Origin of the sequence: Lentzea kristufekii (genome assembly GCF_033949925.1) — a bacterium.
Classification (GTDB): domain Bacteria; phylum Actinomycetota; class Actinomycetes; order Mycobacteriales; family Pseudonocardiaceae; genus Lentzea; species Lentzea kristufekii.
In genome coordinates this window covers 53,322-96,692 of sequence record NZ_JAXAVV010000032.1, presented here as the reverse complement: position 1 = coordinate 96,692, position 43,371 = coordinate 53,322, and the positions used below count along the sequence as shown (strand labels likewise).

The following is a 43,371-nucleotide window of genomic DNA, read 5'->3' as shown; positions in this document are numbered from 1 at the left end:
GGCGGCTGCCGGTTGCTTTGAGGGTTGCGCCCGGCCCGTATGGAAAGACGGCTCGCCTTCGGCTTCGCGAAAAGCAGAAGGGGCCTCCCGCGTCCGTGATCGGGATGCGGAAGGCCCTTCTTCGAGTTGCTGGTCAGGCGTTGCCGTCGAACAGTGACGTCACGGAGCCGTCCTCGAACACTTCCTGGATCACGCGTGCCAGCAGTGGCGCGATCGAGAGCACGGTCATGTTCGGGAAGCGCTTCTCCGCTGGGATTGGCAGCGTGTCGGTGAAGACGACCTCGCGGGCGCCTGAGTCGCGCAGGCGCTGGGTGGCAGGGCCGGAGAGGATGCCGTGCGTCGCGGCGATGACCACGTCGGAGGCGCCCTCGTTGAGGAGTTGCTTCACGGCGCCTGCGATGGTGCCGCCGGTGTCGACCATGTCGTCGATCACGATGCAGAGGCGGCCCTCGACCTTGCCGACTACGCGGTTCGAGACGACCTCGTTCGGGCGGAGCGGGTCGCGGGTCTTGTGGATGAACGCGATCGGGGTGCCGCCCAGGGTGTCCGCCCACTTCTCCGCCAGCTTGGTGCGGCCGGAGTCGGGGGAGACGACGGTGATCTCGTGGCCCGCGTACTTGCCGCGGATGTGGTCTGCCAGGAGCGGCATGGCCCACAGGTGGTCCACCGGGCCGTCGAAGAAGCCCTGGATCTGGGCGGTGTGCAGGTCGACCGAGACGAGGCGGTCCGCGCCTGCGGTCTTGAACAGGTCGGCTACCAGGCGGGCCGAGATGGGCTCGCGGCCGCGGTGCTTCTTGTCCTGACGGCTGTACGGGTAGAACGGCATGATCACGGTGATGCGCTTGGCGGAGGCCCGCTTCAGGGCGTCGACCATGATCAGCTGTTCCATCAGCCACTGGTTGATGGGTGCGGTGTGCGACTGGATGACGAAGGCGTCACAGCCGCGGACGGACTCCTCGAAGCGGACGAAGATCTCGCCGTTCGCGAAGTCGTAGGCCGACTGAGGAGTCACCGTGACGTTGAGGTGCTTCGAGACCTCTTCCGTCAACTCCGGGTAGGCACGCCCGCCGAAGAGCATCAGGTTCTTCTTCGGTGTGCCGGGCATCTGCGGGTTCACGGTCAGCGACCCTCCTCTGTGTTCTCGTCGGCATTCTGCTTCGCCAGGGCCTCGGCTGCTGCCTGAGCGGCGGCCGTGCCTTCACGACGGCTGAGGACCCAGCCTTCGAGGTTGCGCTGCGGGCCTCCGGACACGGCGAGCGCGCCCGGTGGGACGTTGCGGCGCAGGACGGTGCCCGCGCCGGTGTACGCGCCGTCGCCCACGGTCACCGGCGCTACGAACATGTTGTCCGAGCCGGTGCGGCAGTGGGATCCGACGATCGTGCGGTGCTTGTTCACGCCGTCGTAGTTGACGGTCACCGATGCTGCACCGATGTTGCTGTGATCGCCGATCGTGGCGTCGCCGATGTAGGACAGGTGGGGGACCTTCGAACCGTCGCCGATCTGCGAGTTCTTCGTCTCGACGAACGTGCCGATCTTGCCCTTCACGCCCAGGGAGGTGCCGGGGCGGAGGTAGGCGAACGGGCCGACGGACGCGCCGTCGCCGATCACCGAGTCGCTGCCGTGGGTCCTGATCACCGAGGCGCCCTCGCCGACCTTCACACCGGACAGCGTCGTGTCCGGGCCGACCACGGCGCGTGCGCCGATCACCGTGCCCGCGCGGAGCTGCACGTTCGGCTCGATCAGCGCGTCCTGGCCGACGGTCACGTCCGCGTCCACCCACACCGAGGCGGGGTCCACGACGGTCACGCCGCCGCGCATGAGGCCCTCGACGATGCGGCGGTTCATCTCGGCGCCTACGGCCGAGAGCTGCACGCGGTCGTTGATGCCCTCGACCAGCCACGGGTCGGACGCGATCAGCGCGCCGACGCGCTTGCCGTCGCCGCGGGCGATGCCCAGGACGTCGGTCAGGTAGAGCTCGCCCTGCGCATTGTCGGTGGACAACCGTGAGAGCCCGTCGCGCAGCACGGCCGCGTCGAACGCGTAGACGCCGGAGTTGATCTCGTTGATCAGCTGCTCGGCGTGGTCGGCGTCCTTCTGCTCCACGATCCGCTGGACGGTGCCGTCGGCGTCGCGGACGATCCGGCCGTACCCGGTGGGGTTGTCCACCACGGCCGTCAGGACGGTGACCGCGTTGCCGGCGGAGCGGTGCTCGGCCAGCAGCGCGGTGAACGTCTGGGTGTCGAGCAGCGGCACGTCGCCGTAGCTGACGATCACCGTGCCGGCCAGGTCGTGCGGCAGCTCGGCCAGGCCGCACGAGACGGCGTGCCCGGTGCCCTTCTGCTCGGCCTGCACCGCGACGGTGACCTTGCGGCCCAGCGTCCCGGCGAGGGTCTCCAGATGCTCGGTGACGGCTTCACGGCCGTGACCGACGACGACGGCCAGGTGGTCCGGGTCTGTGCCGGCCGCCGCGCGCACCGCGTGTTCCACGAGTGAACGGCCGGCGATCCGATGCAGCACCTTGGGCGTGGACGACCGCATGCGGGTGCCTTCCCCGGCGGCGAGCACGACCGTGCTGACAGGGCCCTCGAGCATCAATGCTCTCCCTAACAGGCTGGGTGTTTCGAAGTCCGCGGACCAGCCTAAGCCTCCGCGGACGGCTCCCCGGCCACGGCCGCAACCTGGCAGCCACCTTGGCGCTTAGCCACGTACATCGCCGAGTCCGCCCTTGACAGGGCCTGGTTGGCGGATTCGCGGGGGCGCAGCGAGATGACGCCGACCGACAGCGTCACGCCCCGGGAGAGGTCGATTGGCAAGCCTGCCACCGCATCCACGGCCCGGCCGAGTGCCGCTTCCGCGGCGTGCAGAGGGGCCCCCGGCAGCAGCACGACGAACTCGTCGCCGCCGTAGCGGGCCACCATGTCGTCACCCCGCAGGGCCTGCCGGAGTGTGCTGGCAATCACCCGAAGAACATCATCACCGTCGGCATGTGAATGGCGGTCGTTCACGCCCTTGAACCCGTCCAGGTCGACCAGCGCGATCGAGAACGGGTTGACCTGACCGGCGATGAGCTCGCCCATCTTGTCGTCGAGCGCGCGGCGGTTCGGCAGCCCGGTCAACGGGTCCTGCAACGCCTGCTGCGCGATCTGGCCGTGCGCACGCGTCAGCCGTTCGTGTTCACGGCGCGTCTGCAGCGTGGCCACGCGGGACTCCCGCATCTGCCACAGCTCCAGCTCCAGGGCCGCGTTGTAGGCCTGCAGCGCCGACGTCGTGTGCGGGCCGGAGAGGTGCGCGTACTCGCGCTCCAGCGACAACACCAGCGACGGTTCCGACGTGTCGTGCTCCATCTGCGTGCGCGTGTCGTCGAGGACCTTGAGCGCGTCGTCCAGCCGGTTCGCCTCGACCAGGCACCTGGCCAGCGCGATCGCGACGATGATCAGCTCCCGCGCGTACATCGAGAGACCGCGCAACGACCACAGCCGGTCGAGGTGGCTTTCCTTGGGGTTCGTCAGCGCGTGGGCGGCGCCGAGGATCGGCACCTGCTCGGCGGCGTCGAGGTCGCGCCGGCCGGGGTGCAGCGACTGCCGGAACGGCACCTCGGCGGCCTCGGCGAGCCCGGAGGCGACCTTGAACTGCTCGTGCGCGGCGTCGTGCAGGTTCACCCGTTCGAGCCGCAGGCCCCAGCCGATCCGCAGCCGGGCGCGGTTGACCAGGTGGACGTAGATCTGGTGCGGCTGGCCGCTCTCGCGCAACGCGTTGTTCGCGCCCGCCAGCACGTCGTCCGCCATCTCGTAGACCCCGAGCTGGGTCAGCACCAGGGCGATGTCCTGCAGCGTCGTGGCGAGCAGCTGGTCCCAGATCCGCTTGTCGAAGACCGGATCGACGTCGGGTTTCTCGTCGAGCATCATCGCCAGGGCCGACGCGATCTCGGTCAGCGCCTTGTCCTCGGCGTTGCCCAGCAGGAACCGGCGTCCGCGCAGTGCCCGCGCGTCCGCCTCCAGCACGATCAGGCCGTGGCGGCGGCAGTGGGCGAGCATCTCGTCGAGCTGCGGATCGGACATGTCGACGAGGCCCGGCGTGACCAGCCTGACCACGGCCGCGGCTCTGAGCAGCTGCGCGACGATGCGGGGCTCACCGCGGCCCTGCGCCTCGGCGAGGATGCGGTCGATCTCCGAAGCCGCGTCCAGCTGCGCGGCGAGGTGGCTGCTCTGGGCCACGGCGACGAGTTCGCTCGCGCGGCCCACCAGCCACGCGTCGGACATCTCGTGATGGCGGTGGCCCACGTTGCCCTGCTCGTCGACCGTTTCCTCGGGCAGCTTCGCACCTCCCAAAGACCACACTGACCGTGCCCTGCTCCGCCACCAGGATTCGAACCTGGACCATCTGAACCAAAATCAGAGGTGCTGCCTTTACACCATGGCGGAATGAGCGAACTCGCGTCCGCTCAGGGCACATGTTGTCACGAGTGGTCCTCTTCTTGTCCAACCACCACTCGCTCGGCTCAGTTCAAGATCACGGCTTCGCGCCGACTGACCTGGTCAGAAAGTCGCCGAGCGCGGTGCGATACGTGTCCGTCGCCACATTCCACCCCGACGTGTGGTCGGCACCCGGGATCTCCACGTACTGCAGCGGCCACCCGAGCCCGTTCGCCGCGGTCGCGAGGTCGCGCGACGACTGGGCGGGCACCGTGCCGTCCGCCGAGCCGTGGACGAGCAGCGTCGGCGGCTTGAGCGCGGGCGGGCTGCGGACCAGGTCGAACCGGTCGAAGTCGATGTTCGCGCGCCAGCCGGACACCACCTCGGCCACCGGCGTGAGCCACGTCGGCACGCCCCGGTTCTCCGCCTGCAGGTTGAGCGTCTGCGTCCAGTTCGTGACGGGGGAGTCGAGCACGACGCCGGTCACGGCCACCGCGAGGCCGGACCGGGCGAGGGTCTGGCCGACGATCGCGCCACCCATCGACCAGCCGTAGAGCACGATCTTCTTCGCGCCCTGGCCCTGCGCGTACCTGATGGCGGCCTCGACGTCGTGCCACTCGGTGTCGCCGAGGTGGTAGAGGCCGTCCGGCGACTTCGGGACGCCGGGGTCGTTGCGGTAGGTGATCAGCAGGACGGGCAAGCCCGCGCCGTGCAACTGCGGAACCACCCGCAGCGCCTCCTCGCGCGACGCGCCACGCCCGTGCACGGTGATGACCCACGTGTCCGGGTTCGACGCCGGGACGAACCACGCGGGCATGTCGCCGAGCTCGCCCGGGATCGCGACGTCGCTGTAGACCAGGCCGAGCGAGGTCTTCGGGTTGCCCTCGTAGACGTTGGTCTCCATCCGCACCTTGGTGCCCTCGGGCGGTGCGGTGCCCTCCAGCAGAGGACGTTCCACGCGGCCGTCCTTGGTCGAGGCGATGTCACCGACCTTCGCGGTGCCGCCGGGCCAGACGACGCCGAACGTGCCGCGCTGCAGCGTGAGCTTCGATTCGGCGAGGACGACGTTCTTGTCGTCGACGCCGAGCGCGGTCTCGGGGTAGCGCCGCGGCACCTCGCCCGGTTCGAGCAGCTCACCGCTGTAGTACCAGCCGACACCGCCCAGAGCCGCTGTGACCAGCACGAGCAGGACGAGCAACGAGGTCGCGGTGATCCGGATGATCTTGCGTCTGGCCATCACTCGATGATGCCGGGTCGAGGTCTCGATTCCAGGCGACACAGCGTGCCGTTCCTGAGAACTGCCCGTGAGTGGGTCTCCGGTGGCCAAAGCCCCCGGCTTTGTAGGCTGAGTCGATGGCCAGGGTCAGGATGACGGGCAAGGAACGCCGAGAGCAGCTCCTGGACGTCTCCCGTGCCTTGTTCGCCGAGAAGGGCTTCGACGCGACCTCGATCGAGGAGATCGCGCACCGGGCCAGCGTGTCGAAGCCCGTCGTCTACGAGCACTTCGGCGGCAAGGAAGGCATCTACGCCGTCGTCGTGGACCGCGAGATGCAGCGCCTGATGGACCAGATCATGAACGCGCTCGACGGCGGCTCGCACCCGCGTGAACTGCTCGAACAGGCCGCCTGCGCGTTGCTCGGCTACATCGAGGGCTCGACCGACGGGTTCCGCATCCTGGTGCGCGACTCGCCCGTCGCGTCGGCCTCCGGCACGTTCTCCTCCCTGCTGAACGACATCGCGTCGCAGGTCGAGCACATCCTCGGGCTGCACTTCGCCAAGCAGGGCTACGACCGCAAGCTCGCCGCGCTGTACGCGCAGGCGCTGGTCGGGATGGTCGCGCTGACCGGGCAGTGGTGGCTGGAGGCCCGCAAGCCCAAGAAGGACGAGGTCGCGGCGCACCTGGTGAACCTGGCGTGGAACGGCCTGTCGGCGATGGAGCACAAACCCAAGCTGCGCAGCCGTTCGTGAGCTGCGCTTAGTGCATCTGCACGTATGACGGACCCGGCGTTGGTGCAGGACGCCTAATGCGCGGCGACGGTGAAACGGTCCGGGTGCGCCTGAGCGATGTTTCCAAGTGGAGCCTGGCGTCCGAGCCGTTCGTCGAGGGGTCGAACGGCTCGGAAGGGCTCATCCGTTCCCGGAGAGCCTGAGCAGCTTGTCGTCGGTGCCGTTGGACGTCGTGAGGTAGAGCGACCCGTCCGGCGCGGTGCGGGCGGCGCGGAGGCGGCCGTACTTGTCGTTCAGCTCCTCGGGGACGCTCACGTTCTGCACCTTGCCGGCCTGGTCGAGCGTGAAGAGCAGCAGCTTCGAGCCCTTCAGGGCGGTGATCGCGAGCTTGCCGTTCCAGAACGCCGCCTGGCAGATCGCCTCGGTCGGAGAACCGGACGACCAGATCGCCGGCACCGCGTCCGGGAACCGCTGCAGGTCGGTCATCGGCACGCTCTCGTCGTACCCGCTCTTCGTGCCGCCCTCGGACGGGTCCCAGCCGTAGTTGGCGCCCTTCTGCAGCAGGTTGACCTCGTCGTCGACGCTCGGGCCGTGCTCGCTGGAGAAGATCTGGTCGCCGTCCGGCCGGAACACCACGCCCTGCACGTTGCGGTGGCCGTAGGTGTAGACGCGGCGCTCGTTGGCGTTCGCGGAGGTGATGAACGGGTTGCCGGCCGCGCCCTCGCCGGTCTCGGGGTCGATCCGCAGCACCTTGCCGCCGAGGCTCGTGCGGTCCTGCGGGTTGCGGGCCTGCGCGATGTCCCCGGTCGCGACGAACATCGAGCCGTCCGGCGCCAGCGTCGGCCGGCAGCCGGAGTGGCGCCCGCTGGAGTTCGACGGCATGCCGGTGAGCAGGTCCTTGGTCTTGGTCGCCTTCGTGCCGTCGAGGCGGAACGTCACCAGCCGCACGTCCCTCGACGTGTTGTAGCAAACGGTGAAGCGCTGGTTGTCGGGATGGATCACCAGCCCCATGAGGCCGCCCTCGCCCCGTGCCTGCAGGCCGTCGAGGTCGATGTCGACGGGCGTGACCTGACCGTCCTTGACCAGCTTGACGCCGCCGGGGCGTTCGGTGACCAGCAGCGAGCCGCCGGGCAGGAACCCGATGTCCCAGCCGTGCTGGAAGCCGCCCGCGACCTCCTCGACCTTCAGGCCCTGCGGCGCCGGAGCCTTCGACGGCGCGTTGCCGCCCGGTTCCGGCGACGAGCACGCCGCGACGACCAGCACCAACCCAGCAGCAACGAGTGCGCGCATGTCCCAACTATGCGTTTTGTGCCGTGGAGGTTCCGTAAGGCCGCTCAACGGGCAGCAACGCGCGCGCTCCGTCCAGGTCACGCGCACGCACCTTCTCGTGGATCTCGCGCGCGAGGGCCGTCACGTCGGTGATACCGATCGTCCACTCGTTGACGTACATGTCCACGGCCTCGCGCGTCAGTCCGATCTGGATGGAGCGGTGCTCCAGGGCTTCGTGGTTCAGCCCGCGTTCCGGGTCCCACTGCACGCGCACCGACGGCTTGCCCTTGATGTTGCTCTCGACCGCGTTGGAGACCGCCCAGTCGAACCCCGCACGGGTGATGCGCACGGCCAGGACGCGCTCCTGGCCCTCCTTCCGGGCGTAGCCGCAGCGGTACATCATCCAGAGGAACGACGGCTTGATCCACGTCATCCGCTCCAGCTTGAACGGCGGCACGAACCGTTGCGCGGCCACGGCGGGCTCGGCGATCGCGGGCGAATAGGCCTGGTAGACCACGATGGACTGATCGTCGTAGGCAGCCCTGATCTCTCTCGTCGACACGTGCACAGGATGGCTGCTGGGGGCGTGCTCAAGCCACCCGATAAGGGGGCGCGGAACGAGCTAAGGTGGGTGGTGAGACCCCTCGTCCCAGGCAGGGGTCTGTCCGGCGTTCGCAGTTCGTCCGGCAATCCGCACTCGACCGGGGTTTCTCACATGCCGCTGCTCGGCCTGCTCGATGGTGTCCTGCCCGACAAAGCCCTCCGCACGTTGATCGAATCCGCCGGTGTCCCCGAGCTGGAGCTGGACGGCCCGCTGGCCGCCCGCCCGCTCGTCACCGCCGCGCTGTCCACGGTCCGGCCGGTGCTGGCCGTGACCGCCACGGGCAGGGAAGCCGAAGAGCTGACGAGCGTCCTCAAGGACCTGATCGGCCCGGACAAGGTCGCGTTCTTCCCCAGCTGGGAGACGCTGCCGCACGAACGGTTGAGTCCGCGTGCGGACACCGTCGGCGCGCGCCTGCAGACGCTGCGCCGCCTCAAGCACCCCGAGGGCAACCCGATCAGGGTCCTCGTCACGACGGTCCGCAGCCTCATCCAGCCGATGGCGCCGGGGCTGGGCGACCTCAAGCCCGTGCACCTGAAGGTCGGCGAGGAGCAGGACTTCGCCGAGCTGCTCACCACGCTGGGCGAGAACGCCTACAGCCGCGTCGACATGGTCGAGAAGCGCGGCGAGTACGCCACGCGCGGCGGCATCCTCGACATCTTCCCGCCGACCGCCGAGCACCCGTTCCGCGTCGAGTTCTGGGGCGACGAGGTCAGCGAGATCCGGCCGTTCTCGGTGCAGGACCAGCGATCGCTGCCCGACGAGGTCACCGGCTTCGTCGCGCCGCCGTGCCGCGAGCTGCTGCTGACCGACGACGTCCGGCACCGCGCGGCGGAGCTGGCCGAGGAACACCGCTCGGACGCGCACCTCGCGGAGATGCTGGAGAAGATCTCGGGCGGCATCGCCGTCGAGGGCATGGAGGCGCTGATCCCGGCGCTGTGCCCCGGCGAGTTGCAGCTGCTCACGGACGTGGTCGAGAAGGGCACGCACGTCCTGCTCAACGACCCGGAGAAGATCCGGGCCCGCGCGGCCGACCTGGTGCGCACCGGGCAGGAGTTCCTCGAGGCGTCCTGGATGGCGGCCGCCGCGGGCGGCAAGGCGCCGATCGACCTCGGCCGCAGCGGTTACCAGGGCATCGGCGAGATCTCCGAGCACGCGAAGGCAGGCGGCCGTCCCTGGTGGACGCTCAGCCAGCTCACCAGCGACGCCAAGGACGTCGTCCACCTCGACGTCAAGCCGGTCGAGGCCTACCAGGGCGACGTCGAGCGGGCGTTCGCGGACCTGAAGGCGCACACGGCGACGGGCGGCGCGGCCGTGCTGGTCGTGCCCGGCGCCGGTACCGCGCAGCGCGCCGTCGAACGGCTCAAGGAAGCCGAAGTCTCGGCCGTCTGCGTCGACTCCCTCGACGAGGCACCGAAAGCGGGCACCGTCACGGTCGTGCGCGGCTCGCTCGAAGACGGGTTCGTGCTGCCGGACCTCGCGCTGGTGGTGCTCACCGAGACCGACCTGACGGGTGGTCGCGGCGGCACGTCCACGAAGGACATGCGCAAGATGCCGTCCAAGCGGCGCAACGCGGTCGACCCGCTCGCGCTCAAGGCCGGCGACTTCGTGGTCCACGAGCAGCACGGCATCGGCAAGTACGTGGAGATGGTCCAGCGCACGGTCGCCGGGGCCACCCGCGAGTACCTGGTCCTGGAGTACGCGTCGTCCAAGCGCGGCCAGCCCGGCGACCGGCTGTTCGTGCCGACCGACCAGCTCGACGAGGTCAGCCGGTACGTCGGCGGCGAGCTGCCCACGCTGAACAAGCTCGGCGGCAGCGACTGGAAGAACACGAAGTCCAAGGCGCGCAAGGCGGTCAAGCAGATCGCGGCCGAGCTGGTGCAGCTCTACGCGGCCCGGCAGAGCGCCCCCGGCCACGCCTTCTCGAGCGACACGCCCTGGCAGCGCGAGCTGGAGGACGCGTTCGCGTTCACCGAGACGCAGGACCAGATGGCCGCGATCGACGAGGTCAAGGCCGACATGGAACGTTCCGTGCCGATGGACCGCGTCATCTGCGGTGACGTCGGCTACGGCAAGACGGAGATCGCGGTCCGCGCGGCGTTCAAGGCGGTGCAGGACGGCAAGCAGGTCGTCGTGCTGGTGCCGACGACGCTGCTCGCCCAGCAGCACCTCAACACGTTCGCCGAGCGCATGCGCCAGTTCCCGGTGAACGTCAAGGGGCTGAGCCGCTTCACCGACGCCCAGGAGTCCGCGCAGACCATCGCGGGCCTCGCGGACGGCGAGGTCGACATCGTGATCGGCACGCACCGCCTGCTGCAGAAGAACGTGCGGTACAAGGACTTGGGCCTCGTGATCGTCGACGAGGAGCAGCGGTTCGGTGTGGAGCACAAGGAGCACATCAAGGCCCTGCGCACGCACGTCGACGTGCTGACGATGTCCGCGACGCCGATCCCGCGCACGCTGGAGATGTCGCTCGCCGGCATCCGCGAGATGTCGACGATCCTGACCCCGCCGGAGGAACGGCACCCGATCCTCACCTACGTCGGCGCGTACGACGACAAGCAGGTCGGCGCGGCGATCCGGCGCGAGCTGATGCGCGACGGCCAGGTCTTCTACGTGCACAACAGGGTCTCGACGATCGAGAAGGCCGCGAAGCGCATCCGCGAGCTGGTGCCCGAGGCCCGGGTCGTGACCGGGCACGGCCAGATGAACGAGGACAAGCTCGAACACCTCATCCAGGGGTTCTGGGAACGCGAGTACGACGTGCTCGTCTGCACCACGATCGTCGAGACGGGCCTCGACATCTCCAACGCCAACACGCTGATCGTCGAGCGCGGTGACCTGCTCGGCCTGGCCCAGCTGCACCAGCTGCGCGGCCGTGTCGGCCGTGGCCGCGAGCGCGGGTACTCGTACTTCCTGTACCCGCCGGAGACGCCGCTCACCGAGCACGCCCACGACAGGCTCGCGACGATCGCGCAGAACACCGAGCTCGGCGCCGGCATGGCCGTGGCGATGAAGGACCTGGAGATCCGCGGCGCCGGCAACATCCTCGGCGCCGAGCAGTCCGGTCACATCGCGGGCGTCGGTTTCGACCTGTACATCCGGCTGGTCGGCGAGGCCGTCGAGGCGTTCCGCAAGCACGCGGGCGCCGACGGCGGCGAGGTCGAGGAGGAGCTCGCCGAGGTCCGGGTCGACCTCCCGGTCGACGCGCACATCCCGCACGAGTACGTGCCGGGCGAGCGGCTGCGGCTGGAGGCCTACCGCAAGATCGCGGCCGCCTCCGACGAGGCCGCGCTGCAGTCCGTCTGGGACGAGCTCAAGGACCGCTACGGCACGCCGCCGGAGCCCGTCGAACGCCTGCTCGGCGTGGCCCGCCTGCGGCACGCCTGCCGCCGCCACGGGGTCACCGAGGTGATCGCGATGGGGCAGAACCTGCGGTTCGCGAAGCTGGAGCTGCTCGACTCGCAGCTGGTCAGGCTGCGCCGCCTGTTCCCGAAGGCCGTCTACAAGCAGGCCATGGGCACGGTCACCGTGCCTAGGCCGACGGAGGGAGCGGCGGGCGGCCGGATGGGTGCACCGCAGCTGCGCGACCAGGAGCTGCTGGACTGGTGCGGTGCGTTCCTCGACTCACTCGCGGGGACTCCCGTGACCGGAGTCACCAAGGCGTGAGAGGGTAGATCCTCGTGAGCACTGTTCTGAAGCGTTTCTCGCTGGTCGGTGTGGCTGTGGCACTCCTCGCCACCGGATGCGCGACCGGGCCCGCGAAGGCCAGTTCGGCCGCGATCGTCGGCGACCAGGCGATCGGCCTGCAGACCGTCCAGGACCGCACCGTGAAGGTGCTCAAGAAGGAGCCCGCGGCCCAGCAGATGCAGGACCAGGGCAAGCTCGACCAGGTCTCGAAGCTGGTGCTGGCCGACGAGATCAGCCACCGGCTCGCGGCCACCGCGGCGCAGCGCGAGAACATCACGGTCGACGAGACCAAGGTGTACGACGCGATCAAGGAGAAGGGTGGCGCCGAGGCCGCCGCCAAGCAGAGCGAGCAGGACGAGACCACGATCTACCGCCGTCAGCGCGACGTGCTGGTGATGGGTGAGCTCGCCCGCCGCAACCTCTCCACGCTCGAGATCGTGATCGACTTCTTCCAGGTCCAGGACCCGAAGGAAGCCAAGGAGAAGGCCGCGGAGGTCACGGCCGACCCGTCGAAGATGTCGCGGTTCATCCAGGAGGCCCCGCGCACCACCGGCGGCCAGCAGGCGTCCGCGACGAACCAGCGGGTCCGCGTCACCGAGAACCCGTCGCTGGTCCACACGATGCTGTGGGGTGTGAAGCCCGGCACCGTCGTCGCCTTCCCGGCCGACGAGCAGCAGTCCAGCTGGATGGTCGCGCTGGTCAAGGAGCGCAACAAGGTCTCGCCGACGCCGGGCGAGGAAGACCTGATCGAGCGCATCGACCCGCAGCTGCTCGCGGCGTTCGGCCTGCGGATCGCGCAGTTCCTGACCGCGGACCTGAACATCGAGGTCAACCCCCGCTACGGCGTGTGGGACCCGACCAACGCGCAGGTCGTCGGCAACGCCGGTGAGAGGGCCGGTTTCGTCGGCGTGCCGGCGGTCAAGAACAAGTCTTGATCACCGTCGTCGTCCTGAGCGAGCGGCTGGGCGCCGTCCTGCCCGCCGCTGCCCTGCCCGCGTTGCGCAAGGCCGAGGCCGTCTACGCGGGCGAGGGCGTGCCCGTGGAGTTCTGGTCCTCTCTGGGTGTCGACGGGCCCGCGCCCGCCGTCGTCGAGGCCGGCGCGGTGGTGATCACCACCTCGGCCGAGGCGTACCCGGACGCTCACGTGATCACGACGCCGGAGCCGCTGGGTGCGGGGCTGCTCGACGCGGCCGCGGTCATGCACCGGTTGCGTTCGCCGGGCGGATGTCCGTGGGACGCCGAGCAGACGCACGACTCGTTGCGCCAGTACCTCGTCGAGGAGACCTTCGAGCTGCTGGAGGCGATCGAGGACGGCGACCGCGCGGCGATGCGCGAGGAGCTCGGCGACGTGCTCCTGCAGGTGCTGTTCCACGCCCGTGTCGCGGCCGAGGCCGCCGAAGACCCGTTCGACATCGACGCCGTCGCGTCCGAGCTGGTCGCGAAGCTCGTCGGCCGGCATCCGCACGTGTTCGAGGGCAACGACCCGGCTGTGCACGACGCGACCTCGCAGCAGCACCGCTGGGAGGAGCTCAAGCAGGCCGAGAAGCAGCGTGAGTCCAGTGTGGACGGTGTCGCGCTGGGTCAGCCGGCCGTCGCGCTGGCCGCGAAGCTGGTGCAGCGCACCAAACGCGCGGGCTTCCCCGTCGACCTGCTGCCGGAGGGTGACGACACGGGCACGACGTTGTTCGCCGTGACCGCGTTGGCGAAGCTCGCGGGCGAGGACCCGGAGACGGAACTGCGCCAGGTCTGCCGCCGATTCGCCGCGAACGTGCGCGAGGCGGAGGCCAAGGCGCGGGCCGAAGGTCTTGATTCTCTTGCGGCTGAGGACTGGCGGCGTTTTTTGCCCTCCTGAAACGGTGAGCGTGGGCTAACGTCGATCTCGTGACTTACCTGCGGTATCCGCACCTGCGCGGTGACTTGGTGACCTTCGTGGCCGAGGACGACGTGTGGCTCGCGCCCGTCGACGGAGGAAGGGCCTGGCGCGCGTCCGCCGATCAGGTTCCGGCCCGTACACCCCGTTTTTCGCCCGACGGCACACATCTGGCGTGGGCCAGCGTGATCGACGGCGCTCCGGAAGTGCGCGTGGCACCTGTGGACGGTGGCCCGGCACGCCGGTTGACGCACTGGGGCGTGGCCCGGACGGCCGTGTCCGGGTGGACGCCGGACGGGCGAGTGCTGGCGGTGTCGAGCACCGGCCAGATGTCGCGCAACCGCAAGCGGGCGCACGCCGTTCCGCTGGACGGCGGACCGTCCGAGGTGCTGCCGTACGGCTGGGTCAACGACGTCTCCTACGGGCCGGACGGCCAGGTCGTCACGTCCTCCAGCTACATGCAGGAACCGTCGATGTGGAAGCGGTACCGCGGCGGCACGGCGGGCAAGCTGTGGGTCGACGCCGACGGCTCCGGTGACTTCACCCGGATCCTGTCCGAGCTGAAGTCGACGCTGTCGAACCCGATGTGGGTCGACGGGCGGATCGTGTTCCTCTCCGACCACGAGGGCGTCGGCAGCCTGTACTCGGTGCTGCCGGACGGCACCGGCCTGCGCCGCCACTCGGAGGGCGAGTTCTACGCGCGCAACGCCTCCACCGACGGCTCGCGGGTGATCTTCCACCAGGCCGGCGAACTGTGGCTGCTCGACGGCCTGGAGGACCTGCGCAAGCTCGACATCAAGCTCGGCGGCCCGCGCACCGGCCTGCAACCGCGACACGTCAAGGCTTCCGGCAACGTCGAGTCGTTCAGCGTCGACCACACCGGCCGCGCGTCGGCCGTCGAGGTCCGCGGCTCCGTGCACTGGGTGACGCATCGCGACGGCCCGGTCCGGGTGCTGGCCGACCGGTCCGACGTCCGGGCACGGCTGCCGAAGGTGCTCGGCGAGACCGGTCACGTGGTGTGGGTGACCGACGTCGAGGGCGAGGAGGCGCTGGAGATCGCGCCCGTCGGCGGCGTCGAGCCGGGCAACACCGCTCGCCGCATCGCTTCCGGTGCTCTCGGCCGGGTCATGTCGCTGGCTGCCGCACCTGACGGTGCGCGGGTCGCCGTTGCCACACATGACGGCCGCTTGTTGTTGGTGGACATCACTTCCGGCGAGGTGCGCGAGGTCGTCCGCGGGGCGAACGCGCACGTCACGCATCTCGCGTTCTCGCCGGACTCCGCCTGGCTGGCCTGGTCGCACCCCGGCCCGACTCCGTTGCGGCACATCAAGATGGTGAACGCGGCGGATCTGTCCGTTGTGGACGTGACGCCGCTGCGGTTCGCCGACTTCGCGCCGACGTTCACCGAGGACGGCAAGTACCTGGCGTTCCTGTCGATCCGGACGTTCGACCCGGTCTACGACGCGCACGTGTTCGACCTGTCGTTCCCGACCGGCTGCCGCCCGCACCTCGTGCCGCTGGCCGCCACCACGCCGTCGCCGTTCGCCCCGATGCACGGCGGGCGCCCGGTCGGTGACGAGGACAAGGACTCGGAGGACGACGACGACAAGGCCCCGGTGACGAAGGTCGACCTCGAAGGCCTCGCCGACCGCGTCGTGCCGGTGCCCGTCGCGGCCGCCGACTACGTGTCGCTGAAGGCGGCTCGCGGCGGTCTGCTGTGGCTGCGCCGGCCGTTGCTCGGGGTGCTGGGCGACAACCTGGCGTCACCCGAGGCGCGCCCGCCGCGGACCGTGCTGGAGCGCTACGACTTCGGCAAGCGGAAGACCGAGTGCCTCGCGGACAGCGCGGAAGCGTTTGCGGTGTCCGGCGACGGCAAGCGGATGCTCGTCGAGGACCGCGGTGACCTGCGGGTCGTGCCGACGGACAGCAAGGCCGACGAGGACTCGGCCGACTACGTGGAGATCGACCTCGCCCGCGTGCGGGTCATCGTCGACCCCGCGCTGGAATGGGCGCAGATGTACGCCGAGAACGGGCGTCTCATGCGCGACAACTTCTGGCGCACCGACATGGGCGGCGTCGACTGGCAGGGCGAACTCGACCGCTACCGGCCGCTGGTGGCCGAGGTGGGCAGCCACGACGACCTGGTCGACCTGCTGTGGGAGGTGCAGGGTGAGCTGGGCACCTCGCACGCCTACGTCTGGGGCTCGGCACCGCACGTGCCCGCGTCCCGTCGTCAGGGCCTGCTGGGCGCCGACCTGGTCCGCTCCGGTTCGGACTGGATCGTCGAGCGCGTGATTCCGGGCGAGACGTCCGACCCGCACGCCCGTTCGCCGCTGTGCGCGCCTGGTGTGGCCGTGCGCGCGGGCGATGCGCTCGTGGCCGTCGACGGTCGTCCGGTCGGTCTGGCCGGCCCCGGCCCGTTGCTGGTGGGGACCGCTGGAAAGCCCGTCGAGCTGACCGTGCGGCCCGGTGGTGGTGGCGAGCTGCGTCGGGTCGTGGTGGTGCCTCTGGCCGACGAGGAGCCTCTGCGGTACCACGACTGGGTCGCGAACCGCCGTGCGTTCACGCACGAGAAGTCCGGCGGCCGCGTGGGCTACCTGCACGTGCCCGACATGATGGGTGCCGGCTGGGCCCAGCTGCACCGCGACCTGCGCGTCGAGCTGACCCGCGAGGCCCTTGTCCTGGACGTCCGCGAGAACGGCGGCGGGCACACCTCGCAGCTGGTGATCGAGAAGCTCGGCCGCAAGGTCATCGGCTGGTCGGTCGCCCGCGGGTACACGGCGTCCGAGTCCTACCCGCAGGACGCGCCGCGCGGACCTGTCGTGGCGGTGGCCGACGAGTACGCCGGTTCCGACGGAGACATCGTCAACGTGGCCATCAAGGAACTCGGGATCGGGCCTGTCGTCGGGGTGCGCACCTGGGGCGGCGTCATCGGCATCGACATGATGTACACGCTGGTCGACGGCACGATGGTCACCCAACCGAGGTACGCGTCGTACTTCAAGGGCCACGGGTGGGCCGTCGAGAACTATGGCGTCGACCCCGACATCGAGGTGGTCATGACGCCTGCCGACCGTGTGTCCGGCCGCGACCCGCAGCTGGAGAAGGCCGTTTCCCTGGCTCTGGAAACACTTTCATCTTCGCCAGCCGCTCACGCTCCGGAGTTGCCGCCGCTGGCATGAACACCCCATCGTGTGACTAAAGAACTGTGACGGACTGTTCCATGTGGACGATTGACCAAGTGGAACAGTTCTCACCGTTCGGGGGTGTGCTGGAGATGAGTCATCGTGAAGAGCCGCGCAGTGGCCGTGGATGCTTCGGGGCCGTGGTCGTCGTGCCGTTCCTGGCACTGGGCGGCATGTTCGCGTTGATCGCGCTGACGGGGTCGCCTTCGGAGGCGCCGTTGGCCGCGCCTCCGCCTTCCCGGCCCACTTCTCAGTGGTGGACCGAGCCCTTCGAGACCGGGGTCTCGTTGTCCACCGTTACTGAGACCGTGGTGGTGGAAGGGGCGGCTCGGGAGGTTCGGGCTGCTCGTACTGCCACGCAGACTCGGGTGGTCGGGACCACCGTCACCGAGACTGTTCGGGTCAGTTCCTCCAAGCCTGGGGCTGTTGGGCGGAACGAGCCTGGGGAGCCTGGGGAGGAAGAGCCCGTGTTGCCGTCTGACTCGGCTTCGCCGCCGGTGGTCACGACTTCTGCCGTTGTGTCCAGTGTGGAGCCTGCTCCTCCTGCTGAGGCGCCTGGTTCTGTTGTGCCGCCTGGTGAGTCGACTGTCGAGGCTCCGCCTGCGTCTGCGCCTCGGGCTGAGGATCCGGTTCCGCCTGTGGTCACGTCGCCGGTTGCCTCGCCGGTTCCTTCGCCGGCTGAGCCTCCTTGTGATCGGGCTGAGCCTCCTGTTGAGCGGTCGTTGCCTGGGTCTGGTGGGAGCGAGGTTTCGGTTGCGGTTTCGTTGGTTTCTCCTGTTTTGAGTTCGTAGGTGGTTGCGTTGCGGGCGTTCTGTTGCGCTGCTTCCTGGGGGACTCCGCCCCCCAGACCCCCCGCGATCTGATCAAAGACCGGCCTGCGCCACGCGCAGGTTGATGGCACGCCTGTTGCTTTGGGCGGAGTTGCGTTGCTTAGAGAGGTGCGGTGGTGGGGTGGTCCCGTCACGAGCCGCACCAGAGCGGGCCACATCTGAAGAGGAGGGTCAAGTCGACGAAGAGCGTGTCGAAGAGCGTGTCGACTTGACCCTCCTCTTCAGATGCAGCAAGGGCTGAGGTGCGACTCGTGACGGGACCGCCCCACCCCAGATCGCATGGTAAGTACGGCCCGCCTTCGGCGTCGCGGTGAGACGGCTCGCCTTCGGCGTCGTGTGCGATCAGGCCCTTACTGGGGCGTGCGGGATGCCTCGCTTGGGTTCAGGCCCGCCCGCCCTGCGTGCCCGCCGTGCCTCGCGCTGCCTCTGCCGCGTGTCGCCTCGGCTCGTCCCGCCTGGCTCGGCTCGCCTCACCCCGCCCAGCCCTGCCTCGCGCCGTCTCACCTCTGCCTAGCGCCGCTCTGCCTTGTGTCGTCTTGCCTTGTCTCGCGCCGCCGCGCCACGTCCAGCCCGGCTCGCCCCCGCCCTGCCCGCCCCGCCCTGCTTGGCCCGCCCTGCTTGGCCCGCCCTGCTTGGCCCGCCCTGCTTGGCCCGCCCTGCTTGGCCCGCCCTGCTTGGCCCGCTCTGTCTGGCCTGCCCTGTCTGGCCCGCCCTGTCTGGCCCGCCCTGTCTGGCCCGCCTTGCCTGGCCCGCCCTGCCTAGTGCCGCCTCGGCTCGCCTCGTCCCCGCCCGGCTCGCCTCGTGCGCCCGCCCGCCTCGTCCCGCGCCGCTCGTCCCGCGCCGCATCGACCTCGTCGGAGTGTCAGACCTGCTCTGTACGTTGGGGCGCGGGGGGTCCTTCGGCAAGGGGGACCCCTGCGTCAGCGTGTTGGCGCGCTACTGCGGGATGCTTGCCCGTGCGTAGGCGTCGGCTCCGCTGAACACGTTTTGGCCGTACTCCACGGAGTTGTTGTACGCGAGTACTGCCGCCCACCAGCCCTGGCCGGTGCCCAGGTCTCGTGCGCCGCCGCCGCACAGGTAGCGGGCCGCTGTCAGGGCGGCGTCGTCGATGTTCTGCGGGTCTGCTGGTAGGCCGTCGCCTGCCGCTCGTTTCGCCCAGCGGTTCCAGGTGCCCGGGATGAACTGCATCGGGCCCACCGCGCGGTCCCAGGTGGTGTCGCCGTCCAGGCGGCCGCCGTCGGTATCCTTGATCGCTTTTACGCCTGGGCCGCCGTCCAGGGGGATGCCGATGATCGGGCGGGACGGTAGGCCGTTTTCCTGCAGGCGGGCGCCGTTGATGTTGCCGTGGTGCGACTCGATCCTGCCGATGCCCGCGAGCGTTGCCCAGCTGATGCGGCAGGCCGGGGCCTCTTGTTGCATCGTCAGGTCTGCTTGCGCGTAGGCGTGCAGGGCTCGGGGTGGGATGTCGGTCTTCGACGCCACTCGCGTTGCCCATTCGGCCAGCGGGTTGGCGGTTGCCGTGGTGCCCGGGGAGGCGGCGCTGCCCGGGGCCGCTGCGCCTGGTTCGACCTGCTGGAGCGGGACCGGGAACGGGGGTGGGCTCAAGGGGGCGGCGTCCCTGCGGTTCAGGGCGCCCAGGCCCCAGGCGCCTGCCGCGACCACGGCTATCAGCAGCAGCACCAGGACGATGCGGCCGAAGATGTTGCCGGAGCGGTTGCGGCGGACGGGTTCCTGGACTGCGGGCGGCGGGACCACGGCACCCAGGCTACGTGCTCCGCGCGAGTGGCGACGGGGTGAAGCGTTATGAAACCCGATGATGGTGGCTGGAAGATCGAGTGAGCTTTATTGTGAACAAGGATTCCTGATTCGTTGCGGTAGGCAGAAGATATGCGCCCAGATTGGTTTAGCAGTCGATTTCCTCATCGGAATGAATTCTGAATGCGCAGGGCGGCCACGCTGGTTGTGGCCGAGCTGTGCACGATCGACTGCTGAGACGGGCAAGGCTCTCCTGTCCATTTTGGACTGAAGTTCAGGGCGCTGGGTGAGCCTGCGTGCAAGGTCGGGCGGCGGGCGCTGTGCACAGAGGATCAGACGATGGAGTACCTGCAGCACAACGGATCCGGGCACTTCCGCGGTGCCGTCGGGGACGGGGTGAGCGGTACGGGGAGACACCCTGTCCCGGTGATCAGTTTCCCAGGGCCAGCCGGGCTTTGACCTCTCCGAGCGCTTCCTGGTACTCCGGTGACGGGTTCATCGCGACCGCCATCCGGAGCTGGGCGAGCGCCTCGGGGAGGCGGTTCTGCCGTTGCAGCGTCCTGCCGAGCGCGAAACGCGCGTAGTGATCGCTCGGATCGAGGTCGAGGACCTTGCGGAACGCCTCTTCAGCCCGGTTGAGCTGCGCGGATCCGAGATAGGCCCGGCCGGCCAGCAGCTGCACGGACGGCGCCTCGCCGGCCTCGTCCAGCACCTGCTTCAGTTCACGCAGCGCGTCGAGAGGCCTGCGCTGCGCCATCAACGCCTCGGCCTTCCGAAAGGCTTCGAAGGTGCCGTCCGTCATTCGATCAACGTTACCTACCGCCTGCCGGTTCTTCGACTGCCGTCCGGGCGACAGAACTCGATTGAGTGGCCGTGCCGGTTCCGCAACGCCGCCGGCACCGCAGACCGGCAACCTGCCTGAGTCCAATGCGGACACGGAACACCCAAGTGGCCGCAACGACCGTGAGCACCGGCGTGCACGAGCTGCCGCTCGCCCGACCAGCTCGCGCTGGTCACCAGGGCCATGACCGGCTAGCCGGACGGGGGCGGAACGGGCTTTTCGTGCCATGCCTCCGTCATCCGGTGGACGGCCTCGGTGATGATCTCCGGCGAGGTCGCGAGGTTCATCCTGACGAAACCGGCACCGCCCGTGCCGAACGGGATCCCGGAGTTCAGCGCGACCCTGCCCCGCTTGAGGAACGTCCTGGCCGGGTCGTCACCGAGTTCGCGGCAGTCCAGCCAGGCGAGGTAGGTGCCCTGGCCGGGGGAGTAGCGGACGGCGGGGAGGTGCTCGGCGAGCAGGCCGGTGAGCAGTTCCCGGTTCTCCCGCAGGCCCTCCAGCAGGGCGTCCAGCCAGTCGACGCTCTCGGCGTACGCCGCGGTGTGGGCGAGGATCCCGACGTGGCTCGGCCCGTGGCCCACCTCCTCGGGCAGCCTCTTCAGGTCGTCGGCGGAGTCGGGCCCGGCGATGGCGAGCGCGGCCTTGAGGCCGGCGAGGTTCCACGCCTTCGAGGCGGACATCAACGACAGCCCGTCGTCCGCGACGCTGAGGTACGGCACGAAGCCCGCGGTCGTGAGGGGTGCGTGGATCTCGTCCGCCACCACGCGGATGCCGTGCACTCGGGACAGCCGCGCGACTTCTTCCAGTTCGGCGGCGGTGTGCACGGTGCCGGTCGGGTTCTGCGGGTTGCACAGCAGGTACACCGCACCCCGGCCCGCCCGCACGAACGCCGCTTCCAGCGCGGCGAAGTCGATCCGCACGTCCGCGCCCAGCGGCGCCTCGACCGCCTGGCGTCCCAGCGACTCGACGAACCGGTAGAAGGGCGGGTAGACCGGGCAGTTGACGACGACGGGCGCGTCCCGGTGCGACACCAGCCGGAACATCTCGACCACGCCCAGCATCACGTCCGGCACGATCGCCGTGCGTTCGACGGCGGGCTCCCAGCCCCAACGCCGCTTCGCGAACCCGGCCAGCGCCTCGGCGTAGGCGGTCCCGTTGGGATAGCCGGTGTCACCCCGCCGCACGGCGTCGATGATCGCCTCGGCGACGGGTTCGGCGAGCAGGACGTCCATCTCGGCCACCCACACGGGCAGCACGTCCTCGGGGTAGTACCGCCATTTCATGCTGGTGCGGCGCCTCAGTTGGTCCAGGGTCAGCTGACGTAACGGATTCGCGCTGCTCATGGGGCAAAAGCTAGGGGAACTCGCGGGCAAGGTGTTTGCGTTCTTTGCTCATGGACGCCGTGGATCGCAAGATTCTTGCTGAATTGCAGCGCGACGGACGGATCACCGTCACCGACCTGGCGCAGCGCGTGCAACTCAGCATCTCGCGCTGCCAGCGCCGCCTGCGCGAGCTGGAACGCGACGGCGTCATCCACGGCTACCGGGCGGTGGTGGACGCGGCGGCGCTCGGCTTCGGTTTCGAGGCCCTCGTCTTCGCCAAGGTGCGCCTGGACACCATGGCCGACTTCGACCGTGCTCTGGTCGACGTGCCGAACGTCGTGGAGGCGCAACGGTTGTTCGGCAGCCCCGACTACCTGCTGCGCGTGGTCACCGCGGATCTCGCGTCGTACCAGCGGCTGTACGAGGAGACGCTCGCGAAGCTGCCCGGAGTGCGCGGGCTGACCTCGACGATCGTGATGAAGCAGGTGATCGGGCCGCGCCCGTTGCCGACCAGTCCGTGAGACGGGAAGCGAGGAATGCCCGCGGGCGTTGTCACGTTGCATGAGCCTGCGCTTCTCACTGATGGGTCCGGTACGAGCCTGGCGCGACGACGAGGAGATCGATCTGGGCCCGCGGCAACAGCGGGCGGTGCTGGCGGCTCTGCTGCTGAACAACGGCATCCGGCTGAGCAACGACCAGCTGATCGGCATGGTCTGGGACGACCCGACGCCGAGTGCGGTCATGGCGCTGCGGACGTACATGTACAAGATCCGCAAGCTGCTGCCCGAGCTGGACCTGAAGTCCAAGGACGGTGGCTACACACTGCGGGCCGAGATCTTCGACGACTGCCGTGACGAGCCGCTCACAGGCCTGACCAGCACCTATTTCGAGGCTCAGCGGGTCAGGATCGGCAACGAGCGGCTGCAGTGCCGCGAAGCCCTGCTCGAACGCGAGATGGACGTGCTCGAACTGCAGAAGCACGTCGCCGCCTTCCCGCTCAGGGAACGGACGCGCGCTCTGCTCATGCAGGCCCTCTACCGCGACGGCAGGCAGGCCGATGCGTTGGAGCAGTTCCACCAGGCGCGCGCTCTCCTGAACGAGCAGCTCGGCCTCGAACCGGGGCCCGAGCTGCGTGAGGTGCACGCGCAGATCCTCCGGGGCGAGCTGAACCTGACGCGCCGGCCCGAGCAGCTGCCACCCGGCCTGCCCGACTTCACCGGCCGCACGGACGAGATCGCGCTGGCGCTGCGGACCCTCCCGCGCACCGTCGGCATCACCGGCATGCACGGCAGCGGCAAGACCGCGCTGGCCACCCACGTCGCGCATCTCGCCAAGCACGGCTACCCCGACGGGCAGATCTTCGTCCGCGGCAAGGACGTCGCCAACGAGTTGCTGCGCGCGGTCGGCGTCGAGAACCCCCTCGGCGACAAAGCCGCGCTGTGGCGGGAAAAAGCGCGCGGCAGGCGGTTCCTGATCGTCGTCGACGACGTGCACGACCCCGCCCAGATCGCGGAGCTCCACACGCCCGGCTCGGCCATGATCCTCACGAGCGTGCGCAGGTGGAACGAGCTGCCCAGCGTGACCTGGGTGAAGGTCGCCGGACTGACCGAGGCGGAGGCGAACCAGTTCTTCCGCAAGGTCCTGGACCCCGCCAGGGTCAACGCCGAGGCGGACGTCGTGGACGAGGTGCTGTCGCGCGTCTCCTACCTGCCGAACCCCATCCGCGTGCTCGGCGGCAAGCTCACCGGCCGCCCGAGCTGGACCCTGGGGATGCTGCTGGCCCAGATGGAACGCAAGACGCGGCTCGGCGACGCAATTCCGTCCGACTGCATGGCCGTGGTGGCACCGATGATCAAGGCGGAGCAGCAGCTCACCGAACACGAACGCCACCTGCTGCGGTGCTTCGCGGGCCGCGACGCGGACGTGATCGACGTGTGCGAGGCGGCGGAGATGTCCGGCGCCGACCCCGGCTCGATCGAGTACGCGCTGGAGTCGCTCGCCGACGTGCACCTGATCGAACCGCTGGTGCTCGGCCGGTACCGGTTGCCGCGGTTCGTGCGGATGTACTTCGGGTGGCGTGCACCTGTGCTGACCAGCTGATTCATCCGGAATTTATGGCCTGACGATCCGGCGTCGGCAAGTTCGGAGACATGTCAACCAAGGAACTCGCAGGCAAGAAGGCACTCGTCACCGGCGCCACCTCCGGCATCGGCCGCTCCATCGCGGTCAAGCTCGCGGAGGCGGGGGCCACCGTCTACCTCACCGGTCGTCGCGCGGAGCTCGGCAAGGAGACCGTCGCGCTGATCGAGCAGGCCGGCGGCACCGGGCACTTCATCGTCTCGGACGTCGCCAGCGTCGACGACGTCCGCAAGCTGGCCGAGGAGGTCGGCGATGTCGACGTGCTCGTGAACAACGCCGGCATCTTCCCGTTCTCGCCGACGCCCGAGCAGTCCGTCGACGGCTTCCAGCAGGTGTTCGACGTCAACGTCCGCGGCACCTACTTCCTCACCGCGGCCCTCGCCCCGGCGATGGTCGCCAAGGGCAAGGGCTCGATCGTCAACGTCTCGTCGATCGCGGCCGTGGTCGGCACGCCGGTCGGCTCCGTCTACAACGCCTCCAAGGCCGCGATGGACGCGCTGACCCGCTCGTGGGCCATCGAGTTCGGCCCCGCCGGCGTCCGCGTGAACTCCGTGGCGCCCGGCCCGGTCGCCACCGACAAGGCCCTGGCGGAGGCCGGTGAGGTGTTCGACGCGATCGCGAAGGACCTCCCCCTCCAGCGCGTCGGCCAGCCCGACGAGATCGCCGAAGCCGTGCTGTTCCTGGCCTCCGAGAAGGCCAGCTTCATCACGGGCTCGGTGATCACGGCCGACGGCGGCTACGTCGCGAGCTGAGCCAGCACGGTGTGCAGGGACGAGGGCGACTCGACGTGCACGTTGTGGCCCGCGCCGGGGAACACGACCGGCTCGGGCACCAGCTCCCGCAGGTGCTCCTGAGGGCTCATCGGGTCGTTCTCACCCGCCGCCAGCACGACGTGGGCCTGTGCGGCCATGATCAGCCCGGCCATGACCGGGCGGCCCACGCCGAAGGCCCTCATGTCCAGCGACGGTGTCCATCCACCGTCCACTTCGGACACTCCGTGGGTCAGCCTCACACCCGCCATCTTCGACGCCCGCTCGACCGCCTCCTCCTCGGTGCCGAAGACCTTCCCGGGCTTGGCGGCGAGCGCGGCCGCCTTCTGCAGCTCCTCGTCGGTCCACCGCACCTTGATCCCGACGCCGACGCACGTGGTCACCTCGACCCCGAACCACCCGCTCGCCAGCGCCAGCCCGACCACGCCGCCCAGCGAGTGCCCGATGATCGTCACCGGCTCACGCGGGATCTCCTCGGCCACAGCGGCCGCGAACGAGCCGAACGAGTACCGGTCGATCCGCGCGCTCCGCCCGTGACCGGGCAGGTCGGGCACCAGCCAGCTGCCGGACCAGTCCTTCACGACGTCGTGCCACACCTCGCCGGTAGCGCCCAGCCCGTGCAGCAGCACCAGCGACGGCCCGCTTCCACCACGTTCGACATGAAGCACGTCAGAATCCGTTCTATGCCCAGGACCGATGCCGACCTCATCGTCGACCCGGACACGTATACCTCGGGAGTCCCGCACGACGCACTAACCCGGCTGCGTGAGAAGGACGTGGTGCGCATCGACGACTTCTGGGCGATCTTCCGGCACGAGGACGTCCGAACGGTGCTGAAGACACCTTCCGTCTTCTCCTCGCACCGCGGCGCCACCCAGATCCGCGACCCGCTGCCGAACGACCTGAAGTACGTCCAGCGCATGATGCTCAACCAGGACCCGCCCTCGCACACGCGGCTCAGACGGATGCTGACCAGGGCGTTCACCCCACGGGCCGTGGCCAGGCTGGAAGACCGCATCCGCGCGAACGCCCGCGAGATCGTCGCCGGCCTGTCCGGCGACTTCGCCGCCGACGTCGCCGACCTCCCGCTGCTGACCCTGGCCGACGTCTTCGGCGTCCCACGTCAGGACAGAGCGCTGCTCTACGACTGGAGCAACCGCGTGATCGGCTTCCAGGACCCCGACTACGCGCTGTCGTCCAGCTCCACCGTCGGCATGACCGACATGGCCCTCGCCGCGCTGGAGCTCCGCCCCGACGACGGCCGGGACCCACGCGCCCGCGACGGCATGCCCGACCTCTACGCCTACGCGCACGCGCTGGGCTCGTACAAACGCGATCACCCCTCTGAAGACGTCCTGAGCAACCTCCTGCAGGAGGACATCTCGCTGGAGGAGTTCGAGAACCTCTTCTGGCTGTTCTCCGTGGCGGGCAACGAAACCCTGCGCAACGGCATCCCCGGCGGCATGATCGCCCTCCTTGAACACCCGGACCAGTACGAGCGCCTGCGTGCCGACCGCTCGCTGCTTCCCGTTGCGGTGGAAGAGATGTTGCGCTGGTGGACGCCCGTCATGCACTTCCGCCGCACGTGCGTGCGGGACACCTCGTTGGCGGGCCAGGAGATCAGGGCGGGGGACAAGGTCGTCGTCTGGTTCTCCTCGGCGAACCGGGACGAGCGGGTGTTCACCGAGCCGGATCGGTTCGACGTGGGGCGGCGGGAGGCCGACCACCTGAGCTTCGGGCACGGTCCGCACTTCTGCCTGGGCGCGCAGCTGGCCCGCACGCAGATGCGCGCCGTGTTCGACGCCGTCCTGGACCTGCCGGGGATGCTGGAGCTCGACGGGGAGATCAGCCGGTTGCGGTCGAACTTCCAGAACGGCGTGAAGCACCTGCCGGTGAGGACGTGTCGTTGATCTGAGCGTTCCTGGGGGAACGAGACTGATGAGATTCGCAATTGCCGTGTGCGCGATCGCGCTGACGGCCTGCACGCCAACCGCGACCGACCCGGTGCTCACGGTGCCCTTCTCGCCGCCGGTTCGAGTCGGACAAGCCGAAGCTCACCGCCGAGCCCGCCGCCACCGACGGCGATCTCAGCCGGGTGTGTCAGGGGGTGAAGGTCGACTTCGGTGTCACCACCTCGCGCATCCGGACGTGGGCGGGGCCCGTGATCATCAACCAGATCGTGTTCGGGCTGGTGGGTGTCGATGCGCAGCACGTCCTGGGCGCGGTGCGGGACAAGGCTCGATCCTGCCGGACGTGGGTCGACGGGATCGGCAAGCCGGAGCGCGAGGTCAAGGCCGACGTCGAACTGCCTGAGCTCGAGGGCGTCGAAGGCTCGTACGCGTTCTGCTCCAGCTTCGCCGAGATCTCGCCCCCCGTGTGGGGTTGTGAGGCCTTCCTCGTGCGCGGGGATCTCGTCGTCGGGCTTCGAGTCGTGTCCGGCGACGAGCCGACGGCGAGGCAGCACCTGTCTGAGGTGGCGCGGCGCGCGGCGCGGACTCTGGCCGAGGTCGGCTGAGCGCTATAGGCAGCACGTAGAGCGTCTGGCACGATTCAGTAGACAGGCGTGACGGGCCCACTGTGATCTGACGGTGTCGAGCCCCGGCCGGTCACCTGGCCCAAGTAGGCTCGTCGCGAGACGAGACGCAGGAGAAACAGGGAGCGCAAGTGGCGGTCATCGAACAGGTCGGAGCACGCGAGATCCTGGACTCGCGCGGCAACCCCACCGTCGAGGTCGAGGTGGCGCTGGACGACGGCACGCTGGAGCGTGCGGCTGTTCCGTCGGGTGCTTCGACCGGTGAGCACGAGGCGGTGGAGCTGCGGGACGGCGACGCCAAGCGGTACCTGGGCAAGGGCGTCGAGCGCGCGGTCACCGCGGTGCTCGACGAGATCGGCCCGGAGCTGGTCGGCATCGAGGCCGTCGAGCAGCGCATCGTGGACCAGAAGCTCGTGGACCTGGACGGCACGCCGGACAAGGGGCGTCTCGGCGCCAACGCGATCCTCGGCGTGAGCCTCGCGGTCGCGAAGGCGGCGGCGACGAGCTCCGGCCTGGAGCTGTTCCGCTACATCGGCGGGCCGAACGCGCACGTGCTGCCGGTGCCGATGCTGAACATCCTCAACGGTGGCTCGCACGCCGACACCGAGGTGGACATCCAGGAGTTCATGATCGCGCCGATCGGCGCGGAGACGTTCCGCGAGGGCCTGCGCTGGGGCACCGAGGTCTACCACGCGCTGAAGTCCGTGCTGAAGAGCAAGGGTCTCGCCACGGGTCTGGGCGACGAGGGCGGTTTCGCGCCCAGCCTCGGCAGCAACCGCGACGCGCTCGACCTGATCCTCGAGGCCATCGAGAAGGCCGGTTACCGGGCGGGGCGTGACATCGCGCTCGCGCTCGACGTGGCCGCCACGGAGTTCTTCTCCGACGGCGCCTACACGTTCGAGAAGAACAAGCGGTCCGCCGAGCAGATGATCGGCTACTACTCCGAGCTGGTCCGCGACTACCCGATGGTGTCCATCGAGGACCCGCTGTCCGAGGACGACTGGGACGGCTGGGTCCAGATGACCGCCGAGCTGGGCGAGAAGGTCCAGATCGTCGGCGACGACCTGTTCGTCACGAACCCGGAGCGCCTGGAGGAGGGCATCTCCCGCCGCGCCGCCAACGCGCTGCTGGTGAAGGTCAACCAGATCGGCACGCTGTCCGAGACGCTCGACGCGGTCTCGCTGGCCACGTCGTACGGCTACAAGTCGATGATGTCGCACCGCTCGGGCGAGACCGAGGACACGACCATCGCCGACCTCGCCGTCGCGACCGGTGCCGGCCAGATCAAGACCGGTGCCCCGGCCCGTGGTGAGCGCACCGCGAAGTACAACCAGCTCCTGCGCATCGAGGAGAGCCTCGGCGACGCGGCGCGCTACGCGGGCGAGCTCGCGTTCCCGCGCTACACGCCGGAGAGCTGAGAGGCTGTAAGGCATGGCCGAGCGCGCGCGTCGTCCCCGCCGCCCCCGCGAAGAGCGGGAGGCGAGGCCCGCACGCGCGCGCAAGCCACCCCGTCCCAAGGCGCCGTCGCGGCGCAGTGAGGGCACGGGTGGCGCGTTCGGAATGACCGGTACGCGGCGGGCCGCGATGTTCGCGATGGTGCTGTGCGCACTGGCGCTGAGCATCGCGGTCCCGTTGCGGACCTACCTCTCGCAGCGCGACGAGCTGCGCGACGTGGGCGCCGAGCAGCAGAAGCTGCGCGAGACGGTCGCCGCGCTGGAGAAGCGCAAGTCGGAGCTGCAGGACCCGGCGTACGTGGAGATCGAGGCGCGCAAGCGGCTGCACTGGGTGCGGCCCGGCGAGACGCCCTACATCGTGCAACTGCCGGGTGACGAGAGTCGCAACACGGAGACGGAGAGGCCGTCGGGCAAGCAGGCGGCAGAAGGGTCCTGGTACGAGGAACTGTGGGAATCGGTGACGCACAAGTAAGTGCTGCTGACCTGGAAACGGTCGCTCAGCAGCTCGGCCGCACGCCGCGCGGGACACGTGCGATCGCCTCGCGGTGCCCCAGCGGGCACCCGAACGTCGTGCAGACGGCGCCGCGGCTGCCCGACGGGACGCCGTTCCCGACGCTGTACTACCTGACCTGCCCGAAGCTGAACTCCCTGGTCAGCACGCTCGAAGGCGGCGGGCTGATGAAGGAGCAGCAGGAGCGGCTCGCCACGGACGCGGAACTCGCGGCCGCCTACCAGCGCGCGCACGAGTCGTACCTCGCGGAGCGCGACGCCATCGAGTCGCTGGGCACCCAGGTCACCGCGGGCGGCATGCCGGTCCGCGTCAAGTGCCTGCACGTGCACGTCGCACACGCCCTCGCGAAGGGCCCCGGGGTCAACCCCATGGGCGACGAAGCACTGGCAATCTTGGGCGAGCAGGGCCTGTGGCCCGCAGGTGAATGTTCGGCGAGTTAACAGTCAACGGAACCGAACACACGCTTCACTCCGTCTTGGGTACACCTAGGCTTCGTAGTTGGGGCAGGGTGGAACAGGGCACGACGGGGGCGTTCGCCGTAACTGCAGGACGGCGAGCCGCGATGACGCACGAGAGGTGAGTATTCGTGGCAATGGCCAAACTGCGTGGTCCGTCGGCGTTGAGCCCTAGGCAAAAGGGCTTCGCCGTCGCTGCGCTGGCTGCGATGCTCGCCCCCGCGATGATCGTCGGCACCAAGCTCGTCGACTGGGTCAACCTCGCCAAGCACGATGACATCGCGGTCTCGTTAGGGCCCGCCGACGTCTTCGGCGCCCTGCACCGCGACCCGTCCGAGCTGGGCGCCGCCGGCCGCCTGCCGCTGTCCGAGGAACTGAGCGCCGCACTGCTCGCCGACCTCGAGGACGGCACCATCGACGAGGGCGACCTCGACGACGGCGAACTGCTCGACGACAGCATCGCCGGCGTGCACGACATCCCGGGCGTCGTGGTCGACGCCTACCTCCGCGCCGCGGACAAGATGGGCGAGCTCGTCCCAGGCTGCAACCTCGACTGGTCGCTGCTCGCGGGCATCGGCAAGATCGAGTCGAACCACGCCAACTACGGCCGTGTGAACGGCATCGGCGACGCCACCCCGAAGATCCTCGGCCCCGTCCTCAAGGGCGGGAAGGTCGGCGGCCAGGACGTGCTGGCGGTCCGCGACACCGACGGCGGCCGCCTCGACGGCGACGCGACCTGGGACCGCGCGGTCGGTCCGATGCAGTTCATCCCCTCGACGTGGGCGAGCTTCAGCGGCGACCTGAACGACGACGGCGTCTCCAACCCGAACAACATCTACGACGCCGCCCTGGGCGCCGGCCGCTACCTGTGCTCCGGCGGCGGCGACATGACCAAGCTGACGGACCGCGCCGCCGCGATCTACCGGTACAACCGGTCCGACAAGTACGTGGCGGACGTCCTCAAGTGGGCCAAGCTCTACAGCGAGAACATCGACGCGCTGCCGCTGCTGCCGGACAACGGCAACAGCCAGCAGAACCCGCAGCCGGGCAACCCGAACACCGGTAACCCGCCGACCAACGGCAACGGGAACACCGGCAACCCGACCACGGACCCGACGACGACCACCACCAGCACGACCACGACGACGACGCCTCCGGCGAACTGCCCGACCACGACGACGGGCACGACCTCGTCCACCACGTCGACGACCACGACGACGCCGCCGCCGTCCACGTGCACGACGACGACCACGACGCCGCCGACGACCACCACGACGACCACCACTACGACGACGACCACGACGACGCCTCAGCAGCAGTCGTCCACGGGCACCACTCAGTCGTCGACGAGCAACAGTGGCAACAGCTCGGTGGAGACGACGTCGCAGAGCCTGCTGACGAGCACGCCCAGCTAGCACGCGCCGCGACCAGCAGCCGTAAATCGGGTGGCACGGCGCGCGTTACTTGGCAGGGTGCGCGTGTGCGTCTCGACTACCCGATCATGACCGGTCGCCTGCTCCTGCGCCCCTTCCAGACGAGCGACCTCGACGACTTCTACGCCTACCGCTCGCGCCCGGACGTCTTCCGCTACCTCTACGGCGAGTCCGTCAGCCGCGAGGAGTGCGCGGAACTGCTGGACGAGCTCGTGAAGGACAACGAGCTCACCTCCGAGGGACAACGCCTCGCGCTGGCCGTGCACCTGCCGGAAGCGGGCAGGGTCATCGGCAGCGCCGTCCTCAAGTGGCGCAGCGAGTCCGACCGGCAGGGCGAGATCGGCTACAGCCTCAACCCCGAGTTCCACGGCCACGGCTACGCGACCGAGGCGGCGCGGAAGATGCTGGAACTCGGCTTCGAGGGCCTCGGCCTGCACCGGATCGTCGCCGAGTGCGACCCGCGGAACGTTCCGTCGTGGCGGCTGATGGAACGGCTGGGCATGAGGCGGGAAGCCCACTTCCGGGAGCTGGAGATCTTCAAGGGCGAGTGGGGCGACCTGTTCGTCTACGCACTCCTGGAAGAGGAGTACGAGCGTGCTCAGGCCTGACTACCCGATCACGACTGCTCGCCTTCTGCTGCGACCCTTCCAGCCGGGCGATCTCGACGACGTCGTCGCCTACCGGGGGCTTCCGGAGGTCAACCGCTACCTCTTCAGCGAGCCGTACGCCCGCGCGGAGGCCGAGGAGAACCTGGCGAAGTGGATCGCCCTGCGCGAGATCACCGCAGAGGGCCAGTGGCTGACCACCGCTGTCACGCTCGACGGTCGAGTCATCGGCGAGGTCGACATCACCCTGCGGAGCGAGGAGCACCGGCAGGGCGAGGTCGGCTACATCTTCCACCCGGCCTTCCAGGGCAGGGGCTACGCGCGCGAAGCCACCGAGGCGATGCTCAAGATCGGCTTCGAGGAGTTCGGCCTGCACCGGATCGTCGCCGAGTGCGATGTGCGGAACGAGCCGTCGTGGCGGCTGATGGAACGCCTGGGCATGCGCCGGGAGGCGCACTTGCGGCACCACGGGATCTTCAAGGGCGAGTGGGCCGACTGCTTCGTGTACGCGATGCTTGCCGGGGAACACCGGAACCACTGAGGAGTGATCATGTCGCGCGTTGCGGCCATCGACTGCGGAACCAACTCGATCCGGTTGCTGATCGCCGACGTGACCAAGCGCGACGACGGCACGGCGTGGCTGCGGGACGTCCACCGCGAGATGAAGATCGTCCGGCTCGGGCAGGGCGTGGACGCGACCGGGCGGCTGCACCCAGACGCCATCGAGCGCACCCGGCAGGCCCTTCTCGACTACGCGCGCACGATGCAACGCAAAGGCGTCGAGACCGCACGGATGGTCGCCACGAGTGCGACGCGTGACGCGAGCAACCGCGACGAGTTCTTCGGCATGACCGAGCAGATCCTCGGCGCGCCCGCCGAGGTGATCACCGGGGACGAGGAGGCGAGGCTGTCCTACCTCGGCGCGGTGGCCGACCTCGACCCGGACGAGGGACCCTTCCTCGTCACCGATCTGGGTGGTGGCAGCACCGAGTTCGTCCTCGGCACGGGCTCCGACGTGGAGGCCGCGAGGTCGATGGACATCGGCTGCGTGCGGCTGACGGAGCGGTTCATCAAGTCCGATCCGCCCACCGAGGACGAAATCGCACAGGCGGAAGCGTTTGCGCGTGCGGCGATCAAAGAAGCATTCGAAGTCGTTCCAGTCGAGAAGACGAAGACGTGGATCGGCGTCGCCGGCACCGTTACGACATTGTCAGCCCTGGTCCAGGGGTTGGAGGTGTACAACAGCGACGATATTCACCTCAGCCGCATCACACTTGACAATGTTCGTGAAATCACCGACCGTATCCTCTCCATGACGCATGATGAGCGTGCCTCGCTGGGACCCATGCACCCCGGTCGAGTGGATGTGATCTGCGGTGGAGCGGTGGTACTGCGTGCGATTGCCGACGAACTGGAGAATCGCGCGGGAATTCGCACGCTCGTGTGCAGCGAGCACGACATCCTCGACGGCATCGCGTTTTCGCTGGTCTAGCGCCGAATTAAGGTGCGCTTGAGGTGATCGTGACGACTTTGTGACCGATTTCAGTGCGCGTACTGCTGGACGCCCCGGTTAACGTCCTCTCACGTTTTGGGAGGTGGACGAGACCTCCCGGGGAGGCGCGCGCACGCAATATCTGCGGAGCGGCGCCGGGGAAAGGCGGGAGAGACTGATGTCGCGATCACGGGTTGCGTGGGTGGTACTTCCCACCGCGCTCGCCATGACGCTCAGCGCATGCGGCGGCGGTGGCGGTAGCACCAACGCCACCGATGGCAAGGACAACCCGGACGGCACGGTGTCCATCTACGGCACCGAGCCCAAGAGCACCTTGTTCCCGGCCAACACGACCGAGGCCGGCGGTGGCAAGGTCACCGACTCGCTGTTCTCGCGGCTGGTCGGTTACAAGACCGAAGACGGCGCGCCCTACAACTTGATGGCCGACTCGATCACGACCAGTGACGCGAAGGTCTACACGATCAAGCTCAAGCAGGGCTGGAAGTTCCACGACGGCACCGAGGTCAAGGCGAAGAACTTCGTCGACGCCTGGAACTGGGCCGCGTACGCGCCGAACGCTCAGCAGGCGGCATCGTTCTTCGCCCCGATCCAGGGCTTCGAGGACGTCCACCCGGCCGACGAGAACGCCAAGCCGGCCAAGGACAAGATGTCCGGTCTCGAGCTGGTGGGCGACTACGAGTTCAAGGTCACCCTCAACGGCCCGACCTCGGTCTTCACGACGATGATCGGCTACACGCCGTTCTCGCCGATGGCCGACTCGTTCTTCGCGGACCCGAAGGCCGCCGAGGCCAAGCCGATCGGCAACGGCCCGCTCAAGTTCGTCTCCCGCACGCCGAACGCGCTGATCAAGATGGAGCGCTTCGACGACTACAAGGGCGAGGACAAGGTCCACTTCAAGACCTTGGACTACAAGATCTACTCCTCCCAGGAGACCGCGTACCAGGACCTGGTCGCGGGCAAGCTGGACTTCATGGAGGCCCTGCCCCCGTCGGCCAAGGTCGGCGAGAAGTACAAGGCCGACCTCGGTGACGCCGTGGTGAACGCCAACCTGCTCGGCCAGAGCGCGATCGCGTTCCCGCAGTACCTCCCCGAGTTCAAGAACGTCAAGCTGCGCCAGGCCGTCTCGATGGCCATCAACCGGGAGCAGATCACGAAGACCGTGCTGGCCGGCTCGTACGTGCCGTCCACCAGCTTCGTCTCGCCCGGCATCAAGGGCTACCGCCCCGACACCTGCGGCGAGTACTGCAAGTACAACCCGGAGAAGGCCAAGCAGCTGTTCCAGGAGTCGGGCTTCACCGGCAAGAAGCTGACCATCCAGTCCAACCAGGACGGTGGCCGCAAGGAGCCGCTCGAGGCGGCGTGCAACAGCATCAAGCAGGCGCTGGGCATTGACTGCGAGTTCAACGGTGCCACCAACTTCGGTGCGTTCCGCCAGATCGTCGACGGCAAGCAGCTGACCGGCATGAGCCGTTCGGACTGGTCGGCCGACTACCCGTCGATCGAGAACTTCCTCAACCCGCTGTACCGCACCGGTGGCTCCTCGAACGACTCGAACTACTCGAACCCCGAGGTCGACGCCCTTCTGAAGAAGGCCGACGAGACGGCGAACGAGGACGAGGCGATCAAGATCTACCAGCAGGCGGAGGACCTCATCGCGAAGGACCTGCCCTCCATGCCGACCTGGAACGAGAAGGGCATCGGCGGCCGGTCCAAGAACCTGCTCGCCGCCAAGATGTCGTTCAAGCGTCAGGGCGCTCTGGAGTCGTTCCGCGTCAAGGCCTGATTGCCTAACACCTGAGTTCTGATCAACCGTCCGGCCCCGCGTCCCTCGAGCGTTACGGGCGCGGGGCCGGAGCGGTGTTCAGGACCTCGGGCGCCCCCCACCACGCAAGGAGCCGACCTCATGGGTCGCTATGTGCTGCGCCGTCTGCTGCAGCTGATACCGGTCTTCCTGGGGACCACTTTTCTGATCTACGCCCTGGTCTGGGCGATTCCGCAGGACCCCTTCGCGGGCAAGTGCGGCCAGCGGCCGTGTGATCCGGCCTACATCGCCGAGATGAGCCAAAAGCTCAATCTCAACGACCCGTTGGTCGTCCAGTACTTCAAGTACCTGGGCAACCTGCTCGTCGGTGACTTCGGCACCACCTTCAACGGCGTCTCCGTCGGTGAGCAGATCGCCACCTCGTGGCCGATCACGCTCAAGATGGGCATCATCGCGCTGATCATCGAGGCCGTCATCGGCATCGTCGCCGGCGTCCTCACCGGTCTGCGCAAGCAGGGCTTCCTGGACAACCTGGTCCTGGTCTCGACCCTGTTCCTGATCTCCCTGCCGGTCTTCGTCACCGGTTTCGTGCTGCGGCTCTACCTCGGCCCGCAGGGCTTCGACCTGATGGACACCTCGGTCAGCTCCGATCCGACGTTCGGCGAGCTGATCCTGCCCGGCTTCGTGCTCGGCAGTCTCTCGATGGCCTACGTGGCCCGGCTGACCCGCTCGAGCATCGTCGAGAACCGCCGCGCGGACTACGTGCGCACGGCCATCGCGAAGGGCCAGCCGCACAGCCGCGTCGTCGGCATCCACCTGCTGCGCAACTCCCTGATCCCGGTGATCACGTTCCTCGGCACCGACCTCGGCAGCCTCATGGGCGGCGCGATCGTCACCGAGGGCGTCTTCAACATCAACGGCATCGGCGGTCTGATCTTCCGCGGCATCCAGGAGAAGGAAGGCATCATGGTCACGGGCATCGTGACCCTGCTGGTGCTCGTCTACCTGCTGATGAGCCTGATCGTCGACCTCCTGTACGCCGTTCTCGACCCGAGGATTCGCTATGAGTGACCCAGGATCCGTGTCCGGCGGAGCCGGACTCGAGGCGTCCGCGGCGGCAGGTGTCGACCAGCTCAGCCACGTCGACGACTCGTCGCAGAAGCAGAAGAAGCCACGCTCGCTCTGGAGCGACGCGTGGGGTGACCTGCGCACCAAGCCCACGTTCATCATCTCGCTGGTGATCATCGCGATCATCGTCCTGATGGCGATCTGGCCGACGCTGTTCACGTCGGTCGACCCGCGTGCCGCCGATCTCGACAAGTCGCTGCAGCCGCCTTCGGGTGACGCGTGGTTCGGCTACGACCTGCAGGGCTACGACGTCTACGCCCGTGCGATGCACGGCGCCCGCGCGTCGTTGCTCGTCGGCATCTTCGCGACGTTGCTGACCGTGCTGATCGGCTCGACCGTCGGCATCATCGCGGGCTACGCGAAGACGTGGATCGACAGCGTGCTGTCGCGGTTCAGCGACATCTTCGCCGGCATCCCGTTCGTGCTCGGTGCGATCGTCATCCTGACGACGCTCAACGCGCCGACGGAGAACCCCGGCGTCTTCCGGATCATCACGCAGGTGGTGCTCTCGATCGCCGTGCTGTCGTGGCCGGTGGCCATGCGCATCATGCGTTCCGCGACGCTCGTGGCGAAGCAGCAGGACTACGTCAAGGCCGCCCGCGGGCTCGGTGCGTCCCCGCTGCGGATCGTGTTCCGGCACCTGCTGCCGAACACCGTGGCGCCCGTGCTGGTGTACGCGACGATCGCCCTGGGTGCCTTCATCGGCGCCGAGGCGACGCTGGCGTTCCTCGGCATCGGCCTGCGTCCGCCGGTGGTGTCGTGGGGCGTGATGATCTCGGAGTCGCGCGACTACTTCCAGTCGGCTCCGCACATGCTGCTGTTCCCCGCGGGCTTCGTCACGATCACCGTGCTGGCCTTCGTCATGCTCGGCGACGCCGTGCGCGACGCCCTCGACCCCAAGTCCCGATAGGGGAATCCTGTGACTCAGCCATTGCTGGAGGTCGAGGATCTCCACGTGGAATTCCGCACCCGCGACGGTGTCGCGAAGGTGCTCAACGGAGTTTCGTACCACGTCTCGGCGGGCGAAACCCTTGCCGTGCTGGGCGAATCCGGCTCCGGCAAGTCCGTGACCGCCCAGACGATCATGGGCATCCTGGACACGCCGCCGGGGTTCATCACCAACGGTTCGATCAAGTTCCGCGGTGAGGACCTGCTGACCCAGTCGGCGGAAGAGCGCCGCCAGGTTCGTGGCGAGGGCATCGCCATGATCTTCCAGGACGCGCTTTCGGCCCTGAACCCCGTGTTCACGATCGGGTTCCAGATCGAGGAGCAGCTCAAGGTCCGCCGCGGGATGTCCAAAGCGGACGCCCGCAAGCGGGCGGTCGAGCTCCTCGACCAGGTGAAGATCCCGAACGCCAAGGGTCGCGTCTCGGATTACCCGCACCAGTTCTCCGGCGGTATGCGGCAGCGCGCGATGATCGCGATGTCGCTGGCCCTCGACCCGGAGCTGCTGATCGCGGACGAGCCCACGACCGCGCTGGACGTCACCGTGCAGGCCCAGATCATGGACCTGCTGGCGGAGATCCAGAAGGAACGCGACATGGGCATGATCCTGATCACCCACGACCTCGGCGTCGTCGCCGACGTCGCGGACCGGATCTCGGTCATGTACGCGGGCCGCATCGTCGAGCACGCCGACGTCTACGAGCTGTTCCGCGCGCCGGGGCACCCGTACACCGAGTCGCTGCTCGAGTCCCTGCCCCGCGTGGACCTGCGCGGCCAGGAGCTCAAGACGATCAAGGGCCTGCCGCCGTCGCTGACCAACATCCCGCCCGGCTGCCCGTTCAACCCGCGCTGCCCGCGCGCGTTCGACCGGTGCGTCTCCGAGGTGCCTGCTGTGCACAACCTCGGCATGGGCCGCACCAGCCGGTGCCACATCGCGGAGGAGGTGGTCGCTCGTGGCTGAGCCGATCCTCGAGGTCGAGAACCTCGTCAAGCACTTCCCGGTCCGCGTCGGCGTGCTGTTCAAGCGCACCGTGGGCCACGTCAAGGCCGTCGACGGCGTCTCGTTCTCGCTGAACAAGGGCGAGACCCTGGGCGTCGTGGGCGAATCGGGTTGCGGCAAGTCCACGCTGGCCCAGGTGCTGATGCGCCTGGAACCGCCGACGTCGGGCCTGGCGCGCTTCGAGGGCCGCGACATGTTCGCGATGAAGGGCGCGGAGCTGCGCAAGCTGCGCCGCGACATCCAGATCGTGCTGCAGGACCCGTACACGTCGCTGAACCCGCGCATGACGGTCGGCGACATCGTCGGTGAGCCCTACGAGATCCACACCGAGGTCGCGCCCAAGGGCGACCGGCGGCGCAAGGTCCAGGAGCTGCTGGAGACCGTGGGTCTCAACCCGGAGCACATCAACCGGTACCCGCACCAGTTCTCCGGCGGTCAGCGCCAGCGCATCGGCATCGCGCGTGCTTTGGCGTTGAAGCCCAAGGTGATCGTGTGCGACGAGCCGGTGTCCGCTTTGGACGTCTCGATCCAGGCGCAGGTCATGAACCTGCTGGGCGACCTGCAGTCCGAGATGGGACTCTCGTACGTCTTCATCGCGCACGACCTGTCGGTGGTCCGCCACCTGTCGGACCGCGTCGCGGTGATGTACCTCGGCAAGATCGTGGAGATCGGCACCGAGGAAGAGATCTACGAGCGTCCGATGCACCCGTACACGCAGGCACTGCTGTCCGCCGTGCCGGTGCCGGACCCGACCCAGCGCGGCCGGCGCGACGTCATCCGCCTGACGGGTGACGTGCCTTCGCCGATCGACCCGCCGTCGGGCTGCCGGTTCCGCACGCGGTGCTGGAAGGCGCAGGACATCTGCGCGACCGAGGTTCCCGAGCTCGTGGTGCGCAACGACGGTCACCCCGCCGCGTGCCACTTCGCGGAGGAGCGCGCGGTCGTCTGATCGCTGTCAGCCGGTTGAGGGGTCGTGCCCGCGGGCACGACCCCTCAACTCGTCGAAGGCCCTGGTTCCCGTGGCTTGACCCAGGAACTCCTTGATCGCCAGCGCGCACTCGCGCGGGCTGCTCACGCTCGTGTCGACCTCGAAGTCGTAAAGCCCGTGCTGGTGGACGCTGTGCAGCTGCGCGGCGGCCTGCCCGGGCACCCGGTCACCCCGAGCCCGTTCGCGCCTCTCCAGCTCGTCTGGAGGGCAGTGCACGCCCACGAGGAAGACGTCCAGGCCGTCGAGCACCTCCAGGCAGTCCTGAAGGCGCCACGGCTCGCTCAGGACGTGGTCGACCACGACGTCGTTGCCGGCCTGCGCCATTCCCGCCACGGCCCGGTGGAAGCCCGCCCTGGTGCGGCGCAGGACCTCGGCCTGCGCGGGCCCGTCGAGCTCCAGCGTCCGCTCGACGGCGCGCATGGCACCGAAGGCGTCGACGCCGAGGTGGAAGTACGGGGTGTCCAGCACCCGCAACAGCTGCTCGGCGATGCTCGACTTGCCGGAGCTGGACGTCCCGTTGAGAAAGATGATCATCGGCTCAGGTCGGTGAGCGACACACCTGGAGCGACCTCGCGCGTGCCGGTCTCCACGAACCCCCGCCTGCGGTACAGCGCGAGCGCGGGCTCGTTCCTGGTGCCCGTGCTGACCACCTGCGGCCCGTCCGGCAGCGCGTCGAGCAACTTCGACGCGATGCCGCGGCGGTGTGCCCGCGGGTGCACGACGAGCCGGCAGATGTCCACAGTGGACCCGTCGAGCCGGTAGGACACCGCGCCCGCGAGACCTTCCTCGTCGTAGAGCCCGAGGAAGGTCTCGTCGCAGGCGCGGAGTTCGTCGAGCGACTCGTGCAGCGGCGGGATGCCGTCGAAGCCGATGAGCTCGGCCTCGACGGCGTACGCCAGTCGTTGCACCGTCCAGAGCTCGTGCAGGACGGTGTCGTCGGACAGGTCGAGGATCACGTGTTGGACGAGTTCCGCACGAACGCCGCCAGGTCCTCGGACTGCTGGATCCTGCTGGGCTCGTGGACGTACATCATGTGGCCGGCCGGGTAGTAGGCCGACTCGATGTTCGCCGTGAGCTCCTTCGGGATCTGCAGGTGCGCGATGAGGTGCTCGGCCGCGAAGTACGGCGTGGCGCCGTCGTACCAGCCGAACGCGACGTGGACCTTGAGGTGCGGGTTCGCCCGCATCGCCGCCGAGAGCTTGCCCGCCGTCGTGACGTGGCGGCCCTCGAACTCCTTGTACGACCACTGCTCGATGACCCTCGCGAGCACCTCGTACGGCAGGTCGCTGGAGTAGCCGAGCTCGGCGTGCAGGTAGTGGTTGAGCACCGCCGAGTACGGGCCGAGGATCGCGTCGATGGACGGGTCCGCGGAGATGCCCTCGCGGCCGTAGTCGGTGTCCCAGCCGGTGAAGCGGGCGTCGATGCGGCCGACGGTCCTCCGGTCGCGGCGGAGCAGTTCGGTGAAGAACCGGATGTGCTCGATGCGCAGGTCGACCGCGTCCACGTACTCCTCGGACAGGCCGGTGAGCCGGGCGAGCTTCTCGATCGTCGCGGCGCGCTCCACGTCGGTGAGCCGGTTGCCGCGGGCGAGGGCGTAGGGGTAGTCGCGGACCGCGAACTCCTCGGCCTCGGCGAGCACCTCCTTGAGCGGGCGGTCGCCGTGCAGGCCGTGGTAGTTGGCGATGGCCGCGTACGTCGGCAGGAAGAGCGTGTAGGCGAGGTCGTGGCCCTCGTTGAACTCCAGCGTCGCGAAGTCCAGCACCGAGGAGATCAGCATGAGCCCGTTGAGGTACATGCCGTACTTCTTCTGCAGGTGCTCGGCGAGACCGGCCGCGCGGAGCGTGCCGTACGACTCGCCGCAGAGGAACTTCGGCGACATCCAGCGGCCGTTGCGGGAGGTCCAGAGCCGGATGATCTCGGCGATGGACTCGATGTCGGGCTGGTAGCCGTGGTAGTTGCCGGGCTTCTCGCCCTCCGCGGCCCGGGAGTACCCGGTCGACACCGGGTCGATGAACACGAGGTCGCTCTCGGCGAGCAGGCTCTCCTCGTTGTCCGCGATCCCGTACGGCGGGGCGGTGAGGTCGCCGACGTCGCCACTGAGGACCCTGCGCGGCCCGAGGAGCCCCATGTGCAGCCACACGCTCGCGGAACCCGGTCCGCCGTTGAACGCGAACGTCACGGGCCGCTTCAGCGGGTCCGCGCCGTCGAGCGTGTAGGTGGTCACGAACACCTCGGCCTTGGGCTTGTGGCCCTCGAACACGCCGTCCTTGAGCACTTCTTCCTTGAGCACGATCCGCCCGGTGGTGGCGGTGTAGTTCAGCTCGCGGCCCTTGACGGTGATGCTGTGCTGGGTGGTGACCAGATCATCAGCGGGAGACGCGGGCTTCTCTTCGGTCTTCTCCTCGGACATGGGAGCAACACTACGGAACTCGACGATCGAATTACGGCCTGCCGAGCGTGCCCGCGCCTGGTCGCGTGGCGCGAGACAGCGGCGACGGTGAAGCGCGCGGCGTTCATGGATTGGGACTACTGGGGCAAACCCGTCCCGGGCTTCGGTCCGATGGACGCCTCGCTGCTCATCGTGGGCCTCGCACCCGCCGCGCACGGCGGCAACCGGACGGGACGGATGTTCACCGGCGACGCCTCGGGTGACTTCCTCTACCGGGCGTTGTACGAGGTGGGCCTCGCCTCGCAGCCCACCGCGTGGGCCCGCGACGACGGCATGGAGCTGTACGGCGTGCGCATGGCCTCACCCGTGCGGTGCGCACCGCCGGAGAACAAGCCGACCGCCGAGGAACGGGACAGGTGCTCGCCTTTCCTGCGCGAGGAGATCTCGTTGATGCCGAACCTGCGGTCCGTCGTGGTGCTCGGCGGGTTCGGGTGGAAGGCGTTCCTGCCGTTGCTCGGGCCCGAGCGGCCGAAGTTCGGGCACGGGGTGGAGGTCGAGCTGGGCGGGCTGCGGGTGTTCGGGTGCTACCACGTGTCGCCGCACAACACGTACACCGGCAGGCTCACCCAGGAGATGCTGCAGGACGTGCTGAAACGGGCCTCTGCCTAGGATGCGCCGCGTGGAGTTCTGGACCGACGGCACCTGCGGCGTGCAGGCCCCGCTCACCGACGAGGCAGTTCGCGAGGCCGAGGCGTTGCTGGGCGTGCGGCTGCCGGACGCGTTGCTGGAGCTGCTGCGCGTGCAGAACGGCGGCAGCGTCGTGGACGAGCGGTCCGCGTTCCCGACGAGCGAGCCGACCTCGTGGGCACCGGACCACGCGCCGTTCGACAGCCTGATGGGCATCGGGACCGCGGAGCGCACGACGTCGTTGCTGGACACGCCCTACCTGGTCGAGGAGTGGGGGCTGCCGTCACCTGTCGTGCTGCTGACCGGGGACGGCCACTGGTGGATCGCCCTGGACTACCGCGAGTGCGGTCCGGCCGGTGAGCCGTCGGTCGTGTGGCTCGACGCCGACGACGAGTGGGAGCTCCCGCTGGCCCCCGATCTCCGGACGTTCCTCGACGGCCTGGTGCCCGCCGAGTCGTTCGACTAGCTCTGATCGCGCCGCACCTCACCCAGACGTGTTCAGCAGGGTGCTTCCGGCAGTCTGTTCCGCAAAGTAACATGTTCCATGTGTCATGGAACGGTGTAGAACATGGAACAACCGAGGCCGAACTCATTTGGTCCGCCATGCTGGCCATCCGTTCCGTGCTGCCTTCGACCTGGACGATCGAACCTGGTGTGCCGGCGGTTCAGGTCGATTCTCGGCGTGGGTACCAGCCGGATGGCCAATTCGTGATCACGGCGCCGGACGGCTCCAAGACGACTGTGCTGCTCGAATGCAAGGCCGTCGTGGTGCCGCGGGACGTTGCCGGCCTGGCTGCACAGCTCAAGCAGTACGCCAGAGTGGCGGAGGAGAGTGGCGTCAAGATCGGGGGGCTGATGTTGGCCGCCCCCTTCGTATCGCCAACGACTCGTGCGCAGGCGGAACAGCACCACCTGTTGGGCTGGTTCGACCTGACTGGAAATTTGCGGCTGCGGGTAGAACAGCCGGCCGTCTTCCTCGACCGGGCAGGTGCGGATCGCAGTGCGTTTCGTGATCCAGCTGACCGATTGCTCAAGTCGCTTCGGGGGCCGGCGGCGGCAAAAGTAGTTCTTGAACTTTGCGAGACGTCTGTGCCTGTCGGAGTGAGAGATCTCGCCGGGCGAGCACAGGTCGGCGCCGCCACGAGTGCGCGGGTGCTCGAACTGCTCGATCGGGAAGCGGTCATCACGAGAGGCGAGGACGGAGCAGTGACCGCTGTGCGCAAGCGGGCGCTGGTCGATCGCTGGGTTCAAGACTACAAAGTCATGACGTCGAACGAAGTCATCACGACTTTGGACCCTCGTGGGTTGAGTCATGCACTGGAAACCTTGCGTGCCGT

The 43,371-nt window shown here is 68.7% G+C and carries 38 protein-coding genes and 1 tRNA gene (1 of these 39 cut by a window edge); 25 read left to right on the top strand and 14 right to left on the bottom strand.

Annotated features, from left to right (window positions below; genetic code table 11):
- Nucleotides 1-133 precede the first annotated feature (133 nt).
- From SK571_RS41130 to SK571_RS41110, 5 genes are all read right to left on the bottom strand, one after another.
- A complete protein-coding gene (locus tag SK571_RS41130) occupies nucleotides 134-1,105 on the bottom strand; it encodes a ribose-phosphate diphosphokinase (protein ID WP_319989537.1) in 972 nt (323 codons plus the stop codon).
- Nucleotides 1,106-1,119: 14 nt separating this feature from the next.
- The gene (glmU, locus tag SK571_RS41125) at nucleotides 1,120-2,592 is read right to left on the bottom strand and encodes a bifunctional UDP-N-acetylglucosamine diphosphorylase/glucosamine-1-phosphate N-acetyltransferase GlmU (RefSeq protein ID WP_319989533.1); all 1,473 of its coding nucleotides are present in this window, start codon (nucleotides 2,590-2,592) and stop codon (nucleotides 1,120-1,122) included.
- A gap of 47 nt (nucleotides 2,593-2,639) precedes the next feature.
- Nucleotides 2,640-4,337: a GGDEF domain-containing protein gene (locus SK571_RS41120; RefSeq protein WP_319989532.1), complete on the bottom strand. Its 1,698-nt coding sequence runs from the start codon at nucleotides 4,335-4,337 to the stop codon at nucleotides 2,640-2,642.
- Nucleotides 4,338-4,350: 13 nt separating this feature from the next.
- Nucleotides 4,351-4,421: transfer RNA gene (locus SK571_RS41115), tRNA-Gln, on the bottom strand.
- Between the two features lie 88 nt (nucleotides 4,422-4,509).
- A complete protein-coding gene (locus SK571_RS41110; RefSeq protein WP_319989531.1) occupies nucleotides 4,510-5,649 on the bottom strand; it encodes an alpha/beta hydrolase family protein in 1,140 nt (379 codons plus the stop codon).
- Nucleotides 5,650-5,780: 131 nt separating this feature from the next.
- Here SK571_RS41110 and SK571_RS41105 point away from each other — a divergent pair, with 131 nt between their 5' ends.
- Complete coding sequence (locus tag SK571_RS41105) at nucleotides 5,781-6,380, top strand: TetR/AcrR family transcriptional regulator (RefSeq protein ID WP_319989536.1); 600 nt, start codon at nucleotides 5,781-5,783, stop codon at nucleotides 6,378-6,380.
- Nucleotides 6,381-6,539: 159 nt separating this feature from the next.
- On the opposite strand, the gene SK571_RS41100 is transcribed toward SK571_RS41105, so the two are convergent.
- Nucleotides 6,540-7,649, bottom strand: coding sequence for a PQQ-dependent sugar dehydrogenase (locus SK571_RS41100; RefSeq protein WP_319989530.1), 1,110 nt, complete (start codon nucleotides 7,647-7,649; stop codon nucleotides 6,540-6,542).
- A gap of 7 nt (nucleotides 7,650-7,656) precedes the next feature.
- Nucleotides 7,657-8,190, bottom strand: a complete 534-nt coding sequence (locus SK571_RS41095; RefSeq protein ID WP_319989529.1) for a DUF4291 domain-containing protein — start codon at nucleotides 8,188-8,190, stop codon at nucleotides 7,657-7,659.
- Nucleotides 8,191-8,343: 153 nt separating this feature from the next.
- Here SK571_RS41095 and mfd point away from each other — a divergent pair, with 153 nt between their 5' ends.
- The 4 genes from mfd to SK571_RS41075 are packed head-to-tail and all read left to right on the top strand — an operon-like array spanning nucleotide 8,344 to nucleotide 16,971.
- Nucleotides 8,344-11,898, top strand: coding sequence for a transcription-repair coupling factor (mfd, locus tag SK571_RS41090; RefSeq protein WP_319989528.1), 3,555 nt, complete (start codon nucleotides 8,344-8,346; stop codon nucleotides 11,896-11,898).
- Nucleotides 11,899-11,912: 14 nt separating this feature from the next.
- On the top strand, nucleotides 11,913-12,854 hold the full coding sequence (locus tag SK571_RS41085) for a hypothetical protein (RefSeq protein ID WP_319989527.1): 942 nt from the start codon (nucleotides 11,913-11,915) through the stop codon (nucleotides 12,852-12,854).
- Nucleotides 12,851-13,771 (top strand): MazG family protein, encoded by a 921-nt coding sequence (locus tag SK571_RS41080; protein ID WP_319989526.1) that lies wholly within the window; start codon nucleotides 12,851-12,853, stop codon nucleotides 13,769-13,771. Before SK571_RS41085 ends, SK571_RS41080 begins: the two co-directional genes overlap by 4 nt.
- A gap of 29 nt (nucleotides 13,772-13,800) precedes the next feature.
- On the top strand, nucleotides 13,801-16,971 hold the full coding sequence (locus SK571_RS41075) for a S41 family peptidase (protein ID WP_319989525.1): 3,171 nt from the start codon (nucleotides 13,801-13,803) through the stop codon (nucleotides 16,969-16,971).
- 1,769 nt (nucleotides 16,972-18,740) lie between these two features.
- Here the strand turns inward: SK571_RS41075 and SK571_RS41070 are convergent.
- The 3 genes from SK571_RS41070 to SK571_RS41060 all read right to left on the bottom strand — a co-directional run bounded on the left by SK571_RS41070 (nucleotide 18,741) and on the right by SK571_RS41060 (nucleotide 21,743).
- The gene (locus SK571_RS41070; protein ID WP_319989524.1) at nucleotides 18,741-19,559 is read right to left on the bottom strand and encodes a lysozyme family protein; all 819 of its coding nucleotides are present in this window, start codon (nucleotides 19,557-19,559) and stop codon (nucleotides 18,741-18,743) included.
- A gap of 430 nt (nucleotides 19,560-19,989) precedes the next feature.
- On the bottom strand, nucleotides 19,990-20,361 hold the full coding sequence (locus SK571_RS41065; RefSeq protein ID WP_319989523.1) for a tetratricopeptide repeat protein: 372 nt from the start codon (nucleotides 20,359-20,361) through the stop codon (nucleotides 19,990-19,992).
- A 230-nt stretch (nucleotides 20,362-20,591) separates the two neighbouring features.
- A complete protein-coding gene (locus SK571_RS41060; protein ID WP_319989522.1) occupies nucleotides 20,592-21,743 on the bottom strand; it encodes a MalY/PatB family protein in 1,152 nt (383 codons plus the stop codon).
- Nucleotides 21,744-21,793: 50 nt separating this feature from the next.
- On the opposite strand from SK571_RS41060, the gene SK571_RS41055 reads away from it, so the two are divergent.
- The 3 genes from SK571_RS41055 (at nucleotide 21,794) to SK571_RS41045 (ending at nucleotide 24,613) form a co-directional block, all read left to right on the top strand.
- Nucleotides 21,794-22,243 carry an Lrp/AsnC family transcriptional regulator gene (locus tag SK571_RS41055; RefSeq protein ID WP_319989521.1) on the top strand — a complete coding sequence of 150 codons (450 nt, stop codon included), beginning with the start codon at nucleotides 21,794-21,796 and terminating at the stop codon, nucleotides 22,241-22,243.
- Nucleotides 22,244-22,304: 61 nt separating this feature from the next.
- Nucleotides 22,305-23,822, top strand: coding sequence for an AfsR/SARP family transcriptional regulator (locus tag SK571_RS41050; protein WP_319989520.1), 1,518 nt, complete (start codon nucleotides 22,305-22,307; stop codon nucleotides 23,820-23,822).
- Between the two features lie 50 nt (nucleotides 23,823-23,872).
- Nucleotides 23,873-24,613, top strand: coding sequence for an SDR family NAD(P)-dependent oxidoreductase (locus SK571_RS41045; RefSeq protein ID WP_319989519.1), 741 nt, complete (start codon nucleotides 23,873-23,875; stop codon nucleotides 24,611-24,613).
- Here SK571_RS41045 and SK571_RS41040 read toward each other — a convergent pair.
- Entirely contained in the window at nucleotides 24,598-25,299 is a 702-nt protein-coding gene (locus SK571_RS41040) for an alpha/beta fold hydrolase (RefSeq protein ID WP_319989518.1), read from the bottom strand. The genes SK571_RS41045 and SK571_RS41040 overlap by 16 nt on opposite strands.
- A gap of 15 nt (nucleotides 25,300-25,314) precedes the next feature.
- On the opposite strand from SK571_RS41040, the gene SK571_RS41035 reads away from it, so the two are divergent.
- The 14 genes from SK571_RS41035 to SK571_RS40970 all read left to right on the top strand — a co-directional run bounded on the left by SK571_RS41035 (nucleotide 25,315) and on the right by SK571_RS40970 (nucleotide 38,919).
- On the top strand, nucleotides 25,315-26,541 hold the full coding sequence (locus SK571_RS41035) for a cytochrome P450 (RefSeq protein ID WP_319989517.1): 1,227 nt from the start codon (nucleotides 25,315-25,317) through the stop codon (nucleotides 26,539-26,541).
- A gap of 197 nt (nucleotides 26,542-26,738) precedes the next feature.
- Nucleotides 26,739-27,146: a hypothetical protein gene (locus SK571_RS41030; protein WP_319989516.1), complete on the top strand. Its 408-nt coding sequence runs from the start codon at nucleotides 26,739-26,741 to the stop codon at nucleotides 27,144-27,146.
- A 149-nt stretch (nucleotides 27,147-27,295) separates the two neighbouring features.
- Nucleotides 27,296-28,582 carry a phosphopyruvate hydratase gene (eno, locus tag SK571_RS41025; protein WP_030482071.1) on the top strand — a complete coding sequence of 429 codons (1,287 nt, stop codon included), beginning with the start codon at nucleotides 27,296-27,298 and terminating at the stop codon, nucleotides 28,580-28,582.
- Nucleotides 28,583-28,595: 13 nt separating this feature from the next.
- The gene (locus SK571_RS41020) at nucleotides 28,596-29,090 is read left to right on the top strand and encodes an FtsB family cell division protein (RefSeq protein ID WP_319989515.1); all 495 of its coding nucleotides are present in this window, start codon (nucleotides 28,596-28,598) and stop codon (nucleotides 29,088-29,090) included.
- Nucleotides 29,066-29,569 carry a DUF501 domain-containing protein gene (locus SK571_RS41015; protein ID WP_036016909.1) on the top strand — a complete coding sequence of 168 codons (504 nt, stop codon included), beginning with the start codon at nucleotides 29,066-29,068 and terminating at the stop codon, nucleotides 29,567-29,569. Before SK571_RS41020 ends, SK571_RS41015 begins: the two co-directional genes overlap by 25 nt.
- A 152-nt stretch (nucleotides 29,570-29,721) precedes the next feature.
- The gene (locus tag SK571_RS41010) at nucleotides 29,722-30,999 is read left to right on the top strand and encodes a lytic transglycosylase domain-containing protein (RefSeq protein ID WP_406602106.1); all 1,278 of its coding nucleotides are present in this window, start codon (nucleotides 29,722-29,724) and stop codon (nucleotides 30,997-30,999) included.
- A gap of 86 nt (nucleotides 31,000-31,085) precedes the next feature.
- Nucleotides 31,086-31,625, top strand: coding sequence for a GNAT family N-acetyltransferase (locus SK571_RS41005; protein ID WP_406602105.1), 540 nt, complete (start codon nucleotides 31,086-31,088; stop codon nucleotides 31,623-31,625).
- Complete coding sequence (locus tag SK571_RS41000) at nucleotides 31,612-32,163, top strand: GNAT family N-acetyltransferase (protein WP_319989512.1); 552 nt, start codon at nucleotides 31,612-31,614, stop codon at nucleotides 32,161-32,163. The genes SK571_RS41005 and SK571_RS41000 overlap by 14 nt, the downstream gene beginning before the upstream one ends.
- A 9-nt stretch (nucleotides 32,164-32,172) precedes the next feature.
- Nucleotides 32,173-33,114 (top strand): Ppx/GppA phosphatase family protein, encoded by a 942-nt coding sequence (locus SK571_RS40995; RefSeq protein ID WP_319989511.1) that lies wholly within the window; start codon nucleotides 32,173-32,175, stop codon nucleotides 33,112-33,114.
- 226 nt (nucleotides 33,115-33,340) lie between these two features.
- Nucleotides 33,341-34,918, top strand: coding sequence for a peptide ABC transporter substrate-binding protein (locus tag SK571_RS40990; protein WP_319989510.1), 1,578 nt, complete (start codon nucleotides 33,341-33,343; stop codon nucleotides 34,916-34,918).
- 120 nt (nucleotides 34,919-35,038) lie between these two features.
- Nucleotides 35,039-35,968 (top strand): ABC transporter permease, encoded by a 930-nt coding sequence (locus SK571_RS40985; RefSeq protein ID WP_319989509.1) that lies wholly within the window; start codon nucleotides 35,039-35,041, stop codon nucleotides 35,966-35,968.
- The gene (locus SK571_RS40980; protein ID WP_319989508.1) at nucleotides 35,961-36,935 is read left to right on the top strand and encodes an ABC transporter permease; all 975 of its coding nucleotides are present in this window, start codon (nucleotides 35,961-35,963) and stop codon (nucleotides 36,933-36,935) included. The genes SK571_RS40985 and SK571_RS40980 overlap by 8 nt, the downstream gene beginning before the upstream one ends.
- Before the next feature lie 9 nt (nucleotides 36,936-36,944).
- Entirely contained in the window at nucleotides 36,945-37,931 is a 987-nt protein-coding gene (locus SK571_RS40975; RefSeq protein ID WP_319989507.1) for an ABC transporter ATP-binding protein, read from the top strand.
- Complete coding sequence (locus SK571_RS40970; RefSeq protein ID WP_319989506.1) at nucleotides 37,924-38,919, top strand: ABC transporter ATP-binding protein; 996 nt, start codon at nucleotides 37,924-37,926, stop codon at nucleotides 38,917-38,919. The genes SK571_RS40975 and SK571_RS40970 overlap by 8 nt, the downstream gene beginning before the upstream one ends.
- 6 nt (nucleotides 38,920-38,925) lie before the next feature.
- On the opposite strand, the gene SK571_RS40965 is transcribed toward SK571_RS40970, so the two are convergent.
- From SK571_RS40965 to SK571_RS40955, 3 genes are read right to left on the bottom strand one after another with little or no spacing between them, the layout of a single operon-like run.
- The gene (locus SK571_RS40965) at nucleotides 38,926-39,492 is read right to left on the bottom strand and encodes a chloramphenicol phosphotransferase CPT family protein (protein WP_319989505.1); all 567 of its coding nucleotides are present in this window, start codon (nucleotides 39,490-39,492) and stop codon (nucleotides 38,926-38,928) included.
- Complete coding sequence (locus tag SK571_RS40960) at nucleotides 39,489-39,914, bottom strand: GNAT family N-acetyltransferase (protein ID WP_319989504.1); 426 nt, start codon at nucleotides 39,912-39,914, stop codon at nucleotides 39,489-39,491. Before SK571_RS40960 ends, SK571_RS40965 begins: the two co-directional genes overlap by 4 nt.
- Entirely contained in the window at nucleotides 39,911-41,368 is a 1,458-nt protein-coding gene (locus SK571_RS40955) for a S10 family peptidase (protein WP_319989503.1), read from the bottom strand. Before SK571_RS40955 ends, SK571_RS40960 begins: the two co-directional genes overlap by 4 nt.
- Between SK571_RS40955 and SK571_RS40950 the strand changes: the two genes are divergently transcribed.
- The 3 genes from SK571_RS40950 to SK571_RS40940 form a co-directional block, all read left to right on the top strand.
- The gene (locus tag SK571_RS40950) at nucleotides 41,324-42,016 is read left to right on the top strand and encodes a uracil-DNA glycosylase (protein ID WP_319989535.1); all 693 of its coding nucleotides are present in this window, start codon (nucleotides 41,324-41,326) and stop codon (nucleotides 42,014-42,016) included. The two genes, SK571_RS40955 and SK571_RS40950, sit on opposite strands and share 45 nt — an antisense overlap.
- Before the next feature lie 10 nt (nucleotides 42,017-42,026).
- The gene (locus tag SK571_RS40945; RefSeq protein ID WP_319989502.1) at nucleotides 42,027-42,500 is read left to right on the top strand and encodes an SMI1/KNR4 family protein; all 474 of its coding nucleotides are present in this window, start codon (nucleotides 42,027-42,029) and stop codon (nucleotides 42,498-42,500) included.
- A gap of 80 nt (nucleotides 42,501-42,580) precedes the next feature.
- A protein-coding gene (locus SK571_RS40940; RefSeq protein WP_319989501.1) for a type IV toxin-antitoxin system AbiEi family antitoxin crosses the window boundary here: on the top strand, nucleotides 42,581-43,371 show its 5' portion. It continues 343 nt past the right edge of the window; the window shows 791 of its 1,134 coding nt (coding positions 1-791); the start codon lies at nucleotides 42,581-42,583; its stop codon lies beyond the right edge, outside the window.

What these genes read in the sequence shown, in the direction of transcription:
- SK571_RS41005 (WP_406602105.1), top strand. Translation starts at nt 31,086, where the DNA reads ATGACCGGTCGCCTGCTCCTGCGCCCCTTCCAGACGAGCGACCTCGAC.
- SK571_RS41035 (WP_319989517.1), top strand. Translation starts at nt 25,315, where the DNA reads ATGCCCAGGACCGATGCCGACCTCATCGTCGACCCGGACACGTATACC.
- SK571_RS40995 (WP_319989511.1), top strand. Translation starts at nt 32,173, where the DNA reads ATGTCGCGCGTTGCGGCCATCGACTGCGGAACCAACTCGATCCGGTTG.
- SK571_RS41130 (WP_319989537.1), bottom strand. Translation starts at nt 1,105, where the DNA reads ATGCCCGGCACACCGAAGAAGAACCTGATGCTCTTCGGCGGGCGTGCC.
- glmU (WP_319989533.1), bottom strand. Translation starts at nt 2,592, where the DNA reads ATGCTCGAGGGCCCTGTCAGCACGGTCGTGCTCGCCGCCGGGGAAGGC.
- SK571_RS41110 (WP_319989531.1), bottom strand. Translation starts at nt 5,649, where the DNA reads ATGGCCAGACGCAAGATCATCCGGATCACCGCGACCTCGTTGCTCGTC.
- SK571_RS41050 (WP_319989520.1), top strand. Translation starts at nt 22,305, where the DNA reads ATGGGTCCGGTACGAGCCTGGCGCGACGACGAGGAGATCGATCTGGGC.
- SK571_RS40990 (WP_319989510.1), top strand. Translation starts at nt 33,341, where the DNA reads ATGACGCTCAGCGCATGCGGCGGCGGTGGCGGTAGCACCAACGCCACC.
- mfd (WP_319989528.1), top strand. Translation starts at nt 8,344, where the DNA reads ATGCCGCTGCTCGGCCTGCTCGATGGTGTCCTGCCCGACAAAGCCCTC.
- SK571_RS40980 (WP_319989508.1), top strand. Translation starts at nt 35,961, where the DNA reads ATGAGTGACCCAGGATCCGTGTCCGGCGGAGCCGGACTCGAGGCGTCC.
- SK571_RS40965 (WP_319989505.1), bottom strand. Translation starts at nt 39,492, where the DNA reads ATGATCATCTTTCTCAACGGGACGTCCAGCTCCGGCAAGTCGAGCATC.
- SK571_RS41105 (WP_319989536.1), top strand. Translation starts at nt 5,781, where the DNA reads ATGACGGGCAAGGAACGCCGAGAGCAGCTCCTGGACGTCTCCCGTGCC.
- SK571_RS41065 (WP_319989523.1), bottom strand. Translation starts at nt 20,361, where the DNA reads ATGACGGACGGCACCTTCGAAGCCTTTCGGAAGGCCGAGGCGTTGATG.
- SK571_RS41100 (WP_319989530.1), bottom strand. Translation starts at nt 7,649, where the DNA reads ATGCGCGCACTCGTTGCTGCTGGGTTGGTGCTGGTCGTCGCGGCGTGC.
- SK571_RS41010 (WP_406602106.1), top strand. Translation starts at nt 29,722, where the DNA reads ATGGCCAAACTGCGTGGTCCGTCGGCGTTGAGCCCTAGGCAAAAGGGC.
- SK571_RS41020 (WP_319989515.1), top strand. Translation starts at nt 28,596, where the DNA reads ATGGCCGAGCGCGCGCGTCGTCCCCGCCGCCCCCGCGAAGAGCGGGAG.
- SK571_RS41060 (WP_319989522.1), bottom strand. Translation starts at nt 21,743, where the DNA reads ATGAGCAGCGCGAATCCGTTACGTCAGCTGACCCTGGACCAACTGAGG.
- SK571_RS41045 (WP_319989519.1), top strand. Translation starts at nt 23,873, where the DNA reads ATGTCAACCAAGGAACTCGCAGGCAAGAAGGCACTCGTCACCGGCGCC.
- SK571_RS41055 (WP_319989521.1), top strand. Translation starts at nt 21,794, where the DNA reads ATGGACGCCGTGGATCGCAAGATTCTTGCTGAATTGCAGCGCGACGGA.
- SK571_RS40955 (WP_319989503.1), bottom strand. Translation starts at nt 41,368, where the DNA reads ATGTCCGAGGAGAAGACCGAAGAGAAGCCCGCGTCTCCCGCTGATGAT.
- SK571_RS40985 (WP_319989509.1), top strand. Translation starts at nt 35,039, where the DNA reads ATGGGTCGCTATGTGCTGCGCCGTCTGCTGCAGCTGATACCGGTCTTC.